The organism is Natronogracilivirga saccharolytica (genome assembly GCF_017921895.1).
Taxonomy (GTDB): domain Bacteria; phylum Bacteroidota; class Rhodothermia; order Balneolales; family Natronogracilivirgulaceae; genus Natronogracilivirga; species Natronogracilivirga saccharolytica.
The window spans coordinates 230686-288356 of sequence record NZ_JAFIDN010000002.1; the positions used below are offsets into that span (position 1 = coordinate 230686).

Genomic DNA, 57671 nt, shown 5'->3' on the forward strand with positions numbered 1-57671 from the left:
TTCACGCGGTGATGAATTTCCGAAAGCAGGACATCTTTTTCCTTCAGAGATCTCTTTAGGGCTTCCTCGGTTCGCTTGCGCTCGGTGATGTCTCGATAGTACCAGATCCTGCCATAATATTCATTATTTGGACCAAACATGGGTGAAGAATAGCGATCAAGAACTTTTCCGTCAGTTAAGGCAATTTCATCGTAACTCTTCTTCTGTTTGTTTTCATATAAATCATAAATCCGCTGAGCAAATTCACCCGGGTTAGTTAGTTTAGGAAGGACATACTCCAATGCCTCTTCTCCTGACTGCAAGAACATAATACTATCCGGTATCTCCCAAATATCGGCAAAACGCTGATTGAAAGATGTGATTTTACCATTCTCATCTACAATAAGAATACCGTCCAGTGAAACTTCCAACTGAGTTTTCATTAAGACATTTTGAAATAATAACTCTTTCTCTGCTTTTTTACGCTGGGTGATGTCCAGGAGAGAAGCCACACTTTTATCCGTTCCCGGGATCATGTCTATGTATAAGTGAATATCTTTGATATTGTGATTCCTGTCGATAAAACTGAATTCATATTCATTCAGTGCTTCTTCTTTATTTTGGCGCCACAACTCATGTTGTTCACGCATTCTCTCGAGATCTTCCTTAAAGACAAAATCCATCCAGGTTTTTTTATTTTCAATTTCTTCAATAGCATAACCTGCCAAATCAGCAAATTTGGCATTGACCCAGGAGAGGGTTCCGTCTGTTTCAGTAATGCACATGGCCGTACCGGTGTTTTTAAAAGCCACCCTGTACTTTTCTTCACTTTCCTGTAGCGCCTTTTTGGCTTTCTCTCGTTCGGCCAACTCTTTACTCATTCTTTTTTTTGTTTCAAAATGCCGCAAAACCATTTTGAAATACGAATTTACTTCTGCCATACTGCTTTTGCTCGTCACGAAACCGTAAGAGGTTATGTTCTCAACTTTTTCCAGGGTTTCCGGTTCCGGACTGCTTAATATAAATACAAGCGGCAGATCATGTTTTTGCAGAATTTGCTCAGCAGCATGCACCCCGTTAATGTTGCCGCCGGGTTCAATATCCATAAGGATGAGATCAATGCCCCGGTTTTTCCCGGCCAACTCGATGGCACATTCACCGGAATTTACTCTTATTACGGCATATCCCATGTTCTCAAGGTCTTTCCTCCAGCTCACAGAAACAACGGCATCGTTTTCAATAAGAAGAATTGTTTTTTGATTTTCTCCGCCCAAGAGCATCCCTCATTTATTACGATACTTTGATTATTGACACGAATCCCCGGAACTATTGAAAAACCAATCACGAAGGAAAGGCACACAAACGCTTATAATCCACTCTTTTACTCACGAAATGAAGCTCTATAATAATAACATAATGATTTTCTGATTTAATATCCCAAAAGCCACAATCTGAAGAGCGCGGCTCTTTGTTGGTGGTTGCTACGACTGTCATGTGATCAGGATGATTTCGCCGGTGAACAAACCTGACCGGTCCTTGCCGCCGTTGATGAGCAGGTAATCTGGCCAGGTAAAGACCGGAGAATTATTGCGGGTTCTCAGAGCATTTCAGGCAGTTTCACCCAGATCAAAACAACACCTGTTTTTTATTTTGAATAAAAGTCACTAAGGTGCTGTGGATAATCAATTTGCAGAATGGTAGCGGGTGTGGTTAAATATCAGTTTAAGGACAATGTTTTCGGAAGGAAAAGAGGCATTTTGCGTTTTGAGGCAGTAACTACTAAATGGAGATATTCCAATGAAGATTATTTTATATGATAATTTGTGGCCCGGTTTCTATATAGCAGTAAGTGCTTTGGCGCTGATGCTTTCAATCACACTCTCCGCATTTGCTCATGAATCGCTTGCAACGGGCAAAGACACAGTAGCTGTTTCCGATGAACCGGGAACTATTCTGGCCATAGGTGCCCATGCCGGTGATATGGAGGTTTCTTGCGGAGCGGTTCTGGCCAAACATGCGAAAATGGGCAATCGCGTTATTATGCTTCATCTGACACTCGGTGAGCGCGGACACCCGGAGATGTCTCCCGATGCGTATGCTGATCAGAAGAAACAAGAGGCTGAAAATGCGGCAGAAATTCTTGGGTCGGAAGTAATTTTCGGCCCGTACAGCGATGCCGAAATTCCTGACAATGACGAGGCCCGAAACTATGTAAGCGAGATCATTCGCAAAACGAAACCCACACATGTTATTACTCACTGGAAGAACAGTATCCACAAAGATCACTCTGCAACGCATTCCATCGTGACCGATGCAGTGCTGCTGGCATCACTTGAGGGCATTGAAAGCGATCATCCGCGGCATCGTGGTGTCCGTGGAATCTATTTCACTGAAAACTGGGAGGACATGGAGGGCTTTGAACCGTATATTTTCGTGGATGTTTCTGGGTCTTTTCAGTTGTGGAAAGAAGCTGTCGCAGAGTACGAGTTTATTGTTGGAGATATCTCAACTTTTCCCTATTTCGAATATTATTCATCGCTTGCCACAGTCAGAGGAGCATTGGCCCGATCTGATTATGCCGTGACATTTGATATAGATCCATTCGGCAAGCGGCAAACATTGGATTACTTTCCGTAACATGTATCGATTTATACTTGTAATAATGGATTTATACGGATTTTTGATATTAATGTATTGCTAATAATCCAGGCCTATGCCTCTCAGTCCGGCCAATCATCATAAAACAAGAAAAGAGATCCGCACGTATCTTGAAAATATCGAGAGTGGAGAGACACCCGACCCTGAACGTTTGCGTGATCACCTGAAGAGATGGGATGCTCAGCTTGAACAGCAGGACAAGTACCGAAACGAAAACCTGTTTCATCTTCAAGAAAGGGTGAAAGAGCTTAGTATGCTTTATGAGGTGATTCAGTGTCTTCAGACACCGCGTCCGGATCTGAATCTTGAGCATGTTATCAAAGAGGTGCTCAGGGTAATTCCTGATGGTTTTCGTTTACCGGAAAATACAGCTGCTGTATTGAAGCTGAATGACAAAGTATATCAAACAGGCGCATTTCACCCTTCAGACAATGATCTCGTTAGTCGTAAAACCCTTACCAGTGGCCATGAGCTGGAACTTCGAATCTCAATAGCTGCACCAGATGACGCTCTGTATTTTCTGAAAGAGGAAAGGGTCTTGCTGGATCGCATTGCATGGCTCGTCGCAAGATTTTACAATCACTATTTAACGGTCTTGAATTTGTCCGAACGTGAGGAGCTTTACCGGACGACTCTTTACAGTGTAGGTGATGCCGTAATTACTACTGATATATTCGGATTGATTCAGCAGGTGAATCCTGTTGCCGCGGAATTGACCGGATGGAAGGAGGAAGAGGCCATTGGAAGACAAATTGAAGAAGTCTTTTGCATTATAAATGAAGATACCAGAGAGAAAATTGAAAATCCTGTTGGCAAGGTTTTGCAGCATGGAAGAATTGTTGCTCTTGCCAATCACACGTTGCTTGTATCCAGGAAGGGTCGTGAGATCCCGATAGCCGATACCGGTGCTCCGATAAAAAAAGAAAACGGGGAAATTACAGGTGTTGTGCTGGTGTTCCATGACCAGCTCAAGGAAAGAGCCCTTCTTAACAGACTGGAAGAAAGCGAAGAGCAGTTCCGGTCGATGGTGGAGCTGGCGCCGGAGCCTATATTTATTCAGACCGACCATAAGTTTGCCTATCTTAATCCGGCAGCCGTAAAACTTTACGGTGCAGAGTCGGAGCATGAGCTGCTGGGTACACCGGTCTTTGATCATTTTCATCCGGACTATCATGATGTGATCAGAAACAGGATTATGAGGTTGAATGTGAAAAGGGAGAAAGTAGAAGAGTTGTCACGTCAGGTGCACATCAGACGCGACGGCTCTCATGTCTGGGTAGAGACCGTAGGCACACCGATATATTATGAGGGAAAAGAAGGAGCACTGGTCCTGCTCAGAGATGTCAGTGAACAGGTACGGCATGAACAGGCGGCCAGGGAAAACCTGAAGGAAAAGGAGGTGCTTCTGGCAGAGGTGCACCACAGGGTCAAAAACAATATGGCGGTGATTTCGGGTCTTCTGGAACTGGAGGCCGAGATGAGTGATACTCCTGAAATGAAAGAAGTTCTGAAAAAGGCCGAAAGCCGGATCCGGTCAATGGCGCTTATTCATGAAAAACTCTACAAGTCGGATTCATTTGCCGAGATAGACTTTGGAGCCTATATCATTGAGCTGGCCGGATTCATACAGGAACATTATTCCTCAGACAAAAAAAGGATTCACATGTCCTTTGATCTCGACAAGGTGTATCTGGATATTACAAGGGCGGTTCCATGCGGTATCATTCTTAACGAGCTGATTACCAATGGTATGAAATATGCCTTTAAAAACCGAAGTGAAGGTACGGTTACTATCGGTCTGACGAGGAAAGACAAAGAGGCTGTGCTGGAGTACAAGGATGACGGAACCGGTTTCGGGCAGCAGGTCGTAGAGGATATAAATTCAGGCAACATTCGCTCACTGGGCATGCAGCTTATAGCCGGCCTGACGAGCCAGCTCAAAGGCAAAATGGAAATAGGCAATGCACAGGGAGCACGTGTTGAAATCCGTTTCCCTGTAAATAACAGCTAAAACTTATGGCCGGAATCAATGTAACTGTCAGAACTACCGTTCAACCATATCCGGAATGCTTGAAGTCCGGCTGCTTCTGCCCTGCTGATCGAAGGTGCGCAGCCTGATCTCCGTTTCACTGTCAACAGGGACCGGTGATTCATACAGATTTGACTGCTCATCAGGTTCACTGCCATCGAGCGTATATCGTATCTCCAGTCCAGGATAGGCCACATTGGCTTCAAGTGTACCATCCTGTACACGGGCACCCGGGGGCGGGACCCTGTAGCCATATCCGCCATTCAGGTGATCCAGTCTTGGCAGTTCCCGCTGACCCAGGCGGTTTGCAAATTCATTCCATGCATGTGACAGGGCATCCAGACGCTCCTCCCTGGATTCTATCTCCATCCACTCCTCTTCCGGAACCCATGCCCGCTCCGCAAGTGAAATGAGCCGGGGCAGAGCCATGTATTCCACACGATCGGGCGTCCGGAAGGTTTCTCCCCACAGCTGTGCCTGAAGACCCAGGATGTGCTCTCTTCCCTCCTCCGTGAGCCGGGGGAAGTCGTCATACCGGTCTTCCGGCATGGGATTGCCGAGGTAATCAGTTACACCACTCTTGTAAAGTTCAAACGGGATAAAAGAAAACGGATCCGGAGTATCAACGAATCCCGCCCAGTAAAGACCGCTTTCTTCAGGGTGTTTCTGATAGGACAAGTCGAAGTAAAAGTTGGAAGCGTGGCTCATAACGATGTCATAACCGGCATTGGCCAGCTGATAGGAATACGACTCAGTTCCGGTGCCCCAGATGTTCGACCATACATAAGGAACAGATTCCCCTGCAAACAGCGGATTAGGAGCTGTTTCTCCGGTTTCGGGATCAGGGATCAGTGAAAACTCCTCCCAGGCCGACATGGTAAGTCCGCGATCTTCGAGATCTGCCCTGGTCCGTTTGAAGAAATAATCCATAAGATCATCCGTCCCATATAAATCCGCCTCCCTGGAAACAAGGTCATGACAGACTGGCGATCCTTCCCAGACACCGGAGGGTACTTCGTCACCGCCGACGTGAATGGTTGCAAGCGGAGCATTCGCCTCCCGGTGCATGTCAATGATTTCATCATATACCTCGCGGAGGAACCGGTAAGTCGACTCCTGGCAAACATTGATGACATTGTCGGTCCAGCGCTGAATGGACCGGTATTCGGAGGTGTCGGCCGGATCGTGAATCCGGAATGCTTCGGCTTCATCATCCCTTCCTTCATCCATAAGCCGTTCATGGCGATTTTTCATAGCCACCTTGGCGGCCCTGGCGTGCCCGGGCACATCCACTTCCGGGATCACCTTGATGTGTCGATCCGTTGCATAGCGGAGGATATCCACATATTCTTCACGGCTGTACCATCCGCTGCCTTTGGATGCCTGAACATCCGGGTCTGGGCCTGATCCGTAAGATGGAAGCAGGTGGTCTTTTTCGTCATGTGTGTGGCCGCGACGCCCGCCGATTTCCGTCAGTTCCGGAAACGCATCAACAGCCAGGCGCCACCCCTCATCATCGGTCAGGTGAAAATGAAAGCGGTTCAGCTTGTAGAAGGACATTACATCGAGAAGCCGCTTTACCTGCTCTGCAGAGTGAAAATTCCGTGACACATCCAGGTGAAGGCCACGGTATTCAAAGCCCGGGGCATCTGCAACCGACATTGCGTCAATTGTGATGGAAGCAGCATTGTCATCGTCGCCGTCTGTCGGCAGCGACGCCCATGTTTCAACAGGAATCACTGCTTTCAGTGTCTGAATCCCATAAAAAACACCGGCTTCGTCCGTTCCGGTAATGGAGACTCCGGAGTCGCTGATTTCAAGAAGATAGGCCTCATCCCCGTATGTTTTGGGATTGTCGCCGACCTTCAGATCGGAAATGATGAGCTCTATAGCTTTTTCGTCCGGCGCCGGTGGTCTCTCCTTGCGGCTCAGTTCAGTGCCAAGCAGCGGCTCCAGGGTTTCAGCAAGCAGGCGTGCTTCGGTTTCAAGGTCATTCTGAAAATGAATGCCGGTATTTCCGGTGATGGTGAATGCACCGTCACGACGGGACAGATGAGATGGTGTCGGGACAACAGGTGATAGCTCGTCCTCCGGCAACAGTGAAAGGTTTTCACTCTTTTCGAACAGATTTTCAGCTGTGGCAAGCGGTACGGCATCGTCCTGTGAGCGGTGGACCTGCTCTTTTCGAGTGAACGGTTCGATGCTGATCTCAACCGGAACGACTTCTCCGCCGGCTTGCTCGATATAGGCACCGTCCGGACCGTCGATTTTCAGAACAGCAGATCCCTGTGATACGAAAGTAAACCGTGCTTCTTCCCCGGGTTCCAGGGAGGGAAACCTTTCATCGGGCTGAAGGCGGTAAAAATCACCGTTAATGTGTGTGATGGCAGCATGGTCGGATACAGCGGCTCCTTCGGGGGTTGCAGCGTCTTCAATCAGACGCATGAAATTGAAATAGAGGGTCCAGCCGGTATTTAGAGTTTCATCACCCTCATTCAGGAGCGTCATTTCATGAATCGCCTGATTCTCCTTTTCAAAATTGCTTTTTACGGTCCAGTGCAGACGAAGATTGTGATTATCGCTGACTGCCTCCTCATTTCTTTCAGCAGGTTCACATCCGTTGAAAATAATGATGAGAGAAAGTGCGGTTATGACTAAAAAAATGGCTTGTCCCTGTAATAGATTCATGGCAGATCAGTATTTCAGATTGACGGGGGAATCAGTAACATAAAAAGTAACAGTGTCCGGCCGCAGGAAAAAAATGATATCGGCCAATGTGGTCGCTGCCAACGTGATACCAATATGTTACAGAATACAGATTAATGAAACCATCCGAAACACACAACAACCGCAGGCCACACAACTGGCTGCTCTATGACCAGGTAGACCATATGCTTGTCCGGTACGCAGGATATATCTCAGGGGTTGTATATGATCTGGGCTGCGGGGAAAGGCCGTTTGAGTCGTACTTCCTGCGGCATGGAAGCTCATATGTGGGAGTGGACTGGGCGTCGTCACAGCATGACAGCAAAGCGGATGTTGTTGCCGACCTGAATGAACCGGTTCCGGTTGGTGACCAGGTTGCAGATACGGTGATTTCAATATCGGTTCTGGAGCATCTGCACTCACCACTGGTCATGCTGAAAGAAGCTCACAGAATCCTGAGGCCCGGGGGGACACTGCTCCTGCAGGTACCGTTTATGTGGCATATTCACGAAGAACCGCATGACTATTTTCGGTACACAAGGTACGGACTGGAGCATTTACTCGGTCAGGCCGGATTCAGGGACATTGAAATTCATGCAACCAGCGGATTCTGGTCGACCTGGTTTATCAAGCTTAACTACCAGCTGATCCGTCTGATCCGGGGCCCGCGGCTGATCAGGAGACTGTCCGGGGCGGTTTTATATCCTTTTTTTCATCTGAACCAGTTGCTGGGGCGCGGACTGGACCGGATTTGGTTTGACGGATCCAAGGAGACGCAGGGTTATTTTGTAAAGGCCGTTCGCTGAGATAGTGCCCAAAAGCAGACATCACGTATTTCCGGTCTGTATGCCCGTCATTTTATGCATGAAAAAATTGAAAACACTAATTATTTCAGATGGAACGGTTATACACGAAAAATTTAACTTTTAGCAGACATATCTATAGTTATACTAATAATGATTTTGTTATTAGATGGCAGCCGTAAACCTGCTTTACAGCAACGACAAAAAGTGCATTTCCCGTTGCAACTTGTTATTACTTTTGGTATGTCTTATTTTATTATTAATACAGATTGTTAATTCAGGAAAGGGTTGAAAAATACCGTGTTGATTGTGTTTCTGAAGGTGCAATCAGAAAGAATCATTTAGTATTTTTGTTGATTTATTTTGTTGATTTTATCGGAACAAGAATACATCAACATGGTATAAATGCTCATAACACATAATAAGCTCTGACGCACAGTAGTTTGAGTTTTACATTGTCATTGCATTACAAGTGACGTCAGATTTCAAAAAAAATAGTCATGAAATACCGATGGCGGCTCACTGTCAAACTGAAGCATGATTACAGCCAACATGGGTATTTCACACCGTTACCTTCGGTTCATGTAATGTTAGAGTCATAAACTGTAAACAGATGAAAGTAAATATCAGTAAAAGCAGAGATTTTATAATGGTCTGGGCAAAGGGTAATGTAGACCTTTACCTCAAGCCCTCCGGCAATTACGAAACAGCGTATCATGATCTCAGGGATGAGGACCTTCGCATTCTGAAGGGGCTTTGGAATCACCTCCAGTCCAAAAAAAGGAATATGGAATACGCTGCCCTGGAGAAGGGAATTGAAGAAGTGATAAAGGCACTCGACAAAATTATTGAAGAGAGAAAAAACTGACCGTTATATTTATCTGCAGGCCGGACTTCATCATGCATGCGGGGAGCGGGTCATGCCATGTATGAAATATCGGTGGAGATTTGATGAGACCGCCTTATTTTTTGAACATCGTTGACAAAATGAACCAGATGTTCTCTTTTCTTTCCCGCAGCCTGCGCGTAAAGTAGGGCACCCACATTGTGCCGTAAGGGACATATACCCGCACATTATATCCTTCTTCCACAAGTGCTTCGCAGGTATTCAGCCGCAGTCCGTAGAGCATTTGAAACTCAAATCTGTCTTTTGGGATATCGTTTTCACGTGCATAGGATTTTGTCCAGTCGATGAGCAGGTCATCATGTGTTGCAATGCGGGTGTAATCTGTCTTCTTGAGTAATTCAGCCGTGTACTCCTTGAAAACGGCGCGAATATCCGGCATGTTCTGAAGTGCGATGGAAGGAGGCTCTTTATAAGCTCCTTTGCAGATTCTTACGTCCGCATTCTCATCAGCAAGCTGTGCTATGTCATCCCGTGTCCGGTGCAGGTAAGCCTGAATGACAATGCCTACGTGCCTGCCATACTTGCTTCTGGCATCCCGGTATATATCGAGTGTGCGCTGGACATAGTCGGAACCCTCCATGTCAATGCGGACGAACTGATCCAGTTCTTTTGCTTTATCAAGTAAAACAAAAAGGTTTTTACGGCAGAAATGGTCATCAATATCCAGCCCCATCATGGTCAGTTTGATAGAGATGGTGGCGTTTAATTTCCGGTCACGAATTCCCTCAAGAAGATCACAATACTCCCTGGTTGTTTCTTCAGCGATGGCTTTGTCTTTGACATTTTCGCCGAGCAGATCAAGTGTTGCCGCAATGCCCTTGTTATTAAGTGCAGTTACTTCGGGAGCCGCTTGTGAAAAGCTTTCGCCTGCAACAAATCGCCGCGCAAAAAAAAATGGTAATCGCATACTATAAATCTGAATAGATGGATGCAGCCGGAGCCAGTACTGTTCCTGAAAGAATATCAATATCGTTATTGCAACATTATACAATTTTTTAGTCATATTCCATATAAAGAGAGCGGGTATCGGTAAATCAGTTTTTGCACGGGGACGGGATGAATCAGAGCATAATCAGGCCATCCGGAACTTTCTTGTAGCATATTTACGGGATTCTTATATTAAGGCCTTCCAAACAGACCGGAGTACACGGCATTTTCCTTATTTGCTTCGACCGTGCTCTGCGTAACAAGACTTAGAGATTCATGGACTTTTTTTCACTGGCAATTACCATTGTTTACGTATTGCTGAGTATATCGCTGCTGGTTTCGCTGATTCGCGTTATCATCGGGCCTACTCTGCCGGATCGCGTGGTGGCACTGGACCTGGTTGCTTTTGTCGTCATCAGCATGATTGCAACGTATGCCATCTCATCCGGACACCCGGTGTATCTGGATGTCGCTATTGTACTGGCGCTCATTGCATTTCTGGGGACCATAGCTTTTGCCAGGTATGTTTTCCAGAGAGCCGAAAGAGAACGGAGGAGCGGACATGCTTGAAATTATTGCCGGAATTCTGCTGATCACGGGGGGCTTTTTTGTTCTGGTTGCATCGGTAGGCATCCTCAGACTGCCTGATATTCTGATGCGGATGCACGCATCCACAAAGGCCGGTACGCTTGGCGCAGGTCTTATACTGCTGGCCGTCGCATTTACCTATGCTGAAATCGGAATTATTTCCAGAGCTGTTGCAACCATCATATTTATCCTGATGACCGCTCCCGTTGCGGCGCATACCATAGGACGTGCCGCCTATCAACACGGAATTACCTTCTGGGAAGGCACCGTCGTTGATGACCTGAAAGATTACTACGAAAAAAACCGCAAGACCCCTCCGGCAAATGTCAAAGTCCCGGATGAGGATTAGCATCCGGCATGCGTCATGGCCGTCTTTCCCGGGGAATCGGATTTCCGTTTCGATAACTGCTCAAAACTGTTTTTATGACCGTTTTTATTTCTCATCAGATGTTTAACGGACTTGATATCCTGCCTTGCAGGTCAGGAAGGAGGTCCCCATGCTGATCAACCTCCTTTTGATTTTCGGGATCGCCCTGCTGGCGCCCTGGATTTACAATCTGTTCAAAGAACGGGCGGGCTGGGTGCTTGCGCTGCTTCCACTGGGCAGCTTTATCTATCTGCTGACCTGGCTGCCACACATCGCGTCCGGTGGCACCGTCACACAGTCCACCACCTGGGTCAGCATGGCTTATTTCAATGTCGACCTGTCGTTTTACCTGGACGGGCTGAGCCTGATGTTCGGACTGATCATTACCGGCATCGGAACCTTTATTGTACTTTACGGCGGCGGATACCTCGGCGGAAGTACCTATTTGCCGAGATTTTATTCAGCGATTCTTCTGTTCATGGGATCCATGCTTGGTGTGGTTCTGGCGGATAACCTCATCAGCATCTTCGTTTTTTGGGAGCTGACCAGCTTTACCTCATTCCTGCTCATAGGGTTCTCGCATGAACAGGAAAATTCCCGGAAGGCGGCGCTCCAGGCATTGCTGGTGACCGGTATCGGGGGACTGGCACTGCTGGCAGGGCTTGTACTTATGGGATTTGCTTCCGGACACTGGGAAGTATCCACGCTGCTGAATGAAGGCGACATCATACGTAATCACGGTCTGTATCTGCCCATTCTACTGCTGGTTCTTGCCGGAGCATTTACCAAATCGGCCCAGTTCCCGTTCCATTTCTGGTTGCCCGGTGCCATGGCTGCACCCACACCGGTCAGCGCCTACCTCCACTCCGCAACCATGGTCAAGGCAGGCGTCTATCTTCTTGCCCGGATGCATCCGGTACTTGGATTTACCGAAACCTGGATGATACTTGTGGGCGGATTTGGACTTGCCACTCTGCTTATCAGTGCCTGGCTGTCCCTAAGTTTTACCGATTTGAAGCAAATTCTTGCCTATTCCACCGTAATGGCTCTGGGTACCATGATGATGCTCATCGGCCTGGGAACCGAACTGGCCATGAAGGGTCTTGCCGTTTACATCTTTTCGCACGCCATGTACAAAGGGGCGCTCTTTATGGTGGCGGGTGCCGTTGACCATGAGGCCGGTACCCGCGATGTGCTTAAGCTTGGCGGATTGCGATCCCTTATGCCCATTTCGATGGTTGCAGCGGCGCTTGCAGCCATCTCAATGGCAGGAATACCGCCGATGTTCGGATTTATTGCCAAAGAAATTGTCTATGAGGCAGCTCTCGGGGCTTCGGCATGGCCGGTTGTGTTTATATCACTCGCGGTACTGGCGAATATCGCTATCGTTGCGGCCTCGGCCATTGTGGTGCTGCGTCCGTTTTTCGGTCAGCCCGTTGAAACACCCAAAAAGGCGCACGAGGCTCCCCTTTCCATGTGGATCGGCCCGGCAGTGCTGGCAGGGATGAGTGTCATATTCGGAATACTCCCCTTTCTGATCGACAAAACGCTTATGCTTCCGGCCGCCAGCGGTGTATGGGGCGAGCCTATGGACTTCTACCTTTCGTTGTGGCACGGAATTAACCTGCCGCTGATTTTGAGTGTAGCAACCCTTGCCGGCGGTGTTATCGTTTACCACTTCTGGGATCCGCTCAGAGAATCGGCGGCAATGAAAGCCTATCAGGGCGGTTTTGCTGATCTGCCGCGAATCGGATATGAAAAACTTGTCGACGGAATGCTGGCGCTTGCGGGATGGCAGACTCGTGTGCTGCAGAACGGTCTGATGTCCAACTACCTGACCACCATCCTTGTCGCCGCGCTTGTCGGAATCGGATACACCTTTCTGAGCCGGTCCGGGATTGTTATGACGCCAACCTTTGAAGAGGTCAGGGTGTTTGAGTGGGCCCTCTTTATAGCTGTGTTAACCTCACTTGGCATCATGCTGGCATTTGGCCATTCCCGCCTGACCATGATCGTGGGTGCCGGGATTGTGGGCTTCAGTCTGGCCCTGATTTACCTGATGCATGGTGCGGCAGATCTTGCCATGACTCAGATTCTGGTGGAAACACTTACGGTTATCCTGGTTGCACTGGTACTGATACATGTCCCCAAGCTGACCGAAAGCCGTAGTGCCGCCTCCCGGACAAAGGACGGTGTTATAGCTGTTTCGGCCGGCCTGCTGATGACACTGCTCATTTTTGCAGCTACGGCAGCACCCTTTGATGCATTTATTTCTGAATTCTACGCAGAGGCAAGCTATCCGATGGCTCATGGCCGGAACATTGTAAACGTCATTCTTGTCGATTTCCGGGCTCTTGATACCATGGGTGAGGTCGTGGTTGTGGCCATTGCCGGACTTGCCGTCTACGCCCTGGTCAAAATGACCCGTCACGGAGCCTCTAAAAAAGCTTAATTATCATGAACAGCTTGATTTTACATACTGCAACACGCCTCCTGATCGGAGTTATGGTTTTGTTTTCGCTCTTTTTGTTTTTCCGGGGGCACGATGAACCGGGCGGAGGATTCATAGGCGGGCTCGTAGGTGCGGGAGCTTTTACGCTGTATGCCATCGCTTTCGGAACGGAGGCGGCCCGACGCGTACTGCGTATTCATCCAATTACGCTGATTGCATACGGACTCCTTGCTCTGGTCATCAGCGGAATCATCCCCATGTTCACAGCAGATCCGTTTCTGACCGGAAAGTGGCTCTTCATCGAATGGGGGGGCGTGGAAGCCAAACTCAGCACGCCTCTCATTTTCGACATCGGCGTGTACCTGTGTGTCGTTGGCTTTATCGTCGCGGTGATTTTTGCCCTTGAAGAGGAAAAAGTGCCCGGACTCAGCAACCGGTCATCCAACAAATGAATATCTGAATTACCATGGATACAATTTTACCCATCCTGGCTGGAGCCATTTTTGCAACAGGGATCTACCTGCTGCTCAGGCGAAGTCTTATACTTACCATCATCGGCATTATCCTGATCAGCAACTCGGTGAACCTTGCCCTTTTTTCACTGGGAAGGCTGAACATTGAAAATCCGCCGCTTATTGCCGCCGGGAGTGTCGTGCCCGAAGCACCTTTCGCCAACCCGCTTCCGCAGGCACTTATACTTACTGCAATTGTGATCGGCTTCGGCCTGCTGGCCTTTGCGCTTGCACTTGCCTACCGCAGCTACAAAGAGCTTGGCACGGTGGATCAGGACAGCATGCTCGAAGATCCCGAAGACACCTCGGCAGCCATAGTCAACGAATCTGAAAACCGGGAGGAGAAAGAAGGATGAATACGTTACTTGTACTGCCTGTTGCAATTCCTCTGATTACGGCGACGATAGCGTTGCTCTTCCGGAACCATGCGTCCCTCCAGCGATGGGTCGGGGTGCTTGGGATGGTTGTGCTGCTGGGTTCGGTCATGGTGCTTTTCCGGGATGTGTATGTTGACGGAATTCAGGTGCTGCAGCTCGGAGACTGGGAAGCACCGTTCGGCATCACCCTGGTGGCGGACATGCTGTCCATGCTGATGCTGGGAATTTCCGCTATAATGGGCCTGGTAATCGCGGTCTACTCACTTTACGATATCGACAAGGAGCGTGAGCGTTTCGGGTACTACCCCCTGCTGCACGTCTTGCTCATGGGTGTCAACGGCAGCTTTCTGACCGGTGATATTTTCAACCTCTACGTATGGTTTGAAGTGATGCTGATTGCCAGCTTTATTCTGCTGGCACTGGGCAACAGCAAAAACCAGCTGCAGGGGGCACTGAAGTACGTGGTCATCAACCTGTTCTCATCCCTGATCTTCCTGTTCGGCGTTGCCATGCTTTACGGCATGACCGGCACGCTCAACATGGCCGATCTTGCGGTGCGCCTGCCCGAAGTTGAAAATGTCGGGCTGGTAACTACCGTTGCCATGATTTTCATGCTCTCCTTTGGCATCAAAGCAGCTATATTCCCGCTGTTTTTCTGGCTGCCGGCCTCCTATCACACTCCGCCGGTAGCCATATCGGCCGTTTTCGGCGGGCTGCTGACCAAAGTCGGGGTCTACGCGCTGATTCGTGTGTTCACCCTGCTGTTTACCCAGGATATCGGATATACGCATGATATCCTGCTCTGGGTGGCCGGATTCACCATGGTGACCGGGGTACTTGGCGCGGCCTCCCATTACGAATTTCGCAAAATCCTGTCCTTCCACATTGTCAGCCAGATCGGGTACATGATCATGGGACTGGCATTCAATACGGCACTGGGACTGATGGGAGCCATTTTTTACGTACTTCACAACATCCTGGCAAAATCGAATCTGTTTCTGATCAGTGGAATTTCGCAACGGCTCCTCGGCACATTTGAATTAAAGCAAATGGGCGGATTGTACCGGCATTACCCCTTCCTGGCGGTTCTGTTTCTGGTATCGGCATTTGCCCTTGCCGGATTTCCGCCGCTGTCCGGCTTCTGGGCCAAGCTGAGCCTGGTCAAGGCGGGACTTTCCATCGAAATGTACCTGATTACTGCAGTGGCCATTCTCGTCGATCTGCTGACGCTGTTTTCCATGATAAAAATCTGGATGACTGCTTTTTGGGGAACCGTACCTGAAGAAGGCGTGCCGGAACACTTCGGTAAAATGCCGCTTTTCGGCGCCGGCAGTCTTTATATCATGGTGCTCCCGGTGATGGCCGTGGCAGGATTGATCCTTCTGGTCGGACTTTATGCGCAGCCACTCCTTGAAGTCTGTCTGATGGCTGCCGAGCAGCTCCTGGATCCGAATGTATACATCGAAGCCGTAATGGGTCCGCAATAATCGTTAACCGAACGAATCGTAATATTTTATATCACATGAAATGATCATGACCGGCTGAAATCCGGACACACATGAGCATGATTAAAAACGGTCATGTCATTCTATCTGACATTATAAATCAAAAATTTTAAACACATGAAATACCCATGGCGGCTTACCGTCACACAGGAGCATGATTATAGCCAACATGGGTACTACATGTGACTTCAGAATCATAAATTATAAACACATGAAAATAGTCCTGTTTCATATCATACTCGCACTTATCTGGACTGCTGTGACGGCAACGTTTTCTTTCGGGAATTTGCTTATCGGACTTGTTCTGGCCTACCTTGTTCTTCTCGTGGTTGGTCCGGCCATTGATAACAGCAACTACACGCGCAGAGTCTGGAAAGCCTTCACATTGTTGCTGCTGTTTATCAAGGAACTATTCCTTTCCAGCATACGCGTTGCCATTGATGTCATGCGTCCCGGCTTCCGGATGAAATCAGGCGTCGTGGATATTCCGCTCGATGTTGAATCGGATCTTGAGATAACGCTGTTTGCAAATATGATTTCATTGACGCCGGGTACACTGAGCCTGGAAGTTTCGGACGATCGCAAAGAGCTTTTCATCCATGCCATGTATGTGGATGAAGGTGTTGATCAGGTCCGCAAAGAGATCAAGGAGAAGATGGAACAGCATATCTTGCAGGTGACCCGGTGACGGAACCGAATACCTGATGCGGGCGTTGTCTATGTTGCAAGATTCCGTGTATTTTAAATAGCCATGTCCGAATCCAAAATCCAGGTTGAAACCGAACCATCCAGATCTCTGTCCCCCATCATTATAAAGGGTGCACGGGTACACAACCTCAAAAATGTAGATGTAACGCTCCCGCGCAACAAGATGACGGTGGTCACCGGTGTGAGCGGCTCCGGCAAATCAAGCCTGGCTTTTGACACGATCTACGCCGAGGGACAGCGCCGCTATGTGGAAAGTTTGTCCAGTTATGCCCGGCAGTTTCTGGAACGCATGGACAAGCCCGATGTGGACTTCATGCAGGGCATTTCGCCGGCCATGGCCATCCAGCAGAAAAACACGACTTACAACCCCCGTTCAACGGTCGGAACCACTACCGAGATTTACGACTACATGCGGCTGCTGTTTGCGCGCGTGGGAAAAACCATCTCACCGGTTTCTGGCGAGCCGGTGAAAAAGGACACCCCGCAGACGGTTGTTGCAGACATGCTGGATCGGTACGAGGAGAAGCAGCGGTTTTATGTGCTGTTTCCGGTCAGCATGGAGAAAAACAAGAAAATGCGCGAGGAGGTCGCCATATTTCAGCAAAAAGGCTTTAATCGCATCCTCCTTCCTGAAGAGCAGATGGTAGACCTGGGCCGGGATGAGGTCAACCTGAAGAAATATCACCCCGGAGAAGTCCGCATGGTGGTGGACCGGCTGGCGATCAAAAAGGACGATGACGAGTTCCGCAGCCGGATGGTCGATTCGGTTGAAACGGCGCTCCTTGAAGGCAACGGCCGGTGCTACATCAAGTTGCACAAAGGCGAAGAGCTGATGTTCAGCGAACGGTTCGAGCGGGATGGCATCGATTTTACCGAGCCCACTCCGCAAATGTTCTCATTCAACAATCCGTTCGGCGCCTGCCGCAGCTGCGAGGGTTTCGGACGCGTGCAGGGAATTGATGAGGATAAAGTAGTGCCCGACCCGGAGCTGTCCATCAGGGGAGGTGCCATCGCCCCGTTCAATTCGCCGAAATTCAACCACAATCTAAAGCTGCTGGTCAAGGTTGCCGCGCGCTACAGCCTGCCCATTGATGAACCCTATCACAGCCTTTCGAAGGATGTGAAAAATATTTTGTGGTACGGCAAAGATGAGTACCCCGGGATCCACAGTGTCTTTCAGCAGGTGCGCAGTGAATTCTACAAAGTCCACATGCGGGTGTTTTATTCGCGCTATCGCGGCTACTCACGGTGTCCGGAATGTGACGGCTACCGCGTCCGCAAAGATGCATTGTATGTGAAAATTGCGGACATGCACATCGGACAGATATCGGAAATGACAATCGGCCATGCGCGCAAGTTTTTCGATGATCTGGAGCTTACCGAGTATGAGATGGATGTCGGCGGGCAGATTCTTTATGAAATCCGCAAGCGGTTAAGGTATCTGGATGAGGTTGGGCTGCATTATATTACCCTGAACCGGCTCACAAATACTCTAAGCGGCGGAGAGGCGCAGCGCATCAATCTGGCCAATGCACTGGGCAGCTCGCTGATCGGAAGTCTTTATGTGCTGGATGAGCCCACAATCGGCCTCCATCCGCGTGATAATGACCGGCTCATCCGGATACTCAAATCACTTCGGGATATTGGCAATACCGTGCTGGTGGTTGAGCATGACCCGGAGATGATCCGGTCGGCAGATCATGTCGTGGACATTGGCCCGTTTGCCGGAAATCACGGCGGAGAGGTCAGTTTCTCGGGAAGCTATGAGGATTTGCTCGGATCCAAAACGCTGACGGGAAAATATCTCAGCGGCAGAAAATCGATCCCTGTGCCCGAAAAGCGCCGGAAAGGCAGAGGCAAGGAAATCCTGCTTGAGGGAGCATCCGAACACAATCTGAAAAATGTGAATATCCGGATGCCGCTTGGCAAGCTGGTTTGCGTCACCGGGGTGAGCGGATCGGGCAAGTCGACCCTGATTCACCGCACGCTTTACGCCGCCATAATGAAAGAGCTGGGCGTGTATAACGAGAAAGTCGGGCGGTACCGCTCGATGAAAGGGCTGCAGCATATCGATGGTGCCGAAATGGTCGATCAGACGCCGATCGGAAGGTCGAGCCGGTCCAATCCCGCCACCTATACCAAGTCATTCGACGGCATCCGCGACCTGTTTTCCAAAACCAGGGAGTCACGCATCATGGGGTACACATCCGGACACTTTTCATTCAATGTGCCGGGCGGACGCTGTGAAACCTGTCAGGGAGAAGGCGTGCAAACCATTGAAATGCAGTTTCTTGCCGATATCGAGCTCCCCTGCGAGGCCTGCGGCGGAACACGCTATCGCAAAGATCTTCTCAGTGTGCGCTATCGGGGGAAGAATATTCACGACGTTCTGGAGATGTCGGTATCCGAAGCCCTGGAGTTTTTTGTGGATGAGAAGCAGATCGTAAACAGACTCCAGGTACTGGAGGATGTGGGTTTGGGTTATCTCAAGCTGGGACAAAGCGGGACCACCCTGTCCGGGGGCGAGGCCCAGCGGGTAAAACTTGCTCGCTATCTGTCGCGAACGGAAAAGGATCATATGCTCTATTTCTTCGATGAACCTACAACCGGACTGCACTTTGAGGACATTGCCCGGCTGCTGGATTCCTTCAATCGCCTGATAGACCGCGGCCATTCGGTGATTATTATCGAGCACAATCTGGATGTGATCAAGTCGGCTGACTGGGTCATAGACATCGGTCCGGAAGGGGGATTTGGCGGCGGGACTATCGTATGCGAAGGCACACCCGAAGAGGTGGCATCTCATAAGGAAAGTCTGACCGGCAGGTTTCTGAAGCCGCTTCTATTGCCGGAGTAACGGGATTCCGGACAATAAAATGACGATGGTTCCCGATTACTGTAATTAAAAACATTATCAGCTCTTTGTACGGTTACTCTTGTCTTTGTACGGTTACTCTTGCGTAACGGGTTGGAAACAGGTCCGCCTGACGGGCGGTCCGGCGTAACTTCATCACCTCTCATCATCACAAATTCGGTTCATGGCACAAAACAATATTGATTATGTCAGTTTTATAGGGACAAACTCGGTTTTCAGTGAAGGCAAAATCAGAGTGGTGTCAGATTTGAAGATATCCGGTTTGGTGGAGATGGATATTGAAAGCAAGGGGAAGGTGATCGTGACCGAATCCGGCAAAGTGAAAGGGAGTATCGAGGCTGCTGATATTAATATCCATGGAGAGGCGGACGGGGATATTTCGGCGACCGGGATGATAATGATTTCTTCCAGCGGCAAGGTGAATGGTTCACTGGCAGCCAGATATGTGTCCATTGATGACGGCGGGATTTGCAACGGCCGAATGGTAACCGGGGAAGATGCGCCGAACCGCATACGTGAAAAAACGGCCGCTGCGGATCAGGCGCTCCCTCCTGAAAATATCACGCAGAACGAGCTCAAAGAGCTCAGTAACGAGCAAAAGGACGGACTCGATATCGACTGGAAGTCACTCCGTGAAAAAACGCGCAGATAGCCGGTTCACTCCTTTCCCGGTGCTCCCGGGAAGCCACTTTGGTGAATGCATGCCATGAAATGCCTGCCCGCCGGCATCGCAGGCGTGACGCAATCTTCCGTGTCCGGCTTTACCAGCTTTAAAACAGCTCTGCAACTTCCTCTGCGATGGCTTCCAGCATTTTCCTGTCATTCTCCGTCATGGCACCGCGGGTGTCGGAGTCAATATCGATTTCGCCGATCAGTTCGTCTCCTTTCATGACGGGCACAACGATCTCGGACTGCACGGTGGGGCTGCAAGCCAGGTAGTTGGACTCGGCAGTGACGTCGTTGACGATGAATGTTTTGAGGGATTCCGCCGCCTGACCGCACACTCCCTGTCCGAATGCTATACGTGTGTGTTCGGTGGGTTCACCTACATAGGGCCCGAGAACCAGTTGCTTTTCAGACAAGGGATCGACCAGATAAAAGCCGACCCAGTCATAATGAGGCACTTCACGGTGCAGCAGGGCACAGATATGCTGCATGGCCTCTTCTCTGTCAGCTGCTTCATCGATAAGCCGGCGGCTCTTGGTAACCAGCTCATCCCAGGGGATATCTCTTTCTGTCATAATGAGGATTTAAAGAACTTTAGGGTTCAAACTGATGTCAAATATACATAAATTTGCCGACGAAATTTGCCGATGCTGTTCAATGTATTATAAAACGGGGGCGACTTGCCCGCCGTATTGCTGATAGGCATGTCATGGTATTTATTATTATATAATAACGCACCGAAACATGGAGTTGTTCACCTTTCTCCTGGCTACATTTACTTCCCTGCTTTCAATCGCAAACCCGTTTGCGGCCATGCCTTTTTTTCTGGCTATGACGGATGGCGACAGCAATGAGCACCGGCGTCAGCAGGCCCTGAAAGCATGCATATACACGGTTCTTATTCTCGGGATCTTTCTGTTCGGCGGAAATTACATAATCAGCTTCTTTGGAATCAGCCTTGAGGGCATCCGGATTGCAGGCGGACTGCTTATCATGAAAATGGCCTATTCGCTGCTTGATCCGGACTCGCAGGGCCGTAAGCTTACCGCTGCCGACCATTCCGAAGCATACCGCAAGCCGGATATTTCATTCAGTCCGCTTGCCATGCCCATGCTGGCCGGACCGGGTTCGATAGCGCTTACTCTTGGATTTGCGTCACAGTCGTCTTCCGTAACAGACTATCTTGTCATATCCATTGCGATTCTGCTGGTGGCGGTTACCTCGTTTGTGCTGCTGGTCGTAGCTCGCCGGATGACCAAAATGCTGGGGCGGACAGGAATGACCGCACTTACCCGCATGATGGGCTTTATCGCACTGACCATCGGCGTTCAGTTTATTATAAACGGAGTGCGTCCGATCATCGGAACCTGACGGCATGCTTTTCCGTTGCACTATAAAAATCTTTCTTTTCAGGATGACATGTTTTAGATTCCGGCACTGAAACGAAAAGAGTAATTTCTGATTGAGATGTCGTATTTCAATCAGCGAACATCAAAATTGATCAGGTTGCCATGGATAAGCCGAAAGTTGCCAGCACCAAGCCCTATGTCATGAAAATTGAACCCGGCACCTATGCATGGTGTGCATGCGGACTATCCCGAAACCAGCCTTACTGCGACGGATCGCACAAGCCCACATCCATCAAACCGATTGTGGAAAAAGTTGAAGAAAGCAAGAACGTAGCCTGGTGCGGCTGCAAGCAGACCGGCACTCCTCCCTTTTGTGACGGTACGCACAACAAGCTGTAACATATACGTTACACTTTCGTTGCACGGATTTATTATTTTGTGAAAAGCGCCGCCGGTTGGTGTGTGGCCTCACAATGATGTCATTTTTGGTCGTTTTACTTGAAAAGACCATAGATATTCTTTAATATTAAGGACTTATATTATTTTTTGTTCTCATTTGCCGGCAGGTATATAGTTGCTCAGTGATATTATATTTTACCGCGCCTGCATATTTACCAAATGGAGTAATTATTTTGTATCCCATTATTTCCAGTCAGGAGCTTGCTCCTGCTATCAACAAGTTAATTGTGAAAGCGCCCCTGATTGCCAGGAAGCGGGAGCCGGGCAATTTTGTAATATTGCGTGCTGCCCTCACCGGCGAGCGCATACCGCTTACCATCGTCGATTCCGATCCGGATAAGGGCACCATTACGCTGATTGTGCAGTCGATCGGCAAAACGACGATGCTGATAAACAGCATGAAAGCAGGAGACGAGCTGATCGATGTCGCGGGTCCGCTTGGCGAACCTACACCGGTTGAAAATCACGGCACTGTCGTATGCATTGGTGGTGGTGTCGGGACGGCGGTCGTTTATCCCATCGCAAAAGCCCTGAGTGAGGCCGGCAATGATGTCATCAGCATCATCGGGGCGAGAAACGCGGAGCTTGTCATACTGGAAGAGGAAATGAAGGCGGTATCCCGTGAATTGATGATAACGACCGATGACGGATCTGCCGGGCGAAAGGGATTTGTGACCGATGCGCTGAAGGAGATCCTGGAGCGGCCGGGGACACTGTCTGCCGGCAGCGGCGCTGTCTATGCAATGGGACCCATGCCCATGATGCGCGCGGTGTCCGATGTCACCCGGGATACGGGCATCCGGACCTGGGTAAGTCTCAATCCCATCATGATGGATGGTACCGGAATGTGCGGAGCCTGCCGGGTAACGGTCGGCGATCAACTCAAATTTGCCTGCGTCGACGGTCCCGAATTCGACGCGCATCAAATCAATTTCGATGAGCTGATCGCGAGAAACCGGACCTATGCGGATCTCGAGAAAAAGGCTCTGGAAACATGCAAAAGCCTCCAGACATAACATTATTACTTCAGGTGACTTTCACCATGACAGAGCATCAGCCCGGCATCCGGGAGCATAAATGCAATTTGTTACAGCATTAGACGTGACGACATAAATCCGAATATTTTTACACATGAAAGCCACAGCAAACACGAAACGCTCTGAAAAGGACCCCGCCGGGAGCAGGGAAAAAAGCGGAAAAAACAAAAAATCCGGAGTGGAAAAACGGCCGAAAATTATTTCGCTGAAGCCCAGGGAGCGGATGCAGATTCCGCGAAATCAGCCGAACGAACAGGATCCGGCCGGGCGGATCACCAATTTTTGTGAAGTATCCAACGGGTTTGATGTGCGCAAGGCTCTGGCAGAAACCGAACGGTGCCTGGAGTGCAACGATCCGGTCTGCATGCAGTCCTGCCCGGTGAATATCGATATTCCCTCCTTCATCCAGCTGATGTATCAGGGCGATTACGATGGCGCCATTCGCAAGATCCGCGAATCCAACTATCTGCCGGCGATTTGCGGCAGGGTGTGTCCGCAGGAGACGCTCTGTGAAAGCGTATGCATTGTGGGGAAAAAACGCGAGCCGCTGGCCATCGGGAAGATGGAGCGGTTTCTGGCCGATTATGAGGCCGAGCAGGGGACCTTTACTCCGCCTCCGGTTGCGGATCCCAAAGGACAGAGCGTCGCTGTGGTCGGATCCGGTCCGGGCGGACTTACCGTTGCCGCGGAACTTGCCCAGATGGGATACGATGTCACCATTTTTGAAGCGTTGCATGAGGCCGGCGGCGTGCTGAAATACGGCATCCCCGAATTTCGTCTGCCCAAAAAGATTGTGGATGAAGAGGTGGACCGGGTTAAAGCGCTGGGCGTCAAGGTCGAAACCAATGTGATCATCGGCCGCACGCTGACCATTGACGAACTTTTCGATGAAATGGGATACAGCGCGGTCTATATCGGAACAGGCGCCGGTTCACCCAGATTTCTGAATATCCCGGGTGAAAACCTGAGCGGTGTCTACTCTGCCAGCGAACTGCTGACCCGGGTCAATCTGATGAAAGCCTACAAGTTCCCGGAGTATGACACACCGCTGAAAATCGGCAACAAGGTGGTGGTGCTGGGCGGCGGCGATGTGGCCATGGACGCCGTGCGTACCTCCAAACGAATCGGTCCCGAGCAGACGACCCTGCTCTACCGCCGGTCCCGCGAAGAGATGCCTGCGCGCATCGAGGAAGTGCATCATGCCGAAGAAGAAGGCATCGAATTCCATTTTCTTACCAGTCCGGTTGCCATCCACGGCGACGAAAACGGCTGGGTGAAGGCGATAGAGTGTCAGCGGATGGAGCTTGGCGAGCCGGATGAGCGCGGACGGCGCCGGCCGGTTCCCGTTGAAGGATCCAATTTCATCATTGAAACCGACACGGTGGTCGTTGCGATCGGACAAACGCCCAACCCGATCATCCAGCATACCACGCCCGGCCTTGAAACCACCGACTGGGGTACCATCAAGGCGGATGAAAAGGGTGCTACGAGCCGGCCCGGAATTTACGCCGGAGGTGATATCACACGCGGTGGCGCCACAGTCATTCAGGCTGTAGCCGACGGCAAAAATGCCTCAAGAGCCATTGATGAATATCTGGAGTCGCTCAGAGAAGCATCAGAAACCGAAGCGGCGCCAACGGCTTCGGGAGCGGCTCAAGGCAGGTGAGATGGCCGGTCCCGGATGGATGTGATAGCGTGATACTCCAATCCGTTTAAAAAAAAAGCGAATCCAGTGCTCCCTGTGGCTTGTCATACTTGCTCTTTCGGCTGCATCATTGCGGTTAAGTGTAAGGTATACCCTGGCATTGCCCAGTAGCGCTGCTGGGTGCATAAGACGGCCAATATACTCGACAAGGTGCCCAAGAAAATTCAGCCTCAGGTCAAAAAGATGATCCATGAAATGTACCTGTCGGATACCAAAGCCGATGCTTTGCAGGTATTTGAAGATTTTGTCAGCCTATATGGGGCCAAATATCCAAGGGCTGTTGAGTGCTTGGTCAAAGATAAAGAGGCATTGTTCGCCTTTTATGATTTTCCGGCCGAACACTGGCAGCATTTGAGAACGACCAACCCGATCGAATCGACATTCGCCACGGTTCGTCACCGTACCCGCCAAACCAGAGGATGTGGCTCGGTGGAAACGATCATCTCGAGGGTCTTCAAACTGGCCCATATTTGGATCGGTGAAAGTGCCGGTTTCGATTTTCGACAGCTGCAACCAAGCCAGGATCCGGTCGAGCAGTTCTGCGATCAGGTGGCCGCTGAATTTCTGGTTCCGGAAGAGGCGATTGACGAATTATGGAAGGAGCACACCGGCTTTGATCAGCTTGCCAGACAGTTTAAAGTAAGTCAGCTTGTTATTGCCCGCAGGGCTTTGGATCTCAAAAAATCACCAAGACGGAATTTTTTGACTTTTATGAACAATACCAACGCAAGCTGAGAAAAAGAAAAGAAAGACAGGGCGACGGGGGGAATTTTTATGCCACATTGAGAAATCGCCTGAATAGCCGGTTTTTCTATACAGTTCATCAAGCCGTAAAAGAAAACAGATTGCTTCACAGAGAAGCTTTTCAATTAACCGGGTTGAAAGGCAAAACGTATGATAAAGCTGTTCTTGAACTCCAGGACTAATGGAACCTTACGTTGTGGACAGCAATTTTTTTATTGAATCCTGACGGGAGCGTTTTCCATTGGATATTGTTAGTAGCTTCTGGGATCAGGTAAAACATCTGATACAAGAAGGAAAAATCATCAGTATTGATAAAGTAAGGGATGAAATATTTGAAAATGAAGATAATTTGACTTTTTAAGTGAAACAGCACATTCCGGAATCATTTTTTAAAAGTACGACAGACAGCAGGGTTTTGACGGAGTATCAAACAGTAGCTGCATGGGCAGAATCCCGATCTCATCACTACCAAAGAAAAGCCATTGACGAATTTCTGGAATTCAAAAGAGCCGATGCCTGGCTGGTTGCTTATTGCTCAGCAATGCATCGCAAATTGGTTACACAGGAGGTGAGTAATCCGAATCGAAAAAATAAAATTCCCTTACCGGATGCCTGTGCCCCACAGGGCGTCAAAACATTGAACATGAACGAACTATTCACAATATTGAAAATAAGCTTTTGAATTTTATCAATAATATCAGCGAATAGATTGAATGTTAAAGCTGGCTATTTAGAAATACATTATCAATGGTTTCGGATGAAGTAGTAGTTTATTACTCAACCATATTATTGCCTGACTTATCAATTATTGCAACGAGCAAACACCTCAGTACAACCCTGATCTTTCCCTTACGAATGCTTTACCAGCGCTTCCATCACCCGGTTGGTTCGAGCAGCCGTTATTCCGGTGCTGGGAAATCGGGTGGAGGTATCATTTCCTGATGTCCGCCTTTTTGACGGATCGTTTTCATCGTGCATCCGGGCTTCCTGCCGGCTGTCGTAATACTCCAGCAATTCATTAAAAATTGTTTTTATCAGCGGTTGCTGGATGTGCTCGGGCATATCGAAATGAAAGCGCACCGTATTGAATGAGTTTTCGCCTTTGTTTTCTGTTTGGATTTCATTGCCGCTCCGAAGGTGCCGGCTTGTTCATACGGATTTCCACCGAGCGGACTTCGCCGATCACACCGTCATCCACAAGCTCGATGATTTTACGATAATCCGGCAGCATTCGCCGGTAATAAGCAACAAAGAGCGGCACACCCGCCTGTTCACACGTTTCGATCATTTCCAGGCATTCACGATAAGATCGTGCCACGGGTTTTTCGACATAGACCGGTTTCCCGGCTTCAGCGGCCTTGCGGGTCAGTTCCGCATGGACATGAGGAGGTGTGGCGATATACACGGCATTTATTTCGGGATCAGCGAGCAATTTGCCGGCGTCATCATATCCGGTGATTAAGCGAGGTATTTTCCTTGTGACTCATTTCAATGATATTCTGTGTTCATCGATTTGAAAAATTCTGCCACATAATGAAGCGCATACATTTCGGCCAAAAATAAATAGTTTTAGATCAAACAGTGGGCTCGGATCGGTCATATTGCTCAAATAAATGACTACCACCTTGATGCTATTTCCAGGATACAGAGTTCGGCTGGATGGCAGCGCCCTGTTCCTTCCTTTTATTATCGACTATTCCGAAGTTACCGGAGCCTACCTATCTGTAAACTTAACGCCAGCCCGCCGAAAGGCTGATTCGTGTTAACATTTATAAAGCTGTACAACCCGAGCGCAGTGTAATCGGTAACTAACCAGGATACGTTGCCCTCCAGCGGGAAACCCAGGATCCGGTCCATTTTGCCTTCCGGATCACCACCGATAAGCCTTGGATATTGATTCCCACCCACGATTGAGGCTCCGACACCGGTGTTGGCGTAAAACGGGCCGATCATTGCGGCCCTTCCGTACATAACAGCGATATCCCAGACGTCATCTCCCCACAGCGGATCGGTAGAAGCAATGCGTGCCGATAGTATGTGCCGGTTGAATTCGTAGGAAATCCCTGTGGCAGAACCCGGACCCTGGGTGGTAATGCCGTAGGAAAAAGAAGATCTAAACCGGCTTTCAGATTTCATCCAGGCGTCCGTCCGGGCGTATAGCGGAGAGCTAACCAGCAAAGTGCACAAAATTACTAGACAAATCCTGACCATAAATATCACATTTTAAAATTCGAGTCAGTTTAAAATCTGGTGTTAACGATATTGGCAAAATCCGATCCGAAGGTATATGACAAAGCAATAAGGCCTCTGAAGGAATAATCAGTGGCCAATTCGCGCTGATCCAAAAGTACATCTTCTAAAGCCGCATCTCCTATCGGAAGCGAGACCTGATCCTGAACAAGATCATAATCAAGCTGCAGGGAAAGGGAGAGACCTTTAGCCAGCCGAACCGAAAGCTGCCCAAAAGTTTGAATTTTCCTGAGATCAAAATCGTGAAAATAATGTGAGCCTGTTATACCGGCATTTATACTGCCCCATGGCTGTTGATATTCTGCCCGCAGCTGCAGCTCATGTAAAAAAAGATTCTCGGTTGTTTTGTCAAAAATCGTACGCTCATAATAGTTGGCATGGGTATAGCCGAACCGATAATTAACCTTAACAGCACGACGTGTTGCTTCTTGATAAGGAAACAGGCTGTACTCAATTCCCGGAGTAATACGGAAACGATGCTCCAGATTCCGGTCATCCCGTGTTATGTAATCGGCAAAAAGAGCGGCAGACCAGTGTTCCGTTAAGCTTTTAATCGCATAGCTATTAATACCATGGCGATGATGCCTGTTTATAAAATCATCTTCATCCTCTCGTTCGATTCTGGTATAGTGGTAATTGAAATACGGACGGAATCTTAAATTCCATTCTTCAGTAACGCGGTCGGCAAAAAAACCCCAACGCGAATCAAAATCAGTACGTTTTGACTCATCCCGAAATTGAAACCGCCCTGCGTAAACTTCAAATACCCAATAATTCCACGGATCATCCTCTTCCCTGATTATCTCTTCTTCTACCTCATCATAATCTACTGAAAACTGTGAGGCATATGGAGTCCGTAGCATATAAGGGACCAAGCCCTTGCGGATGGCTTCATTAAGGCTCTCGCGAATTTCATCATCCGTCATGTTTTGATCTACCCGGTGTTCAAAATCAAGATGAAAATCGCTGAACTCCCGACGTCCGATGAAACTGAGTTCATAAAGACGGCCTCTGGCCCCGGTAGGTTCGGCGGTTATAAACAAGTGAATATCGGCCTGATCCTGATCGCGAACATAATTTACAAAAGTAATCTCTCTGCGGATGTGATCGTAATCACACCATTCACAATCAATAAATAGTCTCAGTCGCTCATTGCTTTGACTTTGAACTTCTGCATTGGCGATTTGATAAGTAAAAGCAACTGATAAAATAAATGTAACAGATAAAAATGATTTCAGAGTCCAATTCATGGTGTAAATAATTTACTCAAGTTCAGGGAGAGCTGTCAGGGTCACTTATACATAACGCTTATACTTAGAAGTGGGTATCCCGATAACCCGTCAAAATAAGGTCAAAATGGGGGTTAAATGGGGTTGGACGGCTTTTTAAGGATTGTAAGTCTGGTTTGAAGCTGCCGGAGCAGTTGTCATTAAACAAGGGAGAAAAAATACGAGGGATCTGATATGGGAAATAAAAAAAATGATAGAAAAAGTTCGGGGAAACTGACACCATCTCCAAATTGAACTGTAACCGAAAAACTGGAAAGAAGAATGCAAAAAAAAAGCTTTGCACCACTGTAAGTTTGTGATACAAAGCATTTTAGCTGTGGGACCGGGCGGAATCGAACCGCCGACACACGGATTTTCAGTCCGTTGCTCTACCAACTGAGCTACAGTCCCTCCCATCCATCGGAGAACCCAAATATACGGCCTTTTTTATTTTGACAAAACCTGTTTATTATTTTTTTCAGCAGCCGGAACCTGTTCGCCTCCAATATGTATGTCTTTTAGACGAAGCTGCAGACTGGTTTTATTGTTCCAGGTGTTTTCCTCTATGGTATAGGCAATATCAACGGACCCTGAGCCCGCATTGCGCAGCGGTTCGGCATATTTTTCCATGTTGAAGCCAATCGCTTCAAAGGCCGGTGCGCCGCTTTGTGATATGCGCATTTTGAGATGTCCCTGCCCGACGATCATCGGACGTGTATTGAGGTTCACGTCGCGGCTGACAAAAATGGGTTTGAGATTGTTGGGACCAAACGGTTCGAATTGCTTGAGCAGTTTCCAGAAGCGCTGGGTGATTTCATTCAGCGACAACTCGGTATCAATCAGCAATTCGGGATTGAAATCCTGCTCGGAAAGCATTTCACCTGTGATATCGTGAAACCGCTTTATAAACTCTTCAAGCTGATCTTCTTCAATCGTCAAACCTGCCGCGTACTTGTGACCGCCAAACTGAACAAGCAGGTCATCGCATTTTTTCAACGCATCGTAAATATTGAAACCGTTGATGCTTCTTGCCGACCCCTTTATTTGTCCGTCAACAGTGCTGAGCATGATGGTCGGACGGCAGTAGATATCCACAAGTCGCGAGGCAACTATGCCGATCACTCCAAGATGCCAGTCCGGATCGTGAAGAACCAGGCATGATCCGGCGTCGCCATAGCTGTCACCGTCAATTTGCTTGAGCGCTTCATCCATCGTGCGGGTATCGGTACTGCGTCGCTGCAGGTTGATTTTCTCAAGACGAGAGGCCAGTTCGCCTGCCTCTTCCGGTGTTTCGGATATGAGCAGCGCCACAGCAACGGCGGCATCCCCCATCCTTCCGGCCGCATTGATCCTGGGCCCGAGTGAAAAGACAATATGTGAGGTGGTTAATTCGGGGCCCCTCAGCTGAATGCGGTCAAGAAGGGCTTTTATTCCGGCCCTCGGATTTTTATTTATGCGATCCAGGCCCTCCCGCATCAGAATGCGGTTTTCATCGACAATGGGCACAATATCCGATGCGATGGATATGGCGACCAGGTCCAGATAGGGATGTGCGACATTCGGGGGCAGCCCCAGCTTGACCAGAGTTGCCTGAATCAGTTTGAAACCGACACCGGCTCCGGACAACCCCTTGAAGGGATAAGGACATCCGGGCTGCTTGGGATCGAGAACAGCCACAGCATCAGGGATCTTGTCGCCGGCATTGTGGTGGTCACAGATAATGAGCTCAATACCCTTGCTTCTGGCGTATTCGGTCTCCTCCACGGCAGTAATGCCGCAGTCAACCGAAACAATCAGTCCGGCGCCGATGCTTTCGGCGTAGTCAATACCGTCACGGCCGATGCCGTATCCTTCCTTGAAACGATGCGGAATATAGAAGTGCACATCCAGTCCGAAGTTTTTCAGGAAGGTATGCATAATGGCTGTTGCGGTGGTGCCGTCCACATCATAATCACCGTAAACAACGACTTTTTCGCTGTTTCTGATTGCCGCCGCAAGCCGTTCAGCCCCCGTTTCCATTCCCTTCATAAGGAACGGATCGTGAAGGCTTTCTAAGTCAGGTCTGAAAAACTGTCGCGCATCTTCAAACGTTTTGATCCCCCGAATGCTGAGCAGGCGCGCGATCGACTCAGGAACACCAAGTTCCTTTTGGAGTCGGGATATAGCCTCCTCATGTTCCGGCTGGATGTAGTTCCATCGGAAAGACATAGTGGTAAGTGTCTTGTTCTTTTTATCATGAAAAGGTGTCGGGCGGCCAGGCCCGCGAACCACATAGTGCCGCGTTGCGCGCGTGCTTTTCCGGCATCATCCGCAGTATAAATATCTGTTCTTCAGATATAAATGTAATTTAAGCGGATAAAATTCTGCAACCTCAAGTTACAAAAAATTGATGTCGGAAAATATAACGAATCAGGTTCCTCGCTTCTTGCGGATCCGTTAAACATACAGTGATTCAGTGGATGTCATGGTGCTGCGCCGGTCATTGCACATCGGAAATCAGGGAACGTCAAACCGCATACAGTCCCGGTTAAAAAAGCAGGAAACGCAATTCAGGGTTCATCAGAGAGCGGAAAAAGCGTATATTTGACATCCGGCTCACGGCGTGCACCAGGCTCCCGACTTCCGGCCAGACGTTACATCGCATACTGTATTACATCCCTTATGTCTCAATTTTTAAAATCTGAAATCCCGCTTTTTGTCAAGACACTGATGGGACTCGAGGACGTGCTGGCGGATGAGCTGAAGACGATCGGGGCAAAGGATATTTATACCGGGAAGAGAGGCGTGTCGTGCGTGGCGGGTGAACGCACGTTTTATTCCATCCTTATCCATTCGCGCATTGCCATTCGTGTGCTTGTGCGGCTGCAGGAGGGCAGGGTCAACAATGAAACCGAGCTTTATGAGTGGGTGAAAACGATTGACTGGCATAACTATCTCACACTCAAGCACACCCTGGCCGTCGACGTGGTTTCCTTTCATCCGGAGATGAACCACACGGTATTTCTTGCACAGAAAACCAAGGATGCGGTGGTAGACCGGTTCCGCGAAGAGTATGACATGCGTCCAAGTGTGGAGCCCAAGGATCCGGACGTCCGCATCAACCTTCATATCTCAAAAGACGGAGCGGCACATATTGCCCTGGATGCATCGGGCCGCAGCATGAACCAGCGTGGTTACCGGAAGAAAACGGGCAAGGCGGCGATCAATGAAGTTCTGGCGGCCGGACTGATCGCCATCAGCGGATGGGATCCGGAAACGCCGTTTGTAGATCCCATGTGCGGATCGGGGACGCTCGTCATCGAAGCGGCAATGCAGGCCAAGCAGCGTGCTCCGGCATTGCTGAACGAGACATTCGGCATCAGGCGCTGGCCCCATTTCCGCGAAACTCTGTGGCAGTCGCTCATCAGGGAAGCCAGGCGGCTGGAGCGAAGGGATGTGGACTGGATATACGGAAATGACATTGACAAGAAAGCCCTGGAGGCCTGCAAGGCAAACATCCGGAATGCAAAACTGACACATAACATCCGGTTGTCCAACCTTCCCTTTGACAAGTTCTGGATTCCGAAAGGCAATGGCGTGATCATCTCCAATCCGCCTTACGGCGAACACATCGGCGACCGATCCGAACTGAAAAAACTGTACGAAGAAATCGGCCGCGTACTTCGCTACAAGGCAAAGGGATACAAGGCCTGGTTTATCACACCGGATAAAGAGTTCAGGAAGTCCGTCCCCCTGAAACACGGAAAAAAGATTAATGTTTTGAACGGATCCATTCCTTGTGAGTATATTTCCTATAGCATTGGACCAAAAAAAGAACTTTCTTAATTTGCTGGAAGCGCTTTTCCGTCGCTTCTTGAGAGCACTAAACCCCAAAAGAACCCAATATTATGGCACCTACCCTGACTGAAAAACAGCCCAAGCACGGATTCTCAGTTTTTGACAACATGCTGAAGAATGAGCACGAACAGGTGATCATGTGCTCCGATCCTTCTTCCGGGCTGAAAGCGATCATTGCTATACACAATACCATTCTCGGACCCTCTCTTGGCGGCGTGCGTATGTGGCCGTACGAAAGTGAGGAAGCAGCGCTGAAAGATGTTCTCAATCTTTCACGCGGTATGACATACAAATCAGCCGTGGCGGGACTCAATCTTGGCGGCGGCAAGGCGGTTATTATCGGGAATCCCAAGAAAGACAAAAAGGAAGCCATATTCCGTGCATTCGGACGCTATGTCGAGGGGCTTGCCGGACGGTATATCACCGCGGAGGATGTGGGCATGTCGCTTCAGGACATGGAGTGGATACGCATGGAGACCAAATATGTGACGGGTATTTCGATGGCCCTGGGCGGAAGCGGCGACCCATCCCCGGTCACAGCCATGGGTGTTTACATGGGGATGAAGTCCTGCGCCAAAAAAGTTTACGGATCCGATTCACTGGAAGGACGCAAAATCAGCATCCAGGGTGCCGGAAACGTCAGCACGCACCTGGTCAGGCTGCTGCACAAGGAAGGGGCAAAACTCTACATCACCGACATCGATGAAGAAAAAGTGGAGCGCATCGTTCGCGAAACAGGAGCCATAGCCGTAGATACCGACTCCATTTATGATGTTGACGTCGATATTTTCAGTCCCAATGCCCTGGGCGGTGTCCTGAATGAAAATACCATACCGAGGCTCAAGTGTGACATAATTGCCGGTGGCGCCAACAATCAGATTGAAGACGAATCTGTCCACGGGCCGATGCTCATTGAGCGCGGAATGCTTTATGCTCCGGATTATGTTATCAATTCCGGCGGCGTTATCAATGTCTCCAATGAGCTGGAAGGATACAACCGAGAACGGGCACACGAACAGGCCGGCAGAATATATGATACCATGACACGCATTTTGGAATATTCTGAAACGCACAACGTTCCTACCTACACCGCCTCAAACAGCATTGCCGAAATGCGTTTGAAACAAATAGGAAGAGTCAAGTCCATTTATGCTTCCCGGAGTCATTTCACCGGCCGGATGGGTGAGCTTGTCGGAAGAAGATAGATTTTATGAACAAAGAAGAATTCAAGCATCGTGACCGGCTTCTGAAAGCCATATCAGAAAACGGTCACTACAGGATCATTGTAGTTAAAACAACGGAAATAGTCAGGACGGCCAGAAATAATCACAATCTGTCACTGCTGCCGACGGTGCTCCTGGGGCGAACACTGACAGCAGCACTGCTGCTGGCATCCAACCTCAAGGGTGAAGAGCGAATACAAATCAAGCTGCAAGGTAATGGTCCGGTCGGATCCGTCACTGCCGAGGCAACCAGCCACGGAGAAGTGCGGGGATATGTTGCAAGTCCCGATGCGGCACTGGACCTTGCCAATAATGAAAAGCTGGGAGACGGGATTGGCATCGGTCTGATGACGGTTTCGAAAGTGCTATACAACAAAGCGAGGCCGGTCACCGGTACGGTGGATCTTGTCCGCGGCAATGTGAATGAGGATCTTGCCCATTACCTGCTGCAGTCAGAGCAGGTCCCGTCGGCCGTAAGTCTGGATGTGGCACTGGATGAGCACGGCGATGTCGCGCATGCGGGCGGAGTGCTTGTGCAGGCCATGCCGGGTGCGGAGCAGGAAGAGACAGAGCGCATCGAAAACAACATCAGGCATATGCCTCAGATTGGCGAGCAGCTGCAAAGTACCTATCTGGATGGCATACTGGCGACCGTATCTGAAGGCATGCCGGTCAGGGAGCTCGACAGGTATCCGGTTGATTTTTTCTGCCGTTGCTCGCGGGAACGGTTTCAGAAGTCCCTGGCACTGGTCAATCCGGATGATCTGCTCAAAATGAATGCAGAAACCGAAGAGCTGGTTTGCCACTACTGCGGCGAACGGTATGAGTTCTCAGGAGAGGAGATCGAGGCTATTGCTCATAAAGCGAAGCTGCGGCAGAATTGACACTGGCTTTTCTTTTAAATATGTGGTCTTTCAAATGGCGGACAAGCGTATAGCTCATCAGGGCGGATGTTGGTGAGATGACACTTTCGTCAACGTCAAAACGGGAATGATGCAGCGGGTAGGATGTGTCCGGTGAATTTGCCGTGCCCACGCGCATGAAAAGACCGGGAAAACGTTCCGTATAATAAGCAAAGTCTTCAGCACCAATGCTTTGTTCCCGGTCCAGAAATTTATCGTCTCCAAGTTCACCGGTGACAATGCCGCGAATAAAGCGGTACATCTGGTAATTGTTTATGACGGATGGGGCGCCTCCTCCGAACCGGACCCGGCATTCAACGCCGTTAAGTTTGCCGATGCCATGTATGATCTCCTGCATTTGCTCCCGGATCTGCTGACGCAGCTGCTCGTTCATGGTGCGCAGTGTTCCCCCGAAAGCAACGTGATGCGGAATGACATTCAGCGCATCCCCGCCATGAAATGAACAGATGGAGAGAACGGCCGGCTTGCGGACATCGCTGGTGCGGCCGATCATCTGATAGAGATGCTGGGTAATCTGATGGGCAATCCAGATCGTGTCTTTGCCTTCATACGGTCTGGCGGAGTGCGTGGTCGACTCGGCATCGACGGTAATCTCAAAGGTATCAAAAGACCCCGTCTCGGCACCGGGCTGCGCACTGAAATACCCGCCGGGCACTGTAGGATCACAATGGATGCCGTATATGGCCTGGATGTCATCCAGAATGCCCGCCTTTAAAATACGTGGAGCACCGCTCGGGCTTATTTCCTCAGCCGGTTGCCAGAACACCCGCACCGTTCCCTGCAGCTCATCACGTTTCATGTAGAGCAGCCGGGCCACACCGGCAGCAATAGTGCTGTGGACATCGTGCCCGCAAAGATGTCCGAACCCGGACCTTTGGGATGCGTATGGTTTTTCCTTTCGGTCCTGAATGGGAAGTGCATCCATATCAGCACGGTAGGCAATGACCGGGCCTTCATGTTCTCCGGTGATATCGATAAAAAAACCGGTGCCTGCGACAGTTACAGGGGTAGGCATCCCGGACTCTGCCAGGTACTTCTTTAGTGTTTTGGAGGTCTCGTATTCAGACCATCCGGTTTCGGGATGCCGGTGCAGTGAACGCCTTAATGCAATAAGTTCGTTTTCGAAGGCAAAGGATTTATTCCGGAGTTCTTTCAGCAGTTTGTTCATGGAGTGAATCAGGCGCTAAATGAGGTGCCGCAGCCACAGGTACTTGTTGCATTTGGATTGTTGAAAACAAAGCCGCGGGCATCCAGACCATCACTGAAGTCAATGGAGATCCCACTCAGGTACAGCAAATGCCTCTTGTCAATTATGACCTGCACACCTTCGGTAACATACTGCTCGTCATCGGATGTTTTATTATCAAAGCCCAGTGCATAACTCAGCCCGGAGCATCCGCCGCCCTCAACCGCGATCCTCAGAAGATGATTCTCGGGAATCTGCTCCTCTTCAATGATTTTTCGGACTTGCCGGGCAGCACGCTGTGTCAGACTGACCGGGGATTGTTTGTCTGTAGTGACGGGATTGTCTGTGTAACTCATACTTGTAAAACGTATTCTTGATCCGGCTCTCAAGAGCCGGTACTAAAAATCAATTATTTAGATGTCGTCGTAATATATAAAGGATATTCACTTTATGGAAGTTCCTGATTTTCGTCCGTTCCGGAAAAGCAGATTTTTCTTCCGGAGGTACCGGATAACGTTACAGGAACTGCCTGCGTGCTCCTGAAATGGGATATTCAGCCGGCATGCCGTCAGGGCGCCAGTGTGAAAACATCAGTCTGATTCTTTTTAAAGAGTTTAAGCACACCCAGACTGGTCAGGTCTACCAGAATTTGAGACGCCTTTTTTCTGTTGATATCGGCAATGTTTGAATATGTATCAACGGTAATATCAGGATATTCATTCAGATACCTGAACAGTTTTTGCTCATTGTTCCCGTAATGAAAGGTCACCCCTTTATTGGATGATTGTGACCGGAGGATTTCAGTCATTTCATCGCTTGCACGCACACTCTGGTCATCCAGGCGCACATATACGGCATCGCCCTGTCCGTTTGCGACAGCTACGGGCTTCCTGTCGGATTCCTCAATGTAGACGTGGAGTATCTCCCGCTGATAGTAGGGAATTACCTGCATGTGATAGGTAAGTGCCGGTGAGCAGAGCTCGTGCGCCGCCTGTTCGAGATAAAAATCCTGCTCATGGTAACTCTCAACGCCGTAAATTGAGCGGTCATCATCTACACCAATGACCAGATGTCCGCCGTGTGTATTGGCAAATGCGGCAATTTCGCGGGCAATTTTTTCCGGGGAGGATATGGAGCGCTTGAATTCCAACATCAGACCTTCACCGGAACGAATCAGATTTTTCAGGTCCCGCAAGCTCATGGAGTGGTGGATGTGGGCTTGCTGTGTCATGATTTTAGAGATCTGAAATGAATCAAAATAACGAAGCGTACGTCAACTCTTAAAAGAGGTAACGAAAAAGGTCCTTAAATAATTTATAAAAACCTGAAAAAAAGGGAAGTCAGAAAATGACTTCTTCCTTGGGTTCGCGTGTCATCAGTTCGTATACGGCATCCTGCGGAGAAACGTCTTCAAAAAGCACCTGATACACCTTTTCTGTGATGGGCATGGTCACATTCAGGATTCTGGACCATTCATAGACCGATTTGGTGGTTTTGACTCCTTCGGCAACCATATCCATGGATGTAATAATATCATCGAGTTTTTCACCCTTTCCGATCCGGTAGCCAACATTACGGTTTCTGCTGTGCTGGCTGGTGCAGGTTACAATCAGATCACCGATGCCTGTGAGTCCGGAAAAGGTATCCTGAGATGCTCCGAGAGTAATTCCGAGTCTCCTGATTTCGGTAAGCCCCCGTGTAATCAGGGCGGCTTTGGCATTGTCACCCAGATCTGCGCCGTCGGCAATACCGGCTGCTATGGCGAGGATGTTTTTTACGGCACCGGAAACTTCAACTCCGACGATATCACGGTTTATATAAACCCGGAATTGAGGCGTCATAAAGGTTTGCTGAATAAATACCGCGGTATTTCTGGAGGTCGAAGAGGCAACAACCGTTGTAGGCATCCCGCGGCTCACCTCTTCGGCATGACTGGGTCCCGACAGAACACCGATGTGATCCTCCTCAATGACTCCGTCGAGCACTTCTGTCAGCACCTGACTCATCGTCAGGAAGGTATCCATTTCGATACCCTTTGCTACAGAGACGATGCGTTCGTTTCCTTCAAGAAGCGGCCTCACCTTTTCGGCCATGCTCCGGATCGTGTGTGACGGGGTCGCAAATACCACTAGACCGGAACCGCGGATGACTTCACCGAGCTCACCTGAAGAAGTGATATTCTCCGGCAGTGTGAGATCCGAGAGATAGACACTGTTCTTTTTATGCTTTTGTATGCTGTTGACGATTTCCGGTTCGCGGGCCCATAAGCGTACGTGGTGGCCCTTGCCGGCAAGCAGCATGGACAAGGCAGTACCCCAGCTTCCGGCTCCGATGACACTGACAATCACGTGGTTTGCTCCTGATTAAGCCGGCCTTTTGCAGGTTTGAAAGACCGGATGCGATTTTCGTTTCCCTGAATCAATCTTTTGATATTGGAATGGTGTTTGATGATGATGCTCGCCGCAACGGTGGCGCTGATGACAATAAGGCTTCCGTCAATATCAAAGCCGAACCAGAAGCGCAGCATGAGCAGAAAAAGCGGGTAGGAAAAACATGCAAGGATGGAACCCAGTGACACATAACGTGTGGAAAATAAAACGATAACAAAGACAAGAATTGCCAGGGTGATCGATATGGGTTCGATGCCGTAAAGCATGCCCGCTGCCGTAATGACTCCTTTGCCTCCCTGAAACTTTGCATAGAGAGGATACATGTGTCCCCCGACCGCAGCGGCTCCTGCAATCAGTCTCATGAACACATCCGTCTCCCAGGTGACACCAAGAATGACGATCTCCGGCAACACACCGCCGGTAAGGTAACCGATCTGACTGATGTAATATGCCGCTGTGAAGCCTTTTGCAACATCGATAAGACTGACAGCAACGCCCGCCTTCCAGCCGAGAATCCGGAATGTATTTGTAGCCCCGGCATTACCGCTGCCGTGCTCGCGGATATCCACCCCTTTGAACAGTTTTCCCACCCAGATGGATGTCGGGATGGAACCCAGCAGATAGCTCAGTACTATGATAAGAAGAAAAGAAAGCATGAAGACTCCCCGGTAATGTTAGCGGGTCGCTTTGCGGTAAAATTAATTTGCCGAATTACTTAAGTAACACTTGCAGAAACTTTTAAAATAGGATTTTTTTTGGTTCCAGCCTAAGCAGAAGGTTCCAGGTGCTTGTGAGCATGGTAGGATGACCGTACAAACGGTCCGCTTTCCACATGCTCAATGCCCTTGCTCTCACCCACCTCTTTGTACGTTTCAAACATGTCCGGGTGGACGTACTCTTCAACCGGCAGGTGCATTTTTGTGGGTTGCATGTACTGCCCGATGGTCATGATATTGACACCGGCGCGGGATATGTCATCCATAAGCTCAAAAACCTCAGCCGGAGATTCACCAAGTCCCACCATTATGCCGGTTTTGGTGCGCATGCCTGCTTCTTTGGATATGCGAAGCAACTCAAGGGACCGGTCGTACTTCGCCTGCGGCCTGACACGACGGTACAGCCGGGGAACACTCTCAAGATTGTGGTTCAGAATTTCTGGTTTGGCGTCAAGCACGGTCTGGAGCGCATCCCATATACCGCGGAAATCAGGGATAAGTACCTCGATGGTGACTCCGGGTATCTCGTCTCTGAGGCGGTGAATGGTTTCTGCAAATATCGGCGCCCCGCCGTCTTTTCGCTCATCACGGTTGACTGATGTGATGACGACATGTTTCAGATCCATCAGCCTTGCTGCCTCAACCACCCTGTTGGGCTCATCCCAGTCCAGACCCTGTACCGGACGTCCTGTTTTCACAGCACAAAATCCGCATGACCGGGTGCAGACATCCCCTAATATCATAAAGGTTGCGGTGCCGGCATTCCAGCATTCCGACATATTGGGACAGCGCGCTTCGGCACAAACCGTGTTGAGGGAGTGATCTTTTATGATGTCGGAGATCTCCTTGTAGGCCTTTCCGCCGGGTATTTGTGAGCGGAGCCATTCCGGCCTCTTTTTTCGGGATTTGCCTTCAGCCGGATGCTTACGGGTATTCCGGGAGTCGGCAGGTATTACGTTGAGTTCTTTTATCATCTGATGATCTGAAAAATGAATCTGTTAAAATTGAAGCGATATTAATTAAGCATGTGTAAAATAGGGAGTTCAGCCCGATTCTGAAACTGCATCGATTTTGCAGTCAAACAACGATTCAAACCGGCCAAGCAGATGCTCCTTTATCTCGTTCATGGAAGGGGCTTTACCGAGAATTTTTTCAAAGCTGGTAACGCCTCCGTCATTGATGCCGCAGGGGATGATGCCATGATAAAACTCCAGGTCTGTCCGGACATTCAGGGCGAATCCGTGCATGCTTACGTAACGGGAACACTTGATCCCCATTGCACACAGTTTGCTGTTGCCGACCCAGACACCCGTCCGGGACGGCACTCTCCCGGCATCAATGCCGTATTCCGAGGCCGTCCGGATAATCACCTCTTCAAGTAGCTCAATGTACCGGGCTACTCCCGTTCCGAAGTGTTCCAGGTCAAAAACCGGATAGCCGACAAGTTGTCCGGGTCCGTGATAGGTGATGTCACCGCCCCGGTCCGTTTTTACAACTTCAATCCCCTTTTTCTGAAGGATGTCAGGTGTGAAGAGCAGGTTCTCCCATTTTCCGCTTTTACCGATGGTATACACGTGCGGATGTTCGACAAAGAGCAGGTATCCCGAAGGCAGTTCTTCTGCGGATTCCTGTGACTCACCAGTATTTATCCCGTTGCCGGCATCACGTTTTTTCCGATCGATGAGTTTCTGCTGTAGTGATTCCTGGAGGCGCCAGGCTTCATTGTAGGAAAGGGCTCCGAGGTCTCTGTGTTTTACAATGCGCTTCATGTTAATGGTATATAATGCTTGCGGGGCGGATGTTGTTCCGGAAAAAGTCAGGAAGGGTGCGCCGTCAATGTCTGCAGCTTGTGTCTGCGGCTCCTGAAGAGCTCATGCGGGTGTTCTTCCTGTCCGGTGCAAATTGGTTTATTTTTCACCGGAATATACGAAACTGTAAGCAATTCGTCGCTTTCTCAGGCTTCAATCTGATATCCATCTGCCCGGCCGGACAGGAGCGGTTCGGACTTGTTCTGTCCTGCCCTGACCTGCGATGCCATGGCCTGCAAGCGTCGGGAACACCATCCGGCAGATCACATCAAAATGTCGGTATGGTATTTGTCATGTTGACGAGAATGCCGATATTACGATGTTGCAAGGAATAACAGGGACAATAAAAGCGCCGTGGGTCATGCTGATCCGGGCACAGATCGCTCCCAACTGGTCATACTGGATGATCACATCATGAACAAACATCTATTTACGATTAAAAAGTCCCTGACGGTATTTGCTGCCATCGCACTTGCGGTGCCCGGTCTGGTGCGCGCAGAGCAGGGGCTGAGGGTCGCCGAAGATACCGCCAGGCCCGACTATTCCCACGTTTCAGAGACCGACCTGGACAGCATTTTCATGGCTTACGACAAGCCGGATTCTCCGGGATGTGCTGCAGGTGTTGTTTGTCACGGGGACCTGATTTTCTCCAAGGGGTACGGCAAGGCAAATCTTGATTACGGCATTCCGATCAGGCCGGATTCCCGTTTCATGATTGCATCGGTTTCAAAGCAGTTTGCCGCCGCGGCACTGCTCATGATGGAACAGCAAGGCAATCTGGATCTCGATGAAGATCTCAGGACCTATATTCCGGATATGCCCGATTTCGGCAAGCCCGTCACGGCGCGGCAGATCATGCATCATACCTCAGGGCTGAGGGATATCTACAACCTGCTTTCGCTGGCGGATATCGGCCTGGATGATACCACCACAGATGATGATGCCATGGTTCTGCTGAGCCGGCAGCAACGCCTTAACTTTGACCCCGGAAGCAGGCATCTTTACAGCAACAGCGGGTACTTTCTGATTTCCGTTCTTGTGAAAAATGTGACGGGATTGTCATTGAGGGATTATTCTGAAAAATATTTTTTCGAACCGACCGGAATGAAAAGCACTCACTGGCATGATGATACGGAGATGATCGTGCCGAACCGGGTGATCAGCTACCGGCCAACGCCGGACGGTCACGGACAGTTCTACCGCGGTAATATGAGCCGGGTTGGTGCACGCGGACTGTTTACCACAATTGAAGATTTTGCCAAATGGGATGCCAACTTCGTTGAAAACCGGACTCTTCTGGAAGACTTCTCCGAAAAGATGACCAAACCGGGGTCAACTTCCCGCCGTGATTCCATCAACTATGCAGCCGGGCTCAGACTGGGCAAGTACAAGGCGCTTCCGACGGTCGGGCATGGTGGCAGCTATATGGGCTTCCGTACAAACTACATGCGCTTCCCGGATCATCAGCTTGGCATCATCGTTTTTTGCAACGAGAGCAGTATCAACCCCGCGGTACATGCGCGGCAGATTGCGGATCTTTATTTAAAAGAGGCATTCAATAAAAATTTCAGGGAATTTGCCGGAACATACCGGTCCGGTTCGCTTGATACCGGGTTTGATGTCTACCTTGAGGATGGTGACTTGTACCTGAAGCGGCTTGCCACCGGGACAAAAGAGGCGGAGTCCCGCAGACTGATCTGGGACGATGACGATGAATTCAGAGCAGAACGATGGAACGTTCAGTTTGAGCGCGATGACGATGATGAAATCACAAAATTAACCATTCAGGCACCCCGAACCGGAAAAATCACTTTTGAAAGAATATGACCTATTTGCACACATCCCGAATTCTGCTGCTGGCCGTGATTCCGTTCATGGTAGCGGCTTGCTCCACAGAGACGGGTGAAACCATCGCCAACGGCAACAGCAATGACGTCAATGATGAGCGTAACACCTTGCTGAACGGCGAAGAAAACAGCGGGGTGACGGCATCCGGCTATTTTGACGAACAAACGCTCTCCGGTATCTTTGATCTCTTCTCCGAATACGACAGGGATAATGCGCCGGGGTGTGCTGCGGCCATATACAAGGATGGAAGAGCGGTCTTTGCAGAAGGCTTTGGCATGGCCAATCTGGATCATGACATTCCGCTGAGTGACTCATCCCGTTTTTATATGGCTTCTGTCTCCAAGCAGGTAACAGCGGCAGCTGCCGGACTGCTGATCGTCCGGGGGGAGCTCGATTACGATGCGCGTGTATCCGATTATCTTGATGACTGGCCGGAATGGGCTGAGGATGTGCGCGTAAAACACCTGTTCAATCATACCTCCGGGCTTCCGGATATCTACGACCTGATGGAAATTTCGGGGATATCGCTGAGTAATGTCATGGATGTCGATGACTATATGTCGGTGTTCTACAGCGCCGAGTCATTGAAAAACCGGCCGGGAAGTTCGTACAGCTACACCAACAGCGGCTATACGGCTCTGGCCGGACTCATAGAAAAAATCAGCGGGGAATCGTTTTCATCCTTTGTTGAAGAATATCTGCTGAAACCGCTGGGGATGACATCCACTCATTTCCACGATGACCGCCTTCGTGTTATTCCCGATCGTGTCATCAGTTACGCTCCAAAAGGTGACACTAATTCCGGGTCCGGTGACGGCAATGACCAGGATGCTGATTCTGAAGAAAACAGGCTGCCGCCGTTTCGCCAGACCTATCTCAGCAATTTCCAGGGTGTAGGTCCGGGCGGATTGTATTCTACCTTGAAAGATTGGCAGAAGTGGGAGTATTTCTGGATGGAGGGTAATGACTTGCCTTCCGAGTTTGCTGATTTGAAGCAGCTCCTCATCCGTCAGGAAAAAGTGGATGGAGATACTCTTGAATATGCACTGGGTCTGGATGTTACAACCTGGCAGGGCATGCGCAAAGAAGGTCATTCCGGGAATTTCATGGGGTTCAAAACCGATGTCCGTCGTTTTCCGGAATCAGGATATGCGTTTCTTACGCTTTGCAACAGAGAGGATGCGGATCCGGGGGAAAAGAACAGGGAGATGACCAGAATTGTGCTGAAAGAACCCATTGAAGCGTTTTTGAAGTCCTACAGCGGCTCATACCACAATGAAGAGCTTGAAGTTGATTACAAGCTGACAGTTGAAGATGCATCGCTCAAATTAAACCGCAGGCTGTCTCCCGGGGGTGCGATGACAGAAGATGAAAAGGATAAATGGAGCGCGGGTTCATGGGAGTTCGTGTTCCGGAGAGATGATGATCAGGGCATAACCGGCTTCGTTGTATCAACCGGAAGAGCCCGGGAAGTGGAGTTCATCAGACGATAAACCATTAACAAAATGACCGGAGGTTGTCATGACACAGAGAAAGCAGGTTCTTGTACTTATTGGAATCACACTCGTTCTGGCTCTTGTTACGAATGTGCTGATAGCCATTCTTTAGGTATCAGGGTGTACATGCGGATGCAGGCTGACAGGCACACCGGCATGCACGCGAAGCCGGAATCTGCTGCGGCTAATCCGTGAGAGGGATTGATTTTTTCAACGTAATATCATTTTTTTTCTCGTCTGAAAACGCCAGGATAATAATTATAGAAAGACGTGTAACCGGAAACCCGAAACGTATCTGATAACGGTATTATGGCAAAGAAAACAAAGCAGCAGTTTGAGTTCAAAGCTGAAATGAAGCAGCTGCTTAACCTGATTGTAAACTCGCTCTATACCAACCCGGAAGTATTTCTTCGCGAGCTCATATCCAATTCTTCAGACGCACTTAACAAAGTGCGGTTCAAACAGGTTACGGGCGAAAAAGTGCAGTCGCCCAAACTTGCGGCTCAGATCCGTATCAATGTAGATGAAGAAAAACAGACGTTTGCCATTGAGGATACCGGCATCGGTATGACTTTTGAAGATCTGACCGAAAGGCTTGGAACCGTGGCCAGCTCCGGAACCATGGAGTTCATCCGGCAGCTCAAAGACCAGAAAAACAAGCTGGACGGCAACATGATCGGACAGTTCGGGGTCGGATTTTATTCGGCGTTCATGGTTGCAGAAGAGATCACCGTGGAAACACGGCACGCAAATCCGGACGAAAAGGCATGGAAATGGGTTTCTGACGGACAGGGAACCTATGAAATCGAAGAGACGGATCGCACTGAACGCGGCACCAGCGTCTCCTTCCGGCTGAAAGATGAACACAAGGAGTTTGCAAGTCCGGAGCGCATAAAGCAGCTCATCAGGAAGTACTCCAACTTTGTAGATTACAGCATTCTGGTCAACGGCGAAGAGGTGAACTCTCAGGGAGCGCTCTGGCATAAAAACAAAAATGATGTTACCGAAGAGGAGCTGAAGGAGTTCTACAAGTTCATTTCGAATGACTTTGAGGACCCCCTCGACCATCTCCACCTGGCAATGGAAGGCCGGATTAACTTCAAGGCACTGGTATTCGTCCCGAAAAAGGCGAAGCCCGATTTTTTCCGGACCGAAAATCTGAATTCACTGCAGCTCTACTCAAACCGGGTTTTCGTCCGGGAAAACTGCGAGGATCTGCTTCCCGAGTACCTGCGCTTTGCCGAAGGTATTGTTGACAGTGAAGACCTGCCTCTTAACGTGTCCAGGGAAGTAACGCAAAGCTCCCCCGTAATGGCAAAAATCCGGGACGTGCTGGTCAGCAAAATTCTTGGAATGATCGAGTACTGGGTTGAGAGTGAGCCGGAAAAGTTCCGCACATTTTATGATGAGTTCGGACCCCTGTTCAAATCCGGAATTAATTCCGACTTTTCGAATCGTGACCGGCTGATTGAGCTGCTTCACTTTTACAGCACAAAATCGCTTGACGGTACAGCTGACGATGCCGCAAAAAAGGGTGGTAAAAAACAGGATGATAAAAAAGAAGACGCAAAAAACGAGGACGGTGAAAAATCGGCGATGAGTGACATGGTTTCACTCAAATCCTATACCGAACGGATGCCGGACTCACAAAAAGAGATATACTATCTGTCAGGAGACAATCTCGATGAGCTGAAGCGGGATCCCAAACTGGAGTACTTCCGGAAAAAGGGGATCGAAGTGCTGCTGCTGGCCGATCCGGTGGATGCATTTGTTGTGCCGGGCATCGGGACATACAATGAAAAGCCGCTTAAGTCCATTGAAAAAGCTGACCTGGATATCGAAGAAGACGAAACGGATCAGAAGGAAAAGGTGTCAGGAGATGCCCTTGAGCAGCTGATCAGGATATTCAAAGATGAGGCTGGTGACCAGGTTGAGGATGTGGTGGCATCCCGCAGGCTGGTTGAATCTCCGGTAACACTTACGGTTGGAAAAGAGGGTATGGACTCGCATGTCGAAAAAATGATGAAAATGATGGATCAGCAGACGGGTCCGTCCAGGCGTGTACTGGAAATCAATCCTTCACATCCGGTGATACGCAATTTGAGCAATCTCAACCAGTCCGGGAAGAGCGAGCCGGTGCGGCTTATGGCTCGCCAGCTGTATGACGGCGCCCGCCTCATGCAGGGGGAGCTGGAATCTCCCGGAGAATTTGTCAAAAGGATGAACAGCGTGCTTGAACTGGCCAGTAAGCAGTAATAAGTGCGTGATTTTTAATAAGTGCCGGTATAAGCCCAAAAACTACCGGCAGGTTTGAGACAGGCACGTACCTGACCCTGGGAATGCCATGCTGAGCGAGCATTTGGAATGTAAACCAGCATCAAATAAAGTGAGAAAAATGTAAAATAATGAAAACCAGGATGGTTTGATCTCTTTAGGTCTTTATTAAATGTTAATATTTGATAAAGAAAAGCGCTTTTATTGACAAAGTGTTCGCAGTATTTCAAATTGCACATGTATTAATGAGCAATTGCAACGATTGCTCGGTTTTTACAGGGATAAGAAAAATCTAATAAAACTCAAATATTCAGGCTGTTGTGTACAGGTATGGCAGAATCAGGCTAAAAAATGTATGACTTCTGCTCATTTGGTTGGGGAAAGACCCATAAAAAGCTTTCCAGTATCAGAATTATTGATGTGAGCAGTTTCTCTGCTGGTTAGGTCATGCCGCTCCCGCAGCAATGCAGAACCACAAACTGAAACCCATGAAATAAAAGGCGTCACTATGATGAATGTTACCAGGAAGTTATTATTGATAATACTGGTTGCCGGACTGATTCCTGTTGCGGCTAAAGCGCAGGATGGGGAGATTTCCGGAACCATTACGGATGAAACAACAGGTGAAGGACTGATGGGTGCCGAAATCCTGGTTATTGAAGAAGGATGGGGCACGACGACGAACCTGGACGGGGAATATGTTCTTGACGGCATTCCCGAAGGTACATACACCCTGGAGGTGAATTTTCTGGGCTATGCAAGTGAAACACGTGTTGTGGAGCTTGGTCCGGATGAAACGCTAACCGCCGATTTTGCCCTTGCAGAAGAGTGGCTCGGCATGGACGAGGTGGTCATTACAGGTACCGCCGGTGAAACAAGAAGGCGTTCACTTGGTCACACCGTCAGCAGAGTTGATGCCGCCGGTATTGCAGAACGAACAAGCTCGTCGACCATAACCGAACTGATTCAGGGGCAGACTCCCGGACTGACCATGATTCCCGGATCCGGTACAGTCGGAGCCTCGGCCAATATTCGGATTCGCGGAGCGTCATCACTTTCAGCTAACAACCAGCCTGTCTGGTATGTGGATGGTGTTCGTTTCAGCAGCGGAGGCCAGGGCAGCTTTGGCGTTTACGGGCAGAATACATCGGCACTGGATGCTCTGAATCCCGATGATATTGAATCCATTGAAGTGATCAGCGGTCCGTCAGCGGCTACGATTTACGGAGCAGACGCCGCAAGCGGTGTTATAAATGTGACGACAAAGCAGGGAAGCATGGGCGAACCCACATTCCGCTGGAACGCCTCAGTGGAACGTGGTGCACTAAGCTGGCCGACCAGCTGGAGGCCAACCAACTATATGGAAGTAACACAAGACCGCCTGGACGATCCGGATACATGGCCGGGACTTCAGGGCATGCAGGTTGGCGACTTCTATGAAAGCATTCCGATGGATGATGATACCGATGCCCTTCGCACAGGAGCACTTCAGCGATACAGCCTCTCCGTAAGAGGTGGCGGAGAAAACTATGCGTTCTATGTTTCAGGTGCCCGGGATGAGGAAGAGGGCGTATTTATGGGCAACTTCCAGAACCGCACCTCCCTTCGCGGAAACTTTGATTTTTACCCGCTGGATCAGCTGAACTTTTCCGTCAATGCAGCCTACTCAAACAATGAGGTGGGACTGGTGCCGAATGATGACATATTTTACGGCATTATCATCAGTTCCTGGCTGGCTGAGCCTGGACGGGATTATGATGCACCGGGTGACAAAGGGTATTTCACAATCGCCCCGAGGTATTACAATCAGTACGAAAACGTGACCGAAGCCAACAGGTACGTATTGGGAACGACCATCAATTACAGGCCAACCGACTGGTTCCGTAACCGTCTGCGTATCGGTATCGACAGCAACGTAAGAACAGCAAACGAGTTCTATCCGCCTATGGATCCGGAGGTTGCTCCGTTCGGCGGTGCAGTTGTTGAAGGCTTCAGGGCACAGGCACGCCCCCAGACAACCACCTACACCTTTGATTACGGCGGGTCCATGGACCATGATCTCACAGATGAGATAACGTCACAGTTTTCTTTTGGTGCACAATACGATGTGACGATCTATGAAAACATTTCCACCACAGGTGAAAACTATGGATCCGAGCATATCACACTGGTAGGATCAGGAGCAGAGACATCCGGATCGGAAGGTTACTCGGAATCCAGAACACTCGGACTGTACCTGGAAGAACAGATTGGCTACCGCGACCGGATTTTTCTGACCGGTGGACTGCGGATGGACAACAGCTCGGTATTCGGTGATGAAATCGAGTCGGTTTTCTATCCCAAAGGGTCTCTCTCATACGTGATTTCCGAGGAAGACTTTTTTGATGTGGATCAAGTTGATGAACTGAGGTTCCGTATTGCTTACGGTCAGGCAGGAAATATTCCCGGACCGTTTGATGCCATGAGGACATGGACGGTTACAACAACTACCCAGGAAACCGGGCGCAGCGTCCCGGCACTTCAGTACAGCTCATTCGGTAACCCGGATCTTGAGCCGGAGCGTTCAACCGAGCTTGAAACCGGATTTGACCTGTCCATGTTCCGGGATCGTGTCAACCTGGAGTTCACTTATTACAACATCAATACCAGAGATGCTCTCATCAGTACAGATGTTCCGGGCTCGTCAGGATGGCACGGCAGCCGACTGGTCAATATAGGTGAAATCGAAAACAGGGGAGTTGAGCTGCAGCTTTCTTTAATACCGGTTCAGACACCTGATTTCTTCTGGAGCAACACGTTCTCGTTTTCCACAAACAGCAATGAGCTTGTTACCCTGGCCGAAGACCGTGAGCGTGAAATATTCGGCATCTATGCTCCGGTTCAGCGGTTCGAAGAAGGCAAACCGCTTGGCGCCTTCTGGGGTCAGCCTGCCGAGGTGGATGAAGATGGCGTAGCGTCACTTACCGGTGAGGATGTGTACAAAGGACCATCCGTGCCGACAAGAGAGCTCCGGTATGCCGCAGATGTCACTCTCTTTGGCAACATCACACTTTATGCTCTGCTGGACTACCAGGGCGGTCACTATCAGTTCAATGTTAAAGACTGGCGCCGAGACCGTGCAGGTATCAGCTGGAAAGTCAACGATCCGGAAGCCGATCCGGATGAAGTAGCCAAGCGAATGCTCTGGAATCAGACCGCATTGCATATAGAAGAAGCTGACTTCATCAAGCTTCGGCAGCTGTCAGTCGGATACACCCTCCCAACGCAGTGGATTGAGAGATTTGGTGTAGACAATGCCCAGTTCAGACTTACGGCCAGAAATGTGGCTACACTGTGGACCAGATATCGCGGTCCTGACCCGGAGGTCAACTTCCATGGCGATGCGGATTTCTCAAGAGTTGACTCCTGGACTGCTCCCAATTTCCGCAGAATCACGGGTTCCCTGAACGTGAGTTTTTAGAAATTATACAACGCAAATAGAGACTGATATGAAATTTTTTAAATCAAAAACAAAACAAATCCCCTTGCTGGCCCTGATGCTGCTGTTTATCACAGCAGGAGGATGCGATGGCATTCTGGATGTCGATGATCCGGGATCTATTGAGGAAGACCAGCTTCGCTCACCGGAAAATGAAGAACTTATAGTTAACGGTGTAAGAGGCCAGTTTCAGTACACCTTTTCTTACTCATCCCTCTGGGCGCAAATGCTTACGGATGAATTGAAAATGGAGCACACGTTTGCCGATTATCGGCCTATCGCATCACGGGAGGTCGATGAAACCAACGTGATCACCGAAAACCTGTTCAATTTCTGGACAAAAAGTGTGAGGCATGCCCAGGACGCCGTTGAGTATCTTGAAGAGTTTCACGGCGAAGAAGCATGGGAGCTTCACAACATGCAAAAGGTACTGACTTACGGTGGACACTCCCTGATTCATTATGCGGAGGTTTTTTGTGAGGGTACTCTGGATGTAAGTGAAGCCTATACTACTGACGAGCTTTTCGGCATGGCTGTTGATATGTTCGATGATGCCCTGGATGTCGCCGACAGGCTGGATGCCAGCGATGAGGTAATGGAGTTCAGGCACCTGGCCAACCTGGGCATGGCGCGGGCTAAGTTGAATCTTGGTGAGATGGATCAGGCCGCTCAGTATGCTGCTGAAGTACCTGAAGACTTCGAAAGCTGGCTGCGTTACTCAGATGAGAATGCCAGAGAGTACAATCAGTTATATGGCGGTGCTACTGAGTCACGGTTTATCAGCCCCGGAAGTGACTTTCTGGGCGAGGATGACATCCGTGTTCCGCACTCCGATGAACGCGTAGGGAATCTGGTTACCGGAACGGATATCTATCAGGTATTCAGCCCGATGAATTACGAAAACTGGGAAGAACCGATCCAGCAATCCACTGATGTTCGTTTTGCAAACGGCCTTGAAGCGCGCTACATCAGAGCAGAAGCAGAGGGGCCGTCAGAATATACGCTCGATCTGGTTAATGAACGCCGCGACTTCGCCGGACAGGATGAGGTGGATTATTCCGGCGATGAACTCATGGCAGAGCTTCGCTATCAGAAAGCACGGGACTTTTTCATGACAGGAACGCGTCTTGGAGATATCAGGAGATACAAGAATCTCTATGATGTGGATTATTTCCCGACCGGAGAGGTGCCGTTGTATGGCGGCAATTATGGAAACGTTACCTGTTTCCCCATTCCGCAAAGCGAAATCAATGCCAACCCCAATCTTTGAATGGGCTGGAAAAAGCAAACAGAAAAAAGCAGGCATCCGACGGGGTGCCTGCTTTTTTTGGGACTATTACAGCTAAATTGCTGCTATGAAACGAATAATATGGTGTTTTATATATAAATGATGTAATATATATCCGCAAATAACTATCTGTGAGCATGGCATTTGTTATTTCGAAATAAAAATTATGAATGCATGAAGTGAATTTGATAGCCTCCGGCGGACACTCAGGGGCATTATTATATCATTTCATGTGAGACCTTTCTGACGATATACGCTCAAAAATTTCTAACTGATGAAAAAAAATTACAAGAATCCTGACAGCAGAATTAGTGAGTTAAAACCTCATCAATTTTTTTTATCACTCCTGATGGTTATTACGCTTCTTTTGTCAGGTGCAATCACATCCTGTTCACCGGAAGTTATTCCGGCTGAGGAAGATATTCATCCGGTGGACCGGGCCGATATTCCGGATACACCCCGCGAGCTCAGAGCCGTGTGGATTGCAACCGTGTCGAATATTGACTGGCCCTCAGAACCCGGTCTTTCGGCCTATGAGCAGAAAGCCGAACTCCGTGCCATGTTCGACCGCGTGGAAATGCTGAATATGAACGCCGTCATTTTCCAGGTTCGTCCCGCCACCGATGCACTGTACAAGTCGGACTTTGAGCCATGGTCGGAATATTTGTCAGGTAAACAGGGGCAATCTCCAGAGCCGGAATATGATCCGCTTGAGTTCGCAGTGGAGGAGGCCCGGCGGCGGGGACTTGAACTTCATGCCTGGATCAACCCGTTCCGGTCAAAACACCCGTCAGCCGAGTCCGAACTGGCAGAAAATCACCTGATCCACACTAAACCGGATATTGTCAGGGAATATGGCAGGCATTTGTGGATGGATCCCGGTCATCCGGAGTCACATGAGTGGTCCATGAAAGTTATCCGGGATATCGTCAGCAGGTATGATATCGACGCGATGCACATCGATGATTACTTTTATCCCTACCGGGAGCGCGATGAAGATGGCAATGAGATCGACTTCCCCGACAGCGCAACATATCACGCCTATGTGGCGGAGCACGGTGAAATTGACCGGAATGACTGGCGGCGCAGGAATGTCGATACTTTCATCGAACGCATGCACAAGGAAATCAAGGAAGTGAATCCCGAGGTGCGTTTTGGTGTCAGTCCGATCGGCCTGTGGCGACCGGATTACCAGGGCGATGACATCGAGGGCTTCGACGCCTATGAGTCGATTTACGCCGACTCCCGGAAATGGTTTGCCAATGGGTGGCTGGATTATTTCACACCGCAGCTGTACTGGCCGACTGAGCAGGAGGGCCAGAAATACCGTGTGCTGGTGGACTGGTGGCATGAACAAAATGAGAAAGACCGCCATTTCTGGCCGGGCAATTTTACCAACCGGATCGGTTACGGAGAAGAAACATGGCCGGTAACGGAAATCACAGATCAGATCCGGATAACCAGGGATTTCCCCGGTACAACCGGCAATGTCCATTTCAGCATGCGGGTTCTGATGCAAAACCCGGAGAACCTGGTTGATTCATTGATGACGCTATATGAAGAGCCGGCGCTGGTACCTGCGACGGATTGGATTGATGATGAGCAGCCTTCCAGTCCGAGAGCGGAACTGTTCCGTGTGCACTCAAAACCCAAACTGGATATCCGTCCGGCAGAAAACGAAGAGGCCTGGCTTTATGTAGTCAAAACCCGGTACGGAGATGAGTGGAAGTTCGATATTATTCCCGCCTGGAAACAGCAGATAGCTCTGGCACCCCGGAAAGACGGCGCCGGCCTGAGCGGTGTTGCAGTGACCGCTGTCAACAGGCTGGGCGTGGAAAGCGATCCTGTGATAATTTCAAATTAAAATCACAGGCGAAAGCGGTAATTCACAGAAACGGGCAGGGATCAAGCCTGCCCGCTCTGTGCCATTCCGGTACCCGTGTATTTGCTTCAGGGGGACAGTGTCTGAAGCGCTGAAAAAGGCTGGAAGCAACGATCAGTGAACGTGCACGGACTCATCATATTCGATTTCAAATGTGAGTCCGTCACAGACTTTATTGTACTTCTCCACCAGCTCGGCCTGGTCGCGGCCGCCGATGAACACATTGGCAAGCTCGAAGCTGTAGCTGTCCTGCCCCTGCATTTCCGAAGTGTGTGTGCCGCTTTTGACCGGGATCTTGACCTCAAGGCCGGGAATGAACTTCTTGAGGATATTGATCTCCCGCTTGGTGGGCACCTTCTTGATCACTCCGCCTTCAAATGTACGGAGCATGAAGTGGGCCGCTTTGCTGAATTCGCCGTTGTAATACAGCGTTTTCGGTTTACGTCCGAGGGCAAGGTTGAGCATGATCGAGTGATGCGAAATACCGTGTACCTTTTCGAAAATATCGGTGTGCGCCTGGGAAATGCGGGGGTTGATCTCAAGCAGATACACTTCGTCGGCGGTCTGGTTGTAGAAGAACTCCACATTGAACGGCGCGTTGTCCAGACCAATCTGCTGTATGGCGCGGCGGGTCACATCCGCCATGCGGAACTGTATCTCCTGCGGCAGAACGGATGGGTATTCATAGCGTGAGAAAGAGGACCGGTTTTCTTCCCGAAGGGAATCGACCACACCGTAGGATACCACATTACCGTTGAAAGCATACCCTTCCAGCGTGCACTGATGGCCGGAGATCATCGATTCGGCAATACAGCTTTCATCCATGTCGGCAACTTCCTCCGGCATGTTGTACATCTTCATCAGGTCGTGGAACGGCTCCAGCATGAAGTGGATATTCTCCTGAATGGTTTTGGTATTTTCGTAAAAATGGCTTTCGCTGCTGATGCGGAATGCCAGGAACGAGCGGAACGACTTGGTCGGCTTGATCCAGAACGGGGGGATCATATCCAGCTTTTCGTATGCCTCATCATCAAACGGGTCAAACGCCTTGAAGTAAGGGATGTGTTCCGAGATCACCTTGTTTTGCTCAACGCGGCTCCAGAACTTGTGCTCGCATTTGAGCACGCTTTCAAGGCTGGGACCCGGCAGGTTATACTTTTCCGCGATTACAGGAACCAGTACGGTGCCCGGGAAGTCGTAGTAGGATGCAACCGCATCAATTTGTCCGTGCTTGTCGATACGATCAAAACAGAGGTTGATCAGTTTCTCCATGTCGTACTCCTCGACATCCCGGATTTCAGAAATGTCAAGTGCTGTATGGAATTCACACTCTTTGGCTTCAGGGAGCGCCTGCAGCTTTTTCAGGTTGAAATCGTCCAGTCCTATGATGAATACTTGCTTTTTGCTCATAACAATTTTCTTTTGTGTTGCCGTTACTAGTTGAAATCGGGTTATATTGCTGAAACAATCACGCTGAGGCTGCGCTTGATATTCAGGGCTTGTGCCTTCGTACTGTTAACAAGCCGGCATGTAGCCGATGGAAGTCTGTCATATAACCAGACATCAAATTTACGCATAAATTTGAAATTAGTGATGCATTGACTGCACTATTTGTCAATATTTCAAAAAAAATGCAGCGACAGGTGTGCTTCATGTCAGGTGAACTCACAGGAGATCATGCTTAACATTCAGCGATCCGTGATTTTAGAGAAACAAACGAAACAGAAACAAAGAATATTTGCCGGAAATGAACAAGGTCAAAACATCCGCTCTGCCCCACCCCATTCAAACAATCGAACACGTCTGGATTCCCATGCGGGACGGATGCCGTCTGTCTGCACGCATCTGGATGCCAAAAGATGCCGAAACAAACCCCGTTCCGGCTATTCTGGAATACATCCCCTACCGTAAAAGAGACTTGAAGCGCTCACGCGATACCCAGGTTCACTCCTACTTTGCTGCTCACGGCTATGCAGCCATACGTGTGGATATCCGGGGCAGCGGTGATTCGGAAGGGGTGCTGAAAGACGAGTACCTGCAGTCCGAGCTTGATGACGGCGTCGACATCCTCAACTGGCTGGAGGAACAGCCCTGGTGTAATGGCAAAGCCGGCATGATCGGAATTTCATGGGGCGGATTCAATGGTCTGCAGATCGCGGCAATGCAGCCACCACAGCTCAAGGCCGTCATCAGCCTCTGCTCTACCGATGACCGCTATGCCGATGATGTCCACTATATGGGCGGATGTCTCCTGAACGACAATCTTTCCTGGGCCTCAACCATGTTTGCATTCAACTCACTCCCGCCGGACCCCGGCGTAGTCGGTGAAAAGTGGCGGGATATGTGGATGGAGCGCCTGAACGGCAGCGGCCTCTGGGTGGACACCTGGATGCGGCATCAGCAGCGCGATGACTACTGGAAACACGGATCGGTTTGTGAGGATTATAGTACGATCAAGGCACCGGTGCTTGCAGTAAGCGGCTGGGCCGATGGGTACTCCAATGCCGTTTTTCGTCTTGTTCAGAATCTGGATGTCACCTGCAAGGGCTTGGTAGGACCGTGGAGTCACATTTATCCGCACGAAGCGGCCCCCGGTCCGCAGATCGGCTTTCTGCAGGAGTGTCTGCGATGGTGGGACCGCTATCTCAAGGACGAAGATACCGGTGTGGAGGAGGAGCCTGATCTCCGGGTCTGGATGCAGGAAACGGTCAAACCGCGTGCCGTGTACAAGCAGCGTCCGGGTTACTGGGTGGCTGAGCACTCCTGGCCGTCCGGGAATATCGAGGCTGTAAGCCGGCCGCTGGATACCGGCCGGATCCTTGAACCGGGTGAGGAGCGCATGGAGTCAAACGGTCCGCTCACCATTCAGTCCCCGCTGAGTGTCGGCCTGTTCGCAGGCAAATGGTGCTCTTACAGCAAAGGCCCGGACCTTCCCTATGATCAGCGTGAAGAGGATGGCGGGTCGCTGGTGTTCGACAGCGAGCCGCTTGAGGAAGACCTGGTGATCCTTGGTGCACCAAAACTGCACCTGGAACTCTCGTCCAGCAAGCCGGTAGCCATGATAGCCGTCCGGCTTTCCGATATCGCCGAAGATGACAAGGCAACAAGGGTTACCTACGGGCTGCTGAACTTGTGTCACCGCAACAGCCATGAGTTTCCCGAGTATCTTGAGCCCGGCAAAAAAGAGAAAGTTACGGTCGAACTGAATGATATTGCGCAGCATTTTCCGAAAGGACACCGTGTGCGCATCGCCATTTCCACGTCATACTGGCCGCTTGCCTGGCCCTCACCGGAACCGGTCCGGCTCACCATCCATCCGGAAAACAGCTCTCTTGAGCTTCCGGTCAGAAAAGATGCCTCGCCGGCCGATGATCAGATGACAGATTTTGAAGAGGCTGAAGCTGTGAGAGGCTTTGTGACAACGGTGCTTCATCCGTCCGATCATAATTGGGTGATCACCCGTGATCTTGCCAGGGAAGAATCCACACTTCATGTCACCGACAATGAAGGGACAATCCGGCTTGAGGATATCGGAACGGAAATCACCAAAGAAACAAATGAGTGGTATCGCTATCTGCTGGACAAATTTGAGTCACCGAACGGGGAAGTCAAGGCGGTTCGGCGGCTGAAACGGGGAGACTGGAATGTGGAAACGGTCACGCGCACCGTTTTAACCTGCACAAGCAAGGTGTTCCGTATTCATGCCACGCTGGATGCTTATGAAAACGGGCGGCGGATCTTCAGCAAGATCTGGGACCGTGAAATACCGAGAACCTATCTGTAGTCTGCCGGTGTTATGACAACAGGGCCACAGCGTGCACGAAGCTTGTACGCCTGACGGCAGCAAACAGAATTTGAACATTCACAGATAGTGATGAATAAAGAGCAGAACAATACAGAGACCCGGCCGGCTCCGGTTTCCCGGGAAGCTCTGGAGAAGCGGATCGGGGAAATTTATAATGACGCTGTTTCCTGGCGCCGGCATCTGCACCGGAATCCGGAGTTGAGTTTCCGGGAGTTTGAAACGACCCGCTGGATCGTTGAAAAGCTCGAAGCGTGGGGCTACGAAGTGCACAGACCCTGTGAGACCGGATGTGTGGCCGTATTGAAGGGTGGCCGCAGTGAGGACAACGGCGCGGAGAAAACGATCGCACTTAGGGCCGATATCGACGCTCTGCCCATCCGGGAAGAGGGAGAAGCCAAGTCGGAATTCCTTTCAGAAAACGATGGTGTGGCCCACTGCTGCGGACACGATCTGCATACGGCAAACCTGCTTGGTACGGCTTTGCTGCTTTCAGAGCAAAAGAATGCGCTATCCGGAAATGTAATTCTGATTTTTCAGGCCGGTGAAGAGGTCTTGCCGGGTGGCGGACGTCTGCTTGCCGAAACCGGAATACTTGAGGAGCTTGGGGTCAGTGAAATTTACGGACTGCATACGGATCCCCGGCACG

46 protein-coding genes, 1 tRNA gene and 2 pseudogenes (2 of these 49 only partly in view) are annotated in these 57671 nt (G+C 49.8%); 31 read left to right on the forward strand and 18 right to left on the reverse strand.

Annotated features, from left to right (window positions below; genetic code table 11):
* Positions 1-1259: the 5' portion of a PAS domain S-box protein gene (locus NATSA_RS03285; protein WP_272491738.1), read on the reverse strand. The gene continues 580 nt to the left of window position 1, outside the view; only the first 1259 of its 1839 coding nucleotides appear in the window; it begins with the start codon at positions 1257-1259; its stop codon lies beyond the left edge, outside the window.
* A 517-nt stretch (positions 1260-1776) separates the two neighbouring features.
* Here NATSA_RS03285 and NATSA_RS03290 point away from each other — a divergent pair.
* Together NATSA_RS03290 and NATSA_RS03295 are read left to right on the forward strand one after the other, a co-directional pair.
* A complete protein-coding gene (locus NATSA_RS03290; RefSeq protein WP_210510376.1) occupies positions 1777-2616 on the forward strand; it encodes a PIG-L deacetylase family protein in 840 nt (279 codons plus the stop codon).
* A 76-nt stretch (positions 2617-2692) separates the two neighbouring features.
* Positions 2693-4648 (forward strand): sensor histidine kinase, encoded by a 1956-nt coding sequence (locus NATSA_RS03295; RefSeq protein ID WP_210510378.1) that lies wholly within the window; start codon positions 2693-2695, stop codon positions 4646-4648.
* 33 nt (positions 4649-4681) lie between these two features.
* On the opposite strand, the gene NATSA_RS03300 is transcribed toward NATSA_RS03295, so the two are convergent.
* On the reverse strand, positions 4682-7354 hold the full coding sequence (locus NATSA_RS03300) for a family 20 glycosylhydrolase (protein WP_210510380.1): 2673 nt from the start codon (positions 7352-7354) through the stop codon (positions 4682-4684).
* A 134-nt stretch (positions 7355-7488) separates the two neighbouring features.
* Between NATSA_RS03300 and NATSA_RS03305 the strand changes: the two genes are divergently transcribed.
* Both NATSA_RS03305 and NATSA_RS03310 read left to right on the forward strand, forming a co-directional pair.
* A complete protein-coding gene (locus NATSA_RS03305; protein WP_210510382.1) occupies positions 7489-8178 on the forward strand; it encodes a class I SAM-dependent methyltransferase in 690 nt (229 codons plus the stop codon).
* A gap of 610 nt (positions 8179-8788) precedes the next feature.
* Positions 8789-9043 (forward strand): hypothetical protein, encoded by a 255-nt coding sequence (locus NATSA_RS03310; RefSeq protein ID WP_210510383.1) that lies wholly within the window; start codon positions 8789-8791, stop codon positions 9041-9043.
* A 94-nt stretch (positions 9044-9137) separates the two neighbouring features.
* On the opposite strand, the gene NATSA_RS03315 is transcribed toward NATSA_RS03310, so the two are convergent.
* Entirely contained in the window at positions 9138-9989 is an 852-nt protein-coding gene (locus NATSA_RS03315) for a proline dehydrogenase family protein (protein ID WP_210510385.1), read from the reverse strand.
* Positions 9990-10285: 296 nt separating this feature from the next.
* Between NATSA_RS03315 and NATSA_RS03320 the strand changes: the two genes are divergently transcribed.
* The 9 genes from NATSA_RS03320 to NATSA_RS03360 all read left to right on the forward strand — a co-directional run bounded on the left by NATSA_RS03320 (position 10286) and on the right by NATSA_RS03360 (position 20045).
* Complete coding sequence (locus NATSA_RS03320) at positions 10286-10579, forward strand: cation:proton antiporter (RefSeq protein ID WP_210510387.1); 294 nt, start codon at positions 10286-10288, stop codon at positions 10577-10579.
* Positions 10572-10946 carry a monovalent cation/H(+) antiporter subunit G gene (mnhG, locus tag NATSA_RS03325; RefSeq protein ID WP_210510389.1) on the forward strand — a complete coding sequence of 125 codons (375 nt, stop codon included), beginning with the start codon at positions 10572-10574 and terminating at the stop codon, positions 10944-10946. Before NATSA_RS03320 ends, mnhG begins: the two co-directional genes overlap by 8 nt.
* Positions 10947-11094: 148 nt before the next feature.
* Positions 11095-13416, forward strand: a complete 2322-nt coding sequence (locus NATSA_RS03330; protein WP_210510391.1) for a putative monovalent cation/H+ antiporter subunit A — start codon at positions 11095-11097, stop codon at positions 13414-13416.
* A 5-nt stretch (positions 13417-13421) separates the two neighbouring features.
* On the forward strand, positions 13422-13868 hold the full coding sequence (locus NATSA_RS03335; protein WP_210510393.1) for a Na+/H+ antiporter subunit B: 447 nt from the start codon (positions 13422-13424) through the stop codon (positions 13866-13868).
* Positions 13869-13882: 14 nt separating this feature from the next.
* Positions 13883-14284, forward strand: coding sequence for an NADH-quinone oxidoreductase subunit K (locus tag NATSA_RS03340; RefSeq protein ID WP_210510395.1), 402 nt, complete (start codon positions 13883-13885; stop codon positions 14282-14284).
* On the forward strand, positions 14281-15792 hold the full coding sequence (locus NATSA_RS03345) for a Na+/H+ antiporter subunit D (RefSeq protein ID WP_210510396.1): 1512 nt from the start codon (positions 14281-14283) through the stop codon (positions 15790-15792). Before NATSA_RS03340 ends, NATSA_RS03345 begins: the two co-directional genes overlap by 4 nt.
* Positions 15793-16021: 229 nt before the next feature.
* Positions 16022-16498, forward strand: coding sequence for a Na+/H+ antiporter subunit E (locus tag NATSA_RS03350; RefSeq protein ID WP_210510398.1), 477 nt, complete (start codon positions 16022-16024; stop codon positions 16496-16498).
* A gap of 63 nt (positions 16499-16561) precedes the next feature.
* Positions 16562-19375 carry an excinuclease ABC subunit UvrA gene (gene uvrA, locus NATSA_RS03355; RefSeq protein WP_210510400.1) on the forward strand — a complete coding sequence of 938 codons (2814 nt, stop codon included), beginning with the start codon at positions 16562-16564 and terminating at the stop codon, positions 19373-19375.
* 181 nt (positions 19376-19556) lie between these two features.
* Entirely contained in the window at positions 19557-20045 is a 489-nt protein-coding gene (locus tag NATSA_RS03360) for a bactofilin family protein (protein ID WP_210510402.1), read from the forward strand.
* Between the two features lie 118 nt (positions 20046-20163).
* On the opposite strand, the gene NATSA_RS03365 is transcribed toward NATSA_RS03360, so the two are convergent.
* Positions 20164-20634, reverse strand: coding sequence for a GAF domain-containing protein (locus tag NATSA_RS03365; protein ID WP_210510404.1), 471 nt, complete (start codon positions 20632-20634; stop codon positions 20164-20166).
* 169 nt (positions 20635-20803) lie between these two features.
* Between NATSA_RS03365 and NATSA_RS03370 the strand changes: the two genes are divergently transcribed.
* The 7 genes and pseudogenes from NATSA_RS03370 to NATSA_RS03400 form a co-directional block, all read left to right on the forward strand.
* Entirely contained in the window at positions 20804-21430 is a 627-nt protein-coding gene (locus NATSA_RS03370) for a MarC family NAAT transporter (protein ID WP_210510406.1), read from the forward strand.
* A 140-nt stretch (positions 21431-21570) separates the two neighbouring features.
* The gene (locus tag NATSA_RS03375) at positions 21571-21807 is read left to right on the forward strand and encodes a CDGSH iron-sulfur domain-containing protein (protein ID WP_210510775.1); all 237 of its coding nucleotides are present in this window, start codon (positions 21571-21573) and stop codon (positions 21805-21807) included.
* Between the two features lie 233 nt (positions 21808-22040).
* Positions 22041-22883, forward strand: a complete 843-nt coding sequence (locus NATSA_RS03380; RefSeq protein WP_210510407.1) for a sulfide/dihydroorotate dehydrogenase-like FAD/NAD-binding protein — start codon at positions 22041-22043, stop codon at positions 22881-22883.
* A gap of 244 nt (positions 22884-23127) precedes the next feature.
* Entirely contained in the window at positions 23128-24570 is a 1443-nt protein-coding gene (gltA, locus tag NATSA_RS03385) for an NADPH-dependent glutamate synthase (protein ID WP_419539832.1), read from the forward strand.
* 150 nt (positions 24571-24720) lie between these two features.
* Positions 24721-25074: pseudogene (locus NATSA_RS15420) on the forward strand (transposase); the annotation flags it as partial.
* 3 nt (positions 25075-25077) lie between these two features.
* Positions 25078-25344 carry an ImmA/IrrE family metallo-endopeptidase gene (locus tag NATSA_RS15425; protein WP_336244678.1) on the forward strand — a complete coding sequence of 89 codons (267 nt, stop codon included), beginning with the start codon at positions 25078-25080 and terminating at the stop codon, positions 25342-25344.
* 247 nt (positions 25345-25591) lie between these two features.
* Positions 25592-26035: pseudogene (locus NATSA_RS03400) on the forward strand (DUF4411 family protein); the annotation flags it as partial.
* A 167-nt stretch (positions 26036-26202) separates the two neighbouring features.
* Here NATSA_RS03400 and NATSA_RS03405 read toward each other — a convergent pair.
* The 6 genes from NATSA_RS03405 to recJ form a co-directional block, all read right to left on the reverse strand.
* Positions 26203-26433 carry a hypothetical protein gene (locus NATSA_RS03405; protein WP_210510417.1) on the reverse strand — a complete coding sequence of 77 codons (231 nt, stop codon included), beginning with the start codon at positions 26431-26433 and terminating at the stop codon, positions 26203-26205.
* 40 nt (positions 26434-26473) lie between these two features.
* Positions 26474-26824 (reverse strand): Gfo/Idh/MocA family protein, encoded by a 351-nt coding sequence (locus NATSA_RS03410; RefSeq protein WP_336244679.1) that lies wholly within the window; start codon positions 26822-26824, stop codon positions 26474-26476.
* A 233-nt stretch (positions 26825-27057) separates the two neighbouring features.
* A complete protein-coding gene (locus NATSA_RS03415) occupies positions 27058-27489 on the reverse strand; it encodes a peroxiredoxin (RefSeq protein ID WP_210510421.1) in 432 nt (143 codons plus the stop codon).
* A gap of 104 nt (positions 27490-27593) precedes the next feature.
* Complete coding sequence (locus tag NATSA_RS03420) at positions 27594-28529, reverse strand: hypothetical protein (protein ID WP_210510423.1); 936 nt, start codon at positions 28527-28529, stop codon at positions 27594-27596.
* A 680-nt stretch (positions 28530-29209) separates the two neighbouring features.
* Positions 29210-29282 (reverse strand) — tRNA-Phe (locus tag NATSA_RS03425).
* 36 nt (positions 29283-29318) lie between these two features.
* On the reverse strand, positions 29319-31079 hold the full coding sequence (gene recJ, locus NATSA_RS03430; protein WP_210510424.1) for a single-stranded-DNA-specific exonuclease RecJ: 1761 nt from the start codon (positions 31077-31079) through the stop codon (positions 29319-29321).
* Between the two features lie 453 nt (positions 31080-31532).
* Here recJ and NATSA_RS03435 point away from each other — a divergent pair, with 453 nt between their 5' ends.
* From NATSA_RS03435 to hslO, 3 genes are all read left to right on the forward strand, one after another.
* On the forward strand, positions 31533-32696 hold the full coding sequence (locus NATSA_RS03435; protein WP_210510426.1) for a THUMP domain-containing class I SAM-dependent RNA methyltransferase: 1164 nt from the start codon (positions 31533-31535) through the stop codon (positions 32694-32696).
* A 62-nt stretch (positions 32697-32758) separates the two neighbouring features.
* Positions 32759-33913, forward strand: a complete 1155-nt coding sequence (locus NATSA_RS03440; protein ID WP_210510428.1) for a Glu/Leu/Phe/Val dehydrogenase dimerization domain-containing protein — start codon at positions 32759-32761, stop codon at positions 33911-33913.
* A gap of 5 nt (positions 33914-33918) precedes the next feature.
* Positions 33919-34815, forward strand: coding sequence for an Hsp33 family molecular chaperone HslO (gene hslO, locus NATSA_RS03445; RefSeq protein WP_210510430.1), 897 nt, complete (start codon positions 33919-33921; stop codon positions 34813-34815).
* On the opposite strand, the gene NATSA_RS03450 is transcribed toward hslO, so the two are convergent.
* From NATSA_RS03450 to lipB, 7 genes are all read right to left on the reverse strand, one after another.
* Complete coding sequence (locus NATSA_RS03450; RefSeq protein WP_210510431.1) at positions 34781-36022, reverse strand: M20 metallopeptidase family protein; 1242 nt, start codon at positions 36020-36022, stop codon at positions 34781-34783. The genes hslO and NATSA_RS03450 overlap by 35 nt on opposite strands.
* 8 nt (positions 36023-36030) lie before the next feature.
* Entirely contained in the window at positions 36031-36396 is a 366-nt protein-coding gene (locus tag NATSA_RS03455; protein WP_210510432.1) for a HesB/IscA family protein, read from the reverse strand.
* A gap of 212 nt (positions 36397-36608) precedes the next feature.
* Entirely contained in the window at positions 36609-37271 is a 663-nt protein-coding gene (locus NATSA_RS03460) for an AlbA family DNA-binding domain-containing protein (protein ID WP_210510433.1), read from the reverse strand.
* A gap of 109 nt (positions 37272-37380) precedes the next feature.
* Entirely contained in the window at positions 37381-38388 is a 1008-nt protein-coding gene (locus tag NATSA_RS03465; RefSeq protein WP_336244675.1) for an NAD(P)H-dependent glycerol-3-phosphate dehydrogenase, read from the reverse strand.
* Positions 38385-39086, reverse strand: a complete 702-nt coding sequence (gene plsY, locus NATSA_RS03470) for a glycerol-3-phosphate 1-O-acyltransferase PlsY (protein ID WP_210510434.1) — start codon at positions 39084-39086, stop codon at positions 38385-38387. Before plsY ends, NATSA_RS03465 begins: the two co-directional genes overlap by 4 nt.
* A gap of 110 nt (positions 39087-39196) precedes the next feature.
* Entirely contained in the window at positions 39197-40120 is a 924-nt protein-coding gene (lipA, locus tag NATSA_RS03475; RefSeq protein ID WP_210510435.1) for a lipoyl synthase, read from the reverse strand.
* A 69-nt stretch (positions 40121-40189) separates the two neighbouring features.
* On the reverse strand, positions 40190-40915 hold the full coding sequence (lipB, locus tag NATSA_RS03480) for a lipoyl(octanoyl) transferase LipB (protein ID WP_210510436.1): 726 nt from the start codon (positions 40913-40915) through the stop codon (positions 40190-40192).
* A 453-nt stretch (positions 40916-41368) separates the two neighbouring features.
* Here lipB and NATSA_RS03485 point away from each other — a divergent pair, with 453 nt between their 5' ends.
* The 6 genes from NATSA_RS03485 (at position 41369) to NATSA_RS03510 (ending at position 53202) form a co-directional block, all read left to right on the forward strand.
* Positions 41369-42781: a serine hydrolase gene (locus NATSA_RS03485; protein ID WP_210510437.1), complete on the forward strand. Its 1413-nt coding sequence runs from the start codon at positions 41369-41371 to the stop codon at positions 42779-42781.
* Positions 42778-44295 (forward strand): serine hydrolase domain-containing protein, encoded by a 1518-nt coding sequence (locus NATSA_RS03490; RefSeq protein WP_210510439.1) that lies wholly within the window; start codon positions 42778-42780, stop codon positions 44293-44295. Before NATSA_RS03485 ends, NATSA_RS03490 begins: the two co-directional genes overlap by 4 nt.
* A 312-nt stretch (positions 44296-44607) precedes the next feature.
* On the forward strand, positions 44608-46554 hold the full coding sequence (htpG, locus tag NATSA_RS03495) for a molecular chaperone HtpG (RefSeq protein WP_210510440.1): 1947 nt from the start codon (positions 44608-44610) through the stop codon (positions 46552-46554).
* 526 nt (positions 46555-47080) lie between these two features.
* A complete protein-coding gene (locus NATSA_RS03500) occupies positions 47081-50032 on the forward strand; it encodes a SusC/RagA family TonB-linked outer membrane protein (RefSeq protein WP_210510442.1) in 2952 nt (983 codons plus the stop codon).
* 28 nt (positions 50033-50060) lie between these two features.
* Positions 50061-51320 carry a RagB/SusD family nutrient uptake outer membrane protein gene (locus tag NATSA_RS03505; protein WP_210510444.1) on the forward strand — a complete coding sequence of 420 codons (1260 nt, stop codon included), beginning with the start codon at positions 50061-50063 and terminating at the stop codon, positions 51318-51320.
* A 292-nt stretch (positions 51321-51612) separates the two neighbouring features.
* On the forward strand, positions 51613-53202 hold the full coding sequence (locus tag NATSA_RS03510) for a glycoside hydrolase family 10-like protein (RefSeq protein ID WP_210510445.1): 1590 nt from the start codon (positions 51613-51615) through the stop codon (positions 53200-53202).
* A gap of 132 nt (positions 53203-53334) precedes the next feature.
* Here the strand turns inward: NATSA_RS03510 and NATSA_RS03515 are convergent, their stop codons facing one another.
* Complete coding sequence (locus NATSA_RS03515) at positions 53335-54630, reverse strand: ATP-grasp domain-containing protein (protein ID WP_210510447.1); 1296 nt, start codon at positions 54628-54630, stop codon at positions 53335-53337.
* A gap of 337 nt (positions 54631-54967) precedes the next feature.
* On the opposite strand from NATSA_RS03515, the gene NATSA_RS03520 reads away from it, so the two are divergent.
* Positions 54968-57004 carry a CocE/NonD family hydrolase gene (locus NATSA_RS03520; RefSeq protein ID WP_210510449.1) on the forward strand — a complete coding sequence of 679 codons (2037 nt, stop codon included), beginning with the start codon at positions 54968-54970 and terminating at the stop codon, positions 57002-57004.
* A gap of 90 nt (positions 57005-57094) precedes the next feature.
* On the forward strand, positions 57095-57671 hold the start of the coding sequence (locus NATSA_RS03525) for a M20 metallopeptidase family protein (RefSeq protein WP_210510451.1). 659 nt of this gene lie beyond the right edge of the window; the window shows 577 of its 1236 coding nt (coding positions 1-577); its start codon is at positions 57095-57097; its stop codon lies beyond the right edge, outside the window.

What these genes read in the sequence shown, in the direction of transcription:
- NATSA_RS03290 (WP_210510376.1), top strand. Translation starts at nt 1,777, where the DNA reads ATGAAGATTATTTTATATGATAATTTGTGGCCCGGTTTCTATATAGCA.
- NATSA_RS03295 (WP_210510378.1), top strand. Translation starts at nt 2,693, where the DNA reads ATGCCTCTCAGTCCGGCCAATCATCATAAAACAAGAAAAGAGATCCGC.
- NATSA_RS03300 (WP_210510380.1), bottom strand. Translation starts at nt 7,354, where the DNA reads ATGAATCTATTACAGGGACAAGCCATTTTTTTAGTCATAACCGCACTT.
- NATSA_RS03305 (WP_210510382.1), top strand. Translation starts at nt 7,489, where the DNA reads ATGAAACCATCCGAAACACACAACAACCGCAGGCCACACAACTGGCTG.
- NATSA_RS03310 (WP_210510383.1), top strand. Translation starts at nt 8,789, where the DNA reads ATGAAAGTAAATATCAGTAAAAGCAGAGATTTTATAATGGTCTGGGCA.
- NATSA_RS03315 (WP_210510385.1), bottom strand. Translation starts at nt 9,989, where the DNA reads ATGCGATTACCATTTTTTTTTGCGCGGCGATTTGTTGCAGGCGAAAGC.
- NATSA_RS03320 (WP_210510387.1), top strand. Translation starts at nt 10,286, where the DNA reads ATGGACTTTTTTTCACTGGCAATTACCATTGTTTACGTATTGCTGAGT.
- mnhG (WP_210510389.1), top strand. Translation starts at nt 10,572, where the DNA reads ATGCTTGAAATTATTGCCGGAATTCTGCTGATCACGGGGGGCTTTTTT.
- NATSA_RS03330 (WP_210510391.1), top strand. Translation starts at nt 11,095, where the DNA reads ATGCTGATCAACCTCCTTTTGATTTTCGGGATCGCCCTGCTGGCGCCC.
- NATSA_RS03335 (WP_210510393.1), top strand. Translation starts at nt 13,422, where the DNA reads ATGAACAGCTTGATTTTACATACTGCAACACGCCTCCTGATCGGAGTT.
- NATSA_RS03340 (WP_210510395.1), top strand. Translation starts at nt 13,883, where the DNA reads ATGGATACAATTTTACCCATCCTGGCTGGAGCCATTTTTGCAACAGGG.
- NATSA_RS03345 (WP_210510396.1), top strand. Translation starts at nt 14,281, where the DNA reads ATGAATACGTTACTTGTACTGCCTGTTGCAATTCCTCTGATTACGGCG.
- NATSA_RS03350 (WP_210510398.1), top strand. Translation starts at nt 16,022, where the DNA reads ATGAAAATAGTCCTGTTTCATATCATACTCGCACTTATCTGGACTGCT.
- uvrA (WP_210510400.1), top strand. Translation starts at nt 16,562, where the DNA reads ATGTCCGAATCCAAAATCCAGGTTGAAACCGAACCATCCAGATCTCTG.
- NATSA_RS03360 (WP_210510402.1), top strand. Translation starts at nt 19,557, where the DNA reads ATGGCACAAAACAATATTGATTATGTCAGTTTTATAGGGACAAACTCG.
- NATSA_RS03365 (WP_210510404.1), bottom strand. Translation starts at nt 20,634, where the DNA reads ATGACAGAAAGAGATATCCCCTGGGATGAGCTGGTTACCAAGAGCCGC.
- NATSA_RS03370 (WP_210510406.1), top strand. Translation starts at nt 20,804, where the DNA reads ATGGAGTTGTTCACCTTTCTCCTGGCTACATTTACTTCCCTGCTTTCA.
- NATSA_RS03375 (WP_210510775.1), top strand. Translation starts at nt 21,571, where the DNA reads ATGGATAAGCCGAAAGTTGCCAGCACCAAGCCCTATGTCATGAAAATT.
- gltA (WP_419539832.1), top strand. Translation starts at nt 23,128, where the DNA reads ATGCAGATTCCGCGAAATCAGCCGAACGAACAGGATCCGGCCGGGCGG.
- NATSA_RS03415 (WP_210510421.1), bottom strand. Translation starts at nt 27,489, where the DNA reads ATGAAATCTGAAAGCCGGTTTAGATCTTCTTTTTCCTACGGCATTACC.
- NATSA_RS03420 (WP_210510423.1), bottom strand. Translation starts at nt 28,529, where the DNA reads ATGACGGATGATGAAATTCGCGAGAGCCTTAATGAAGCCATCCGCAAG.
- recJ (WP_210510424.1), bottom strand. Translation starts at nt 31,079, where the DNA reads ATGTCTTTCCGATGGAACTACATCCAGCCGGAACATGAGGAGGCTATA.
- NATSA_RS03435 (WP_210510426.1), top strand. Translation starts at nt 31,533, where the DNA reads ATGTCTCAATTTTTAAAATCTGAAATCCCGCTTTTTGTCAAGACACTG.
- NATSA_RS03440 (WP_210510428.1), top strand. Translation starts at nt 32,759, where the DNA reads ATGGCACCTACCCTGACTGAAAAACAGCCCAAGCACGGATTCTCAGTT.
- hslO (WP_210510430.1), top strand. Translation starts at nt 33,919, where the DNA reads ATGAACAAAGAAGAATTCAAGCATCGTGACCGGCTTCTGAAAGCCATA.
- NATSA_RS03450 (WP_210510431.1), bottom strand. Translation starts at nt 36,022, where the DNA reads ATGAACAAACTGCTGAAAGAACTCCGGAATAAATCCTTTGCCTTCGAA.
- NATSA_RS03455 (WP_210510432.1), bottom strand. Translation starts at nt 36,396, where the DNA reads ATGAGTTACACAGACAATCCCGTCACTACAGACAAACAATCCCCGGTC.
- NATSA_RS03460 (WP_210510433.1), bottom strand. Translation starts at nt 37,271, where the DNA reads ATGACACAGCAAGCCCACATCCACCACTCCATGAGCTTGCGGGACCTG.
- plsY (WP_210510434.1), bottom strand. Translation starts at nt 39,086, where the DNA reads ATGCTTTCTTTTCTTCTTATCATAGTACTGAGCTATCTGCTGGGTTCC.
- lipA (WP_210510435.1), bottom strand. Translation starts at nt 40,120, where the DNA reads ATGATAAAAGAACTCAACGTAATACCTGCCGACTCCCGGAATACCCGT.
- lipB (WP_210510436.1), bottom strand. Translation starts at nt 40,915, where the DNA reads ATGAAGCGCATTGTAAAACACAGAGACCTCGGAGCCCTTTCCTACAAT.
- NATSA_RS03485 (WP_210510437.1), top strand. Translation starts at nt 41,369, where the DNA reads ATGAACAAACATCTATTTACGATTAAAAAGTCCCTGACGGTATTTGCT.
- NATSA_RS03490 (WP_210510439.1), top strand. Translation starts at nt 42,778, where the DNA reads ATGACCTATTTGCACACATCCCGAATTCTGCTGCTGGCCGTGATTCCG.
- htpG (WP_210510440.1), top strand. Translation starts at nt 44,608, where the DNA reads ATGGCAAAGAAAACAAAGCAGCAGTTTGAGTTCAAAGCTGAAATGAAG.
- NATSA_RS03500 (WP_210510442.1), top strand. Translation starts at nt 47,081, where the DNA reads ATGATGAATGTTACCAGGAAGTTATTATTGATAATACTGGTTGCCGGA.
- NATSA_RS03505 (WP_210510444.1), top strand. Translation starts at nt 50,061, where the DNA reads ATGAAATTTTTTAAATCAAAAACAAAACAAATCCCCTTGCTGGCCCTG.
- NATSA_RS03510 (WP_210510445.1), top strand. Translation starts at nt 51,613, where the DNA reads ATGAAAAAAAATTACAAGAATCCTGACAGCAGAATTAGTGAGTTAAAA.
- NATSA_RS03515 (WP_210510447.1), bottom strand. Translation starts at nt 54,630, where the DNA reads ATGAGCAAAAAGCAAGTATTCATCATAGGACTGGACGATTTCAACCTG.
- NATSA_RS03520 (WP_210510449.1), top strand. Translation starts at nt 54,968, where the DNA reads ATGAACAAGGTCAAAACATCCGCTCTGCCCCACCCCATTCAAACAATC.